The sequence below is a fragment of the Pseudomonas abietaniphila genome, assembly GCF_900100795.1.
In the GTDB taxonomy this organism is placed as follows: Bacteria; Pseudomonadota; Gammaproteobacteria; order Pseudomonadales; family Pseudomonadaceae; genus Aquipseudomonas; species Aquipseudomonas abietaniphila.
Genome location: NZ_FNCO01000002.1, coordinates 395,019 through 450,119 on the forward strand (window position 1 = coordinate 395,019; position 55,101 = coordinate 450,119).

Sequence of the window (55,101 nt, forward strand, 5' to 3'; positions counted from 1 at the left end):
GTTATCAGGAACTTGCCGAAGCCAGTGCGGTTCTGTTGAGTCAGGACGGCCATGAAAATCGTCGATATTTGCTGAACAGCGGGCAGGCCTGGTCGTTCAGCGACATCGCTGAAACACTGTCAGGCCTGACGGGGAAACCGATTACCTATGAATCGATTTCCTCTCCCGCCTTCATGCTTGCGCGTGAACGGGAAGGTTGGCCTGCGCACGTGGCTCAGTTTTTGAGTGGTTGGTACGCCGCGATCAAAGCAGGCGCATTTGACGAGAGCAGTGGTGCACTTGAAGAGCTGTTGGGGCGCAAACCAAAACAGCTCGAGTCGCTGCTCAAAGATGCCTTTGGCCTTCAGGGCTTGGCTCTGCTGCCGGACCCTATTTCTGATGGGAAGAGAGGGGAAGAGCGGCCCGTGTTCTGCGACGAACGCCTGCTACAGAAGGGCTGAGCAGGCGAATACACCGAGCGGGGACATTATCCTCGTTCTTTCATAGGCAGACGCTTGATCGAATACGCCCGCTTCTCATCCTCGGAGTTGTAATACACGTTCTGCGTCGTGCTGAGGCTGTTGTGTCGCAGGTCGACTTGCAGGTCCTTCATGTCCCGATGGGGGGCGTCGAACGTGGCCGAGGTGTGTCGTAGCCAATGAAGTGAGGCCGCGCGCAAGCGGGCGACGTCTTCATCGGACCAGCCTTCGGCCTGCATACGCCCGAGTGCGCGGTCAAAGACCTCCTGCAGCAATACCCGGATGTGCCGGTCTGACAAGCCTGCCCGACCTCGCTGGGTTGCAATCAGCGGCGTGGTTTCGCGAAAGCCGGGAAGCGGCGATAAACCTTGATGCACGCGCCAGCGCTTGAGGTAGTTCTCGACGTAGTCATCCCGCACACTGATTTTGCCGGCTTTGTTGCCTTTTCCGACCACGTGATACCACCAGTTTCCGGCACCGTCCTGTCGCAGATCGCCCATGCTCGGCGTCCAGTTGTCCCGCCCGACCAGGTCTGAAACGCGCAGATACATCGCAAAAATCGTCGCCACGATGAACAGCGTTCGCTCATATCTATCATCCTGAGCCGCCATCTGTTCTGCGGTTTCCAGCACGAAATCCCACTGCAATGAGGTCAGAATGCGGGTGTCTTGATCGCCGGTCGTGCGCTGCTTGTATTTGCTCTTCTGTTTAACGGCCCTGAAAGGATTGTGCTCGCAGAAACCTTCATCGATCGCATGCTGAAAAAAGCTTCCGCAGACTGCGAAAATCTGTGCGATCGAGCCCTGTGCAGGTTTGTAATGTTCCTGAAGGAGAGGGCGGCTTTCCTCCGCGGCGCGCTTGCGCTCCTCCTTGGACGCGCACTGGCCGAACGGCTTCCAGTTCTCGTTCAAAACAAAGGTATCGGTGGCGAGCTTCTTGCGCGCACCCAGCCTCGTAAATCGGGATTTGACGACTGGCCCGATCCAGGCAGGATCCGGCGCGAGGCAGAACTCCAGAAACGCTTCGGCATGGGTCCGGCGCATGTCCAGCAGGGGGACCTGCGCTTTGGTCAGTGTCCAGAGCAATAGTCGTTCGACGTGGGTTCGATAGGAGTTGAAGGTGGATTCGTTGCCGGCGTAAGACTTCAAGAAGCTGCGTACCGCACGGTAGCCTTCGAGGGCCTGTATTTCAGCGGGAAAGGCCATCAAATAGTCAGTGACGGCGGGCAACTCTTGTTTGAGCGAGCTGAAGTTGAGCTCACCAAAGCGGGCATAGGTTTCAAACAACGGTTGCGGTGTCGAAGGCGCTGGCATGGGGATCGCTTGGCGGGCATTGGCGGAATGCCGCGTATGATCCTTTCCAGGGCATTGAGATGCAACATCCGGGTCTGACGGCTGCCGGATATTGCATCAAGGTAAAAGATGCCTCATCAGCCCTTGATCCAGGATTTGGTCTCAGGCCAGCATCGACAGCAACCCGCCTTGACGATCCAGTTTTGCCAGGTCGTCCAAGCCGCCGATGTAGGTGTTCTCGATGAAAATCTGCGGGACGGTCCTTCGTCCACTGCGTTTGATCATTTCTTCACGTTTGGCCGGTTGGGTCTGAACGTTGATCTCTTTCATCGAGATGCCCTTGCTGGCCAGCAAGGACTTTGCGCTGCGGCAGTAGGGACAGGTTTCGGTGGTATACAGCGTGACAGTCTTCATACCGGGTCCTCTGTTTTGACTGTGCTCACGCCTCGATGGCTGGGAAGTCGATATCCGTCAGCGCGACGTTGTTCAGGTAGTTGGTCAGTGTCTGCGAGGCAACGTGGGCGATCACTTCGATGATCTTGGCGTCGTCAATACCGGCCGCGCGGGCCACTGCGATTTGTTCGCTGCTCAGGTGACCGCGGGTTTCGGTGATCTGGCGGGCGAGCAGGGCATAGTTGTCGAGCTTTCCTTCACGGGCACTGAGGATCTCTTGATGGCTGAACCCGGTTTTACCTGCGAAGAATGTGTGGGCGGCCAGGCAGTAGTCGCAACCGTTAACCTGGGAGGTGGCGAGGGAAATCGATTCCTTTTCCTCAGCGTTCAGGGACGTTTTGCCCAGCGCAGCAGAGCTTTGTACATAATGGGTCAGTACGGCTGGGGCGTGAGCCAGTACCTGGAACACATTGGGCAAGAATCCGATTTTCTTTTGCACGCCTTCCAGCAGTGGACGGGTGGCATCGGTGGCGTTTTCAAGGCTTACAGAAGTCATGCGGGTCATAATGATTCTCCAGACATTCAGCGCGGCATGCGCTGGGTATGGGGTTCATGCTATAGGCGGTCGCTGGTTAAATGGATGCACATCAGCGTTAATATGCGACCAATCGTCCAAAGTGTAAGCGAGGGTGTTGATGGATCGTCTGTCTACGTTGCTGGCTCGTTTCGGTGTCAATGCCGGAACCTTTTACAGCGGTGCGTTCTGCGGTATCTCGGCCTTCGACGGCGACCAGACCTGTGGCCATCTGCATTTGGTTCAGTCAGGCGAGGTCCTGTTGAAACTGGCCGATGAGCGCGAGTTGTCGATCACTGAGCCGACGCTGATTTTCTTCCCTCGGCCGTACCGCCATCGCTTGTTTGCCAAAGAGGGCTCGGGTGCTCAGTTGGTGTGTGCATCGCTGGACTTCGATGGCGGCTCGGGCAACGCGCTAGCAAGAGCGTTGCCTGACCATCTCATACTCAAGTTGAACGAAATCCCGACCATGGCGAGCACCCTGGACTGGCTGTTCGCCGAGGCTTTTGATGATGTTTGCGGTCGTGACGCGGTGATGGACCGTTTGTTCGAGCTGTTGGTCATCCAGTTGCTGCGCCACATTCTGAGCAGCGGTGACCAGCAACCGGGAATGATGGCCGGTTTAGCCGATGCGCGTCTCTCAAAGCCCATGAGTCTGATGCACGACGCGCCGGGAAAAGCCTGGACGGTGGCTGAATTGTCGGTGGCTGCCAACATGTCGCGCGCCAGCTTCGCCGAGCATTTCAAGCGAGTGGTGGGGCAGGCGCCAGCTGACTATCTCGTGAGCTGGCGCATCAGCCTGGCGCAGAAGCTGCTGCGTGAGGGCAAGCCCATCGCGCTCATTGCAGAGGAAGTGGGGTATGAAAGTCCCTCCGCACTGGCCCGCGCATTTCGCCGAAAAACCGGTGTCAGCCCTCGGGAGTGGCGAGGGTGAAGCCTGTTGCTCAGGCCTGACCGAACGCAGAAGGTGCCGTTCGTGGTGAGCTCAAAGGAACGTATAGCTGTAGTTGAAAATCACCCGCGTCTGGTCGGTGTCGGCTAACGCGGAGCCGTCACTGCGGTACGTGCCGTGGCGGACCGTGGTGCCGAAGCCTTTGAGCGGCCCGTTCTGGATCACATAGTCGACCCTCATGTCCCGCTCCCACTCCTTGTGGTCGCTCCCGTTTCCAATGTCCTTGATGTCGTCGCCTCTGAGGTAGGAGATCGACGCTTTCAGGCCCGGTATACCGATCTTTGTGAAATCGTACGCATACTGCCCGAAATGGGTCTGTTCTCCGGCGCGGGAGAAGTTTGCGACAATGGCGTCCGTAAAGAGGTAGAAGCCCGTCCCCCCATTGCCCTCCGGACGATTGCGCCCATCAACGACGTTGCCTTGGTTAAGCCAGACGAACCCACCGTCATCGCTGACACTCTCGTGGCCCAGCATCAGGGAATGCCCGCCCAGTGTGTAGGTGAACATGGCACTCCAGGTCTTGTTATCGACCTCGCCGGGATTTTTTGCGTAGCCGCCATTGTTGTTGAATCGATACCCGACGTCGCCGTTCTTGCCGTCTGAACGGCTGTCGAAATAACGCAGATCGGTTTTGAACGACTGGTCGGCACCCAAGGGCAGCACGTGCACCAGGCCCAGGAAACTCTGCTTGTAATAGTTCTCGAGCCGGGCGAAATAGTATTGAAGGGTGAGGTCCTTCGTGGCTTTCCAGTCGGCGCCTGCAAAGCGGAAATCGTTGGAGTCCTTGGTGCCGCCGGCCACCGCCAGGCCAGTAGGGTTACTGGTGGCTCGACCCGAGGATTGGTCAATTTTACCGGCGGTGAGTGTCAGCCCTTCGATGTCTTTGGAGGTGACGATGCCTCCGCCAAAATTCTGATAGACCAATCGCGAATCCGTGGCGAGCAATATCGGGAGACTGGGCGTAAAGATATTGCCGACCCCCAGCTCGGTTTTAGATACGCGCGCTTTTAACGTGCCACCTGCCCGACTCCAGGAGTGAACCGCCGAGCCGTCCGAATCACTGGGGAAAAAGGTGTTGGCGTCCGGGTGATGTCCTTTTCCTCCGTCCAGATGGACGGCGACCAGGGACGCAAGGTCCACACCGAAACCCACAGTGCCCTGGGTGAAGCCGGAAATAAATGCGAATTTAAGGGCCGTCGCCGTTTCACGCTGGTCAGCCCCTCCATCTCGGTTGTCGTTGGAGTAATACATGGTTCGGGAGCTGACAGACGTCTGGCTGTCTTCGATGAATCCATGACTTTTCGTATCAGCGGCCGTCGCACCGATCGAGAAACCGGCAAGAATGATCGCGGCGGGCAGGGTCGTTCTTTCCATAAAAGCTCCCGAGGTGTCGGCGCTCGTTGAAAAATGACCCACCCACCTATCTTTTCTAAAATTGACCCGATGCGGATCCCGGATTGGGGCTGGCCACCGGTATTGAGCGTAGCAGCGGCGTGCTGTCCAACCTGGCGGGACGTGCTACCGAATGGCGGAATACTGCATGACGTTTTCGACAAGAATTGCACGTGAGTGAGCACCCGTGCGGGGTCAATACGGCTCGGACGTCCTGACGTAGGGTGGAATGCTGAAGTACGCCATCAGAAAGAGCCGGGCTTGCCCGCACATGTCATCGAGACTGTTTTCCGCTTTTCCCATCCCAACGGTTGCTGCTCAACCTTCGGGTAACTTAGGACCCGCTATGGCGTCTCGTACCACGGCGACTTCAAACAACGGTTTACGCAGCTGCAGGCTCAGTTCGCTCACCTGAGGGCCGAACAACTTATGAGGGGAATAGATAAACGTCTTGTCGGCCATGGTGTCCACCGATCATTCCATTTAATGAAATGCTGGATTGCGATTATTGGTGATTCCGATGTTTCTGATGCGCAGCGATGATGGGCCCAAACTATTAAACGGTTCGCACTCAAATAACACCTGGCGTGCGTGATGTCCCTGAACGCGATCACGTTCTAGTGTCCTATTTGGTCTGGTGAACCGGTCTTTCCTGTTGTGTGCGGTTGCCGCCGGTAAGGCTTCAACGCATCGCTGCAAACCCAGTGCCTGTAGCAACCCTCTTTATTGCGTTTTTTTCAAAGATCCAAAGATGCTCCACGGACGGTCATGTCCACGGCAATGGATCCGTTCATCAAGGGCACACGTTGAGCAGGACGACCTGCGCAGCTGCACGGATGCCGTTCCCCCACACATCAATCGCTGTCCTCTTACCTGACAGGGTCGTTCATGGATCGCTTTCAAGAGATGCAGATATTCACGGCGGTTGCAGAGGAAGAGGGGTTTGCCGCGGCAGCCCGTCGCCTCAATATTTCGCCACCCAGCGTCACGCGGGTCATAGCGGCAATGGAGGAGCGAATCGGCACGCAATTGTTGGCCAGAACCACTCGCAGTCTGCATCTCACCGAGGCGGGGCAACGCTATCTGGAGGATTGTCGGCGCATTCTCGGCGAGGTTGACGAAGCTGAAGAAGCGGCTGCCGGCAGTTACTCGATACCTTGCGGTCACCTCACCGTAACGGCCTCAGTACTTTTTGGAGAGCTTTACATAGCCCCCTTGCTGGCGGGGTATCTTGATCAGTTTCCTTCGGTACATCTCAACGCGATGCTGGTGGATCGCGTGGTGAGTGTGCTCGATGAAGGCATCGACGTCGCCGTCAGAATCGGACACCTTCATGAAAACACCTTGCACGCCATCAAGGTCGGTGAGGTGAGGCAGGTGGTATGCGGGGCTCCGTCGTACTTTGATCGCTACGGCCGTCCTGGCCATCCCGGGGAGCTGGGTTCGTTAAATATTGTGATGTCTTCTGCCAGTCATCTTCTCAGCGACTGGCAGTTTGTGAACGAAGGCAACGACCTCAGTTTTCGTTTTGAACCCCGCTTGGTCGTAACTGCAAATCAAGCCGCGATCAACATCGCATCCATGGGCTGGGGGATCACCCGAGTACTGTCTTATCAGGTCGCAAGTCAGGTCGCTGCCGGAGCACTGGAGATTGTTCTTCAGGATTATGAACCGCCACCGCTGCCGATTCAGATCGTCTACCAAAAGAGTCATCGGGTGCCTGCAAAGGTCCGGACTTTCGTAGAGTTTCTGGTGGAGCGGCTGAGCAGCGATGCGGCGCTTCAACCTAACATCGAAGGTTCGTCCTGATGGATCGTTACCATGAAATGCTCATGTTTGAAGCGCTTTCAGAGCGACCCAGCCTCGCGGCAGCGGCTCGTCGACTCAACGTTTCCGGTCCCACCGTCGTCCGCGCGGTTACACGGCTGGAGGCGCGTCTGGGTGTGCCATTGCTGCAACGAAGCACCCAAGGGGTTGTGCTGACAAAGGCAGGCGCTGCATTCATGGCTGACAGTTCGAGGATCCTTAGGGAAGTCGAAATGGCGGAGGCGTCGGCTAAAGGGCTGCATGTTCAAGCACAGGGCAATCTTACGGTGTTGCTACCCTTGCTTTTCAGCCGTTATGTCATGACCTCGTTGTTGGCGGGATACATGGATGCGTATCCGCAGGTCAAAGTCTTCACGCACTACGATGACCGTTTTCCCAACATGAACGAGGAGGGCATCGACGTTGCAGTGCTCGTGGGGCATCTGCCGAACTCATCGTTGGTGGCGCGCCAGGTGGGCCACGTCCGATCCATCGTTTGCGGCAGTCCAGGCTATCTTGAGGCTCACGGCGAACCCGCCATTCCGGAGGACCTCAAGCGTCACAAGCTAATTGGCACCCAAGCTTCCCGGGGCAGCGTGCATTGGGATTTTCAAGACCAAGGCCAGCATAACAGCATCAAAGCGCGGTCCAGGCTCAGCTGCGCTACTGTTCAGGCGGCCATCGATGCCACGGCTCACGGCGCAGGTCTCACACGCTGCCTGAGCTATCCGCTTTACGAGTATTTTAATAGCGGACGCCTGCAACGTATCTTGCAACCCTTTGAGCTGCCGGCGTTGCCCATCCAGGTGGTTTATCGCGAAAGACGCAAAGCTTCAATGCGCGTGCGCAGCTTCGTGGACTTCATGGTGGAGGGTCTGCGCGAGCATCCGGCGATGCGGCCAGATGCTCTTTGAACGCTCTTGCGACTGATGGGAGAGGGCAGGTCAGTTGATCACTTCGCCATTGCCGCCGATTCGATCAGCTCTGCGACGACCTTGGGATTCGACACCATCACCACGTGCGATGCACCTTTCACAGCCACTGCCTTTTTAGCGTGTGCGCGTTGTGCCATGAAGACCTGGGCCTGGGGCGGAATGTTCTTGTCTTTATCACCCCAGACAAACCATGACGGGATGGTTTTCCAGGCAGGCTCGGTCGATTTTTCATTGAGGGCAGCCTCGGTGACCGGGCGCTGTGTCGCAGCCATTAATTTAGCGTCGGCGTCGGACACATCCGCGGCGAACTGGGCATGGAATTTATCCTGCTGAATGTACAGATCCTTACCTCCGTCAGCGAGAGGGACCGGGGCAGCCAGGGTCGGGCCCAGCGTACCGCCGGGGAAACGTCCGGACAGATCGGCGGTTGACTCACCGGCGTCTGGTGCTACGCCCGCGACGTACACCAGCGCTTTGACGTTGGCATTACCGTAGGCCGCCTCACTGATGACTGGACCACCATAAGAGTGCCCCACCAATACCACCGGAGTTTTGATGCTCGCCAACAGGTCGGCGACCGAGCTCGCATCACCCTTCAGGCTGCGCAGTGGATTGGAGGCGGCGATGACGGGGTAGCCGTCCTTTTCCAGGATTTTGATCACGCCATTCCAACTGCTGGAATCGGCAAATGCGCCGTGGACCAACACCACCGTCGGCTTGACTGAGTCAGCCATGGCTGCGGCACCGCTGGTCATTGCAGCGGCGAAGGTAAGACCTGCAAGTAGCTTTTTCATCGGGTTTTCCTGAAAGCGAGGAGGAGTGACGGGATCATTTAAGCGGGCTGCCGTATCCCGTTTGTGTTCAGCCGGACGGCTTAATGTGAGGAACTGTATCAGGGGCGGAAGCGGCTAAGAACCGACACAAAACACACCGCGGTATTTCAATTGATGAAAGAGTGGATTCCGTTTTCTGGTCGTTCTCCCCGGTGGTTTTAAAGCGGAAGATGGCCTCACTTGATCAGCGAAATCCACTCAAAACTGCGGAGGCTCATGCCGATGAAACGTGTACTCATGCTGCTCGCTAACGGCGTTGAACCGTTGGAGATGGCGGCCTTTACTGATGTACTCGGCTGGGCCGATCTACTCGGCGATCATCCCATCGAACTGGTCAACGCCGGCCTTCGCAGAAACATCGTCACGACGTTTGGCCTCTCACTGAACCCCAGCTTTCTGTTACAGGATCTGGACATCAGCCGCTTCGACGCGCTGGCTTTGCCCGGCGGTTTTGAACCCGCAGGGTTCTATGAAGAGGCGCTCAGCGAACCCTTCTTGTCCGCTATCCGACATTTCGTAGAGGCAGGAAAAACCGTTGCCAGCGTCTGCGTTTCATCCGTGTGCCTGGGGGCTGCCGGCGTACTGCGCGGCCGGCATGCGACGACCTATCACCAAGAGGGCGGGAAACGGAAACAGCAACTGGTCGAAACCGGCGCCCTTTTTGTTGACCGGCCGGTGGTCGTAGATGGCCGGATCATCACCTCCACGGGCCCTGGCACAGCCACGGAAGTGGCGTTTCAGTTACTGGAACAGCTCACCAGTGCCGACAACGCGGCTGTTGTCCGCAAGAAAATGCGCTTCGCTACGCCCGACCGCAACTGGTATGAGACCCCACAGGTCCCGTAACTCAACCCCGGGTTTTACCGCTCGCTTGAGGCTGAATGACAAAGTTTGCGTGCGGGTAGATCGCAATACGGATGAGTAACTGATGGGTTTTTGCTTATTTCATCCAGAGGGACAAATGATGCCCCATGAAAGCCACACCGTGGATTATTACGACTGGCCAACGGCAAATGGTCGTTCGCGCCTACGCCAAAGGTGAAGCGATTCGTCCCGCGTCTCTGGTGGATGCGGAAAGAAGAATACTCAACGGACTGCCCCCCATTTGAGGGCAGAATGTTTGATCGTCGATTCAAAAACCAGAACGGCGCGGTCATGCCCCCAGCGCCCGAGCAGGAGCGTTTGTGATGACTTGGAAAATGCTGATGTTTTCTGCGACTGCCATTGTGATCGGCGGGGTGGCGGGCCTCTCTGTGATCGCAGAGGCTGATACACCCGCCGCCACGGCTGAAGGCTCGCCCATCTTTGGCGTTACGCTGCCGCCTGGTTACCGCGATTGGCAGTTTGTCAGCATTGCCCACGAGGAGGGTGACAAGCCTGATATTCGGGTCATCCTCGGCAACGACATTGCCATGAAGGCGTTCAGGGAAGGGACACTTCCATTCCCGGATGGCGCCATCATCGCGCGATTGGCCTATAAGTATGAGTCCTCCGCACGAAATAACGCTATTTTTGGACGGGACCAATCATTCGTCGCGGGCGAGCCTACCAACGTTCAAATTGAGGTGAAGGACTCGAAACGATATGCCGGCACGGGTGGATGGGGGTACGGCCAGTTCGAGGATGGAAAGCCCAATCCGAGCGAAAAAGTGGTCAATAGCTGCTTTGCTTGCCACAGCAAGTTGCCCCCAGCGACGGACCTGATTTTCACCACCTATTCCAAGTGACCGGACGCTACACGGGTTAGGGAATCTTCCGATTACCGGGTCTCGATGCGAAGGGAGGACCTGATGAAGTCGGAGAGGCCCATGTGGTGTCGCCCAGCGATCAAATAGTGTTGTCCTGTTGGGCCATCTTCCCCAGCACCAGGTCCAAAAAGGCGGCTGATGCCGCGCTGTGATAATTATTCTTTCGTCTCAGCAGAGCAGCTCCGCGTTGAGGTGCCTTATCCTGCATCACCAGTTTGCTTAACGCTCTGTCCTGCGTCGCGATCGGCTCCGGAAGAATGGTGGCGACCCGGGTGTGTCGAATCACTTCTAACAGCGTGTTGACCGAGTTCACCTCCACCACGATTTTGGGGGTGATGCGGGCCTTGGTGAAGTACTCGTCAATGCAGGTTCGAGTGGCAAAATCAGGCGTCAGCAAAGCGAAATCCAATTGCGCGACCTCGTCAGTCGTCAAGGCTGTCGGGTGGTCGTACAGCGGGTGATCACGTCCGACCATCAACCCCAACGTTTCGACAAACGCGGGAATCGACTCGATGTCTGCGTTCCTGACTTCGTCAAACGCAATAGCGATGTCCAGCGAGTCGTCGGCCAGCCCCATCTCGATATCGTCCATCGACAATTCGAAAATTTCCAAGTGGATATTGGGAAAGCGTCCGGCGTAATCACGCACAATCGGCCCCACCAGATACGCCATGAAGGTCGGCGTCATCGCGAGTCTCAAAGTACCCCGTGAAAGGTCCTTCACGTCGTGCAATGCCCGTTTGCCCGCCGCCAGTTCGACGAGCACTCGTCGAGCACACTCGATGTACGCCTGCCCTGCATCGGTGGGGGTGACGGTGCGCGATGTACGATCAAACAGGACGACGCCGAGCATCTCTTCGAGCTGACGAATCTGTTGTGAAAGGGTGGGTTGAGAAACGTGGAGCACTTCGGCCGCGCGGGTGAAACCGCCATTATCGGCGACTGCCAACAGATAACGCAGGTGTCTCAGCAGCATCACATTCACCGTTCAGGGAGGGGGCATACGCCTATCAGTGTATATCGCAGCGTAAGCCTGTACTTCGTGATGTCGCAGCGTGATGGGGAATTGCATCGCAACTGACCACATGCGAATAGCCGGTAGGGATCAGCTTGAGAGCTGTTGGTTTGGAGGTCATGCGATTAACTGGAATCGAGACGCGGGGGCATCACCTGCGGCGCGTCCAGCCAGCCCGGACGAGTAGGTTCGCGTTTTCTTCGCTTCGGGTTCTAATCAGTTTTGTTGTTTCGCCAATGCTCATCTGGTGTCTCATGCAGAGAGTTTTGAAGAGAGATAGCCCTGAGCCTGCTTGACCACATCCCGAGCAGTGCGGGTTACGCCGATCAAGGTAGCAGACGCAAGTCCCGTCCAGTCGCCGTACCCCACCAGCCACAGATTGGGGCAGTCCACACTCCGGTTCTCAGTGACCGCGACTCTGTTGTCCTCTCCCACGATGCCGAGGCTTTTCAGGTGGCCGAGCGCTGGAGAAAATCCAGTACACCAGATGACGGCGTCTACCTTCGTCTCGCTCCCTGATGGCCACACCACGCCCGTTGGGGTGAATTGCACGAACGGACGTACCGAGTTCAATACCCTTCGGTCGCGAGCCTCTTTCACGGACGGCACCATTACAATGTCACCCAGACCACCTTGGGCTTGGGGCGGCTCAAGGCCCGCTTGCAGCGCCTTCAACCTAGCGGTGGCACGTTCGAACAACGCACGACCATCAACCTCATCGGGAAGAAACTGTGGCGGCTCTTGAGTCACCCAGACAGCCTGAGACACTTTCGAAACCTCAGCGTAGATCTGGGCACCGGAGTTGCCTCCCCCGACCACGAGAACCGTTTTTCCTTCAAACCCTGTTGGGCCAACGTATTGGGCGGAGTGCAGCTGCTGCCCCTTGAACAGCGCTTGCCCTGGATAAGCGGGTATTACCGGTCGGCTCCAGTTGCCTGTGGCACTGATGACCGCCTTGGCATCCCAGGAACAATCATCCGAGAAGACGCGCAGTCCATCATCGATTTTTTCAACATGAGTCACCCGCGTTGAGCGCCTGATGGGAAAGTCGTAGCGGCGCTCATACTGGGTGAGGTAATCGATAACATCGTCCCGGCTGGGAGTACCGTCGGCAACGGCCGGCATTGGCCAACCAGCAATGGAACTCCATGCAGAGGGTGAAAACAGCCGAAGCGAATCCCACGCGTGCCGCCAGGCTCCTCCCGGCGCGGGCTCAGCATCGAGCAACACATAGGACAGTCCCGTTCGCTTGAGAAAGTACGCGACGGTGAGTGCGGATTGGCCGCCGCCGATAACCACAACATCCAGCTTCCGACTCTGACTCACCGCCGTGCTCCTGTAGCCGCTGTAAATCGCCGCGAAGACTCAGACTTTACGTCCATGCTCATCGATAACGACCTGCCCATCCTCTTTGACGAAACTGCCGCGTTGCGGTTGTGGAAGCAAGTCGAGGACAGCTTCCGATGGACGACACAACCGTGTGCCCAGTGGTGTCACCACGATAGGGCGGTTTATCAGGATGGGATGCTCCATCATGGCATCAACGAGCTGTTCATCGCTCAGTGATGCGTTGCCCAGTCCCAACGCTTCGTAAGGGGTGCCCTTGATACGCAGCAGGGCTCGCACCTCAATACCCATGTCCTGGATCAGCCTCACCAGCGTGGCGCGATCAGGTGGAGTTTTCAGGTATTCGATGACGGTCGGTTCTTCTCCGCTGTTGCGGATCAGTTCCAAGGTGTTTCGAGAGGTGCCACATTGTGGGTTGTGATAGATCGTGATCTGGCTCATACAATTCCCTCGTCCAGGCATTAAATGGAACGCTGATTGACGCGCTTGGATAACTCTTCGGCGGACTCTTTACGCTCGGAATAGCGATCAACCAGGTAGTCCTGACGATCCCGCAACAGCAGCGTGAACTTCATCAGTTCTTCCATCACGTCTACCAGGCGGTCGTAGTACGAGGATGGCTTCATACGGCCTGCCTCATCAAACTCGGTGAATGCCTTGGCGACGGAAGATTGGTTTGGGATGGTGAACATCCTCATCCATCGTCCCAGTACCCGCAGCTGATTGACCACGTTGAAAGACTGCGAGCCTCCGCAGACCTGCATTACCGCAAGGGTTTTCCCTTGCGTAGGTCGTACAGCTCCCATTGCTAGCGGAACCCAGTCGATTTGCGCCTTGAACACCGCGCTCATCGAGCCGTGCCGCTCAGGGGAACACCACACTTGTGCCTCTGACCACTGCATCAGCTCACGCAGCTCGGCCACTTTAGGGTGGGTGTCGGGAGCATCATCCGGCAGCGGCAGACCTGACGGATCGAAGATCCTGGTTTCGGCGCCAAACTGCTCCAGAAGACGTGCGGCCTCCTGTGTGACCAATCGGCTGAAAGAGCGCTCTCGTGTCGAGCCGTACAGGAGGAGGATTCGAGGTTTGTGGATCGACAGGGACGCCGGGGTCAGTTGCTCCAACGACGGGATATCGATCAGATCGGCGTCTACGTTCGGCAATGTGTCTTGCATATAAACTCCTACGGCGGCGCCCAGCGGGGCGCTGCCTCGGTTGATCCTCAAAGCGAACCGATGCGGTTCAGTTCAGCTTTGAGCTGGTCAGTACTCATGGTCTTTAGCGGCAGGGCAAGAAATGCACTGACACGCTCGCGAATCTTAGCGAGCGTGGATTCAAACGCGCCTGTAATCTCGGCCTCCGATCCGTTGGCCTCGGACGGGTCGGCCAAGCCCCAGTGCGCCTTCAAGGCTGGCCCTAAGAAGATAGGGCACGCTTCACCCGCAGCCCGGTCACAGACGGTGATCACAATGTCTTGAGGCGAGTCTTCAAAAGCCTCCGAAGCCTTGCTGCTCAAGCCCGCCGTCGAAATACCTGCCGCCTCCAGCGTTTGTAATGCCCGTTGATTCACCCGACCACTGGGAAAACTTCCAGAGCTGACAGCCTCTACTCCTTCAGGCGCCAGGTGATTGAAGAGTGCCTCCGACAGAATGCTGCGGCAGCTGTTGTGGGTGCACATGAACAAGACTTTCATCAGACGATTCCCTGATTCAGAAACTGAGGCGCAATGCCAAGGCGGATAAGGTGGCAATGAGGATCGGTAGGGTCAGCACGATGCCGGTCTTGAAGTAGTAACCCCAACTGATCGTTATGTTCTTGCGTGCCAGCACGTGCAGCCACAACAGGGTGGCCAGGCTTCCGATTGGAGTGATCTTCGGGCCCAGGTCGCAGCCGATGACGTTGGCGTACACCATCGCTTGCTGGACGACGCCATCGACCTCGGCGGCATGAATGGACAAGGCGCCTACCAGAACGGTCGGCATGTTGTTCATGGTCGAAGACAGCAATGCTGTTAGCAGCCCAGTGCCCAAGGAAGCGCCCCAGACACCGTACCCCGCGAATACGTTCAGGATCTGCGCGATATGGTCAGTCAGGCCGGCGTTCTTCAGGCCATAAACAACCAGGTACATACCCAAAGAAAAAATCACCACCTGCCATGGCGCCTCTTTGAGTACTTTGCCTGTGTCGATGGCGTGTCCACGAGCTGCAAACACGTAGAGAATGAGCGCGCACACCGCCGCAATAGCGCTGATGGGCACACCCAAGGGTTCAATGACAAAGAAGCCGATCAATAGCAGAGCCAACACCCACCAACCGGCTGCAAAGGTAGCGCGGTCGCGAATGACCTCGCTCGGCATCTGGAGTTGGTTGAGATCGTAGGTCTTTGGCATGTCTCTGCGGAAAAACCACATGAGCATGGCCAATGTTGCCGCCACGCTGACGAGGTTCACAGGCACCATGACGGACGCGTATTCGCTGAACCCGATGCCGAAGTAGTCAGCAGAGACAATGTTGACGAGGTTGGACACCACCAATGGCAGGCTTGCCGTGTCAGCGATAAATCCGGCAGCCATAACGAAGGCCAAGGTAGCAGCGGGTGAAAACCGCAACGCGAACAACATCGCAATCACAATTGGGGTAAGGATCAGGGCCGCCCCATCATTGGCGAACAGGGCCGAGACGGCAGCGCCCAGCAGAATGATGAAGGCGAAGAGCTTACGCGTGCTTTCGGCGCCCCAACGAGCAACATGCAGCGCGGCCCATTCAAAAAAACCTGCCTCATCAAGCAGAAGGCTGATGATGATGACGGCAATGAAAGTCGCCGTGGCATTCCAGACGATATGCCAGACCTCAGGGATGTCTCCGAGACTGACTACCCCGGTCACCAGGGCGAGCACTGCGCCGAAGGTTGCGCTCCAGCCCACACCAAGACCCTTGGGTTGCCAGATGACCAGCACGATGGTTGCGATGAAAATCAGTACGGCAAGTAGCATTACAGAAACTCTATTCGGGCGCAGATCAGTTACAGACGGCCTGGTTGACAGGACGGCCATTCATGTCGCACAGACGTTTGGCTTCGGCTTCCAACCATTGCTGGTTCGCGTCCACAACCTCTTTCAGGATTGCTGTAACCCACTCGGGCAGCTCGGGATGCAAGCGGTAGTACACCCATTGGCCCTGGCGACGATCCATCAGCAAGCCTGCTGAGCGAAGCAGCGCCAGGTGGCGAGAAATCTTGGGTTGGCTCTGGTCGAGTGCAGCGGTGAGTTCGCAAACGCACAACTCGCCCTCACTGACGATGAGGAGCGTGATCTTGGTTCGAGTGTCGTCGGCCAGACACTTGAACAACGAGGTGGGGGTCATAGGCTCTGTCATAGATCCTCCAGATGTTTGGTCTTGACCAATACGAAAAGCTTGATGCGTTCATGGATGTCATGAAGCGTATGGCGAATTGATTGGGGCGGACATGGTGATCTCACTCACATTCGGAAAATCGAATATACGTAATGTCGAATATTTGATAAAGCATATGTGCTCGATATCGCCGCCATCTTGCCTGCCCGGGCGGTTTAGCGCTCAGACTGCCGGATGACTTTTCACCGGAAGGCGAAAGCTGATCGCGACGCAAACCGCGAGTAAGCAACGAGCAGGGAAGTTCGGGGCCGAGGACTCGGGAAGCAACTGCTTGAGGCTTTGCTCAAGGAGGCAGAGGCCCTTGGGTTCTGGAAAGTTCTCTCGCGGATTTTCGCGTCAAACCACGCCAGCCTTGCCTTGTGCGAAGCAAGTGTTTTTCGCCAGGTTGGCATCTACGAGAAACACGCCTGTCTGGAAGGTCTGTGGATTGACTGCGTCATTGTCGAAAAGCTCTTTCCTGCCAATCAAACAACCGACGCACTCGCGGCTGCACCGATAAGGGCTGAAGCAGGTGGTCTCAGCGGTTGCTGATGACTTAGGCTGTTGTCCTAGACATCCCATCTACCGCACCGCGACCACTTCATCTGAGCATTCTGACCACGGGGCCGTGGCTGTCCAAAACTGGGCGGGGTCTTGATCTCACGAGTGATTGACGGCCGTACGCAAGGTCACGAATTCCTCGGCAGAGGTGGGGTGTACACCGATGGTTTCGTCGAAGAGACGTTTGGTCGCGCCGGCTTTAAGGGCAATGGCCAACCCCTGGATGATTTCCCCGGCATCCGGGCCAACCATGTGTGCACCCAGCACTCGGTCCGTGTGGGCATCTACCACCAGCTTCATCAGCGTTCGTTCGTTGGACTCGGTCAAGGTCAACTTCATCGGACGAAACCGGCTCTCATAGGCTGTCACCTTGTGCCCTTGGGCGACAGCCTCTTCCTCGGTAAGGCCTACGGTGCCGATGCTGGGCTGACTGAAGACGGCGGTCGGAATATGTCGATAATCCACAGGACGATACAGTTCAGGTTTAAACAAACGGCGCGCGATTGCCGTGCCTTCTGCGGTCGCAACTGGGGTCAGTTGTACGCCGCCGATAACGTCTCCGATCGCCAGGACCGAAGGTTCACGCGTCTCAAAATGTTCGTTCACTGCGACATAACCCGCATCGTTTAGCTCGACGAAGGTATTTTCCAGGCCCAGATGCTCGAGCATCGGCCGACGACCAGTCGCGTAGAAAATGCTGTCGGTTTCCAACTGGCGCCCATCATTCAAGGTCGCGAGGAGACTTCCGTCCGACAGCTTGTCGATCTTGACGATGTCAGTATTGAAGTCCAGCTGCAGACCGTTCTTGATCAACTCCTCGGCCAGGTGAGTGCGCACCGAGTGATCAAATCCTCGCAGGAACATCTCGCCGCGATACAGCAGGCGCGTATCGGCACCCAGCCCGTTGAAGATGCCTGCGAACTCAACCGCGATGTAGCCACCACCCACTACCAGCACCCGTTCAGGGAGGCTTTGCAGAAAAAATGCCTCGTTGGACGTGATCGCGTGTTCACGGCCGGGAATGTCCGGGACCATTGGCCAGCCGCCGGTCGCGATCAGGATACGCTCGGCGCTGAATATCTGACCGTTGACTTCAACATGGTGCGCATCGGTGAGACGGGCATGACCTTCCAGCAGGGTGACACCGCTGGTGGCCAGCAACTTGCGATAAATATCATTGAGCCTGTGGATTTCACGATTTTTATTGCTGATCAACGTGGCCCAGTCGAAGTGTGGATGACCGGTTGACCAGCCGAAGCCTTGTGCCTGCTCGAAGTCATCCGAGAAATGCGACCCGTAAACGAGCAGCTTTTTCGGTACGCAGCCGACGTTCACGCATGTGCCCCCCAGATAACGGCTTTCCGCAACCGCGACTTTGGCGCCGTAATCGGCAGAAAAGCGTGCAGCACGAACACCGCCAGATCCTGCGCCGATTACAAACAAATCGAAATCGTAAGTCATTTTAATTCTCGTACTGGGTTAATGACCTGAAGCTGTTCAAAGGGTGTAAAACGGAACTCGACGCGCGCATTAATGCCGTGTCAGTTTCGCCTCCAAACGCGGTTCGGAGAATGGGCAAAGAACTCATAACTCTATTCAGCGCAATGAAACAATCTGAGTGTGGGACCCGCGCCTGAATCCCGTGACGACCTCTGGATATTTCAAATAGATGTGTCGGCACATCGTTGCGATGAGAAGACCTATGGACATCGCGGCAGAAACTCGTCAATTGAAGTGTTCAACCGCACTCACAATCAAAGAAAGACCGTTCAACTCGCGAAGCGCGGATTGAGCATCTCCATTATTGCGCCCTCGGCGTCGAGTTGAGCCAGATCGTCGTATCCACCCACGTGCCAGTTTCCGAAGAAGATTTGAGGCACAGTGCGCCGGCCACTGCGATTGACCATTTCGACCCTGCGCTCAACCGAATGCACATCAATTTCGGTGAAGGTAATCCCTTTGGTTTTCAGCAACTGCCTGGCGGCTTGGCAATAAGGGCAAGTGCCCGTGGTGTACATAATGACTTTCAGCATGTTGCTTGCTCCCGGAGTGAACTCGTCATCACGCGGCCGCCTGAACAGGACGGGCCTGCACGGCGCAAGTGGTCGGGTGCTCAACCAGAGATTTAAACGTGCGGTTGTCGGCATCCAGCGCGTCGATCGACCCGGTCTCGATGTCGTAGACCCAGCCATGCAGGTTCACCAACCCTTTTTCCTGTGCGAGCCGCACGCTCGGATGAGTCTGGATATTGGCCAACTGCGCAATCACGTTTTCTCGCACCATTGAGTTCACCTTGGCGGTTTCATTGACGTGAGTGCGTGATTCATTGATCACCTTCGCGGACTCCGCGTGTTGCAACCATCCCGCAACGCCGGGTAAGTGATCCATGCATTTGCACTGGGCAACGGCGGTCATGGCGCCGCAATCGGAGTGTCCGCAGATGACGATGTCGGTAACGCCCAAGACGGCGACAGCGTATTCGACGGTGGCCGACACGCCGCCTGGATGGGGGCTATACGACGGCACGATATTGCCGGCGTTGCGAATTACGAACAGCTCGCCGGGTTCCTGCTGGGTCAACAGTTCCGGTATCACTCGACTGTCAGAGCAGGTGATGAACAGCGTACCTGGGTGCTGAGTGGTTGCCAGATGTTTGAATAAGTTCTCACGTTGAGGAAATGCATCTTTCTGAAACTTCAAGAAACCTTCGATAAGCGCTTTCATGGTCGTTTCCTTTTTGTAGTGAACAGCGTAAATGAATAATCAGTTGGTGCAGCCGTTGCCAATGACGTCGTACACAAGCGTGTGAGTGCCGCCGTGGGAGTCGCTGTACGTCATCTGCACCCGCGTCGGTCCACACACACACATTGGCAACAGGTTAATACCGTGCTGGCCGTTGCAGAGCGAATGGTAAGTTGCAGCCCTTAGAAGGGACGCAGCGGAAGAAACTTCCCGTCCAGCGTGATGACTGCGCGGTGACCGCCTTCCGGGTCTTCGACTTTTTTCATATCAAGCTTAAAGTTGATCGCGCTGATGATGCCGTCGCCGAACTGTTCGTGAACCAGGGCTTTGAGTGTCGTCCCGTAGATTTGAATCATTTCGTAGAAGCGGTAGATGGTCGGGTCAGTAGGAACGCCCGACAGGCTGCCGCGAAGCGGGATAATCTGGAGAAGGGCGACCATTTCATCATCGAGGTCAAGTTTTGCCCCAATAACTTTGGCGGCACTTTCTGGAAGCGGTTGCTGGCCAAGAAGGGCGGCAGTCACGTAGGCAAGGCCCAGGCCGGTACCGTCCGTGAGATCCTGCCAGGACAGGTTCTTGCTTGCCTTGCGCTGCAGGATCTCAGTGGTCAATGCAATGCTGGTTTCGTTGTAAACATGAGAATGTTTCATGGCTTCTCCAGTGATGCTTTCGTCGTGGGTGCCGTTGTGGGAACGCTAAGTTGTACTGCCATGGTCTTATCAGTCGCTAATAACGTCAAAGATCGAGATACAACCCGCTGTATAAGCGCTGCCTATGGTTTCAATATCTACAAGATGACTGTTTATGTTGAACAGGTACTGTTAAATAACGCGACTGCCGGGTTGTTCATGCCGCGAGTTTCGTTGTCACCAATGAAGCTATCAAAGTGCTGCTTTCTGCCAGATGGTGTGCCACCCGGGCGCGAAGCCAGCGTTCGCCGGGATCGTTATCCAGGGTCGCGCTCCAGGACAGCGACAGTTCGAGTTCTGGCACGTCAATCGGCATCGGGTCCATGCGCAATCCGCCTTGTCCGATCATAGTGCTAGCCACATATTCAGGTACGACGGCGACCATGTCTGTGCCTTCAATCAGTGTTTTGAGTGCACTGTATTGCGGGACGGCGAGTACGACATGACGCCTGCGTCCGATCGCATTGAGCGACCGATCAATGGAATCCGTGACTTCGCCATTCAGCGAAACGGAAACATGCGGACGTTTGCAGTATTCGTCCAGGTCGAGCTCGCGAGTGATCGAATTGGCGCTCAATAACGTGGGGCGGATGCGACGCAGAAACTTTCTCTTGGCATTGGCGGGCAGGTCTCGGCTGTGGCAAACCCCGAGCGATACCTCTCCAGTCACCAGTTGGTTGGGCATGGTCAAATGATCGGTGCGACGCACGACAAAACTGACACTGGGCGCTTCCATTCTCAACTGACGCAACAGGCTTGGCAGTAAGGAATATTCCACATCATCAGAAAGCCCGATACGGAAAACAGCATTGCTGGTTAATGGATCGAACTCATTAACATGGCTCAGTGCTGCGGCCATGGTGTCCAGAGCGGGCGTCAAGTTCTGCTGGATTTCGAACGCACGGCTGGTGGGCTCCATGGTGCGGCCGATCCGGATAAAGAGTGGATCATCAAAGTACTGGCGCAGACGGTTCAATGAAGCACTGATCGACGGTTGGCAAAGAAACAGCTTTTCGCCGGCACGGGTCAGGTTGCGTTCGTGCATCAGCGTTTCGAAAACAATCAAAAGGCTGAAGTCGATTTTGCGGAGATCATTTCTGTTCATTGTCATCCACCTTCGGGCAGTCTTATTGTTGGATCACTTCGCCGGGGTCAGCATTGACTCTCAACTTCAGCAGGCGGGTGGAACCACGTTCTTTCGCCTGGGGGTTATTGCTTGTTGGCTTGGATCTAGAATAAGGGCCTTGGTATTCATAAACACTTCTACGTACGTTCATACGCTTTAGCGCATAAGTGGTAGCACCTCATACAGTTGTATATGTTTGTTTAGGTATGCGTTTACTTAGAAGGCGTGCCTGTCAGGAAATAGATGCGCACTCACGCGACGTTCTGGGGTGAACGTCGTCACCGTTGGGGAACAGCACGAAGGGGAAGGGGACGGGGGATTCATGCACTGCGTCTTGGAGCGTCGATCAATGGGTACAGCGCGGGGCCGGAGTTTCAGGCTCTTGCGAAAACGGCCTCTATGCAATCAATCATCGTTTGACCATCAAACGGCTTGCTGAGAAAGCCAGCAGCGCCAGCATCCTCTGCCCGCTTGCGTACAGTCTCTTCCGGATAAGCCGTGATCAATATCATGGGAATGTCCTGCCCGTGATGAATGAGTTCATCCTGCAGCTCCAGGCCAGTCATTCCAGGCATCTGCACATCTGAAATCAGGCAATCGGTGTCATTGCGATGAGCGGACGCCAAAAAGTCTTCAGCGGAGGCAAAAAGACAGGGTTGGTAGCCCAACGAACGTATAAGGCTGCTCAATGCGATGCGGCCAGACGCGTCGTCATCAACAATGGAAATCACGGGGACTTTGCTCATGGTGTGTATCCTTGTGAAAGAGGCAGATTAGAGATTCACCTCTTCGCTTAGGCCCACTTTATGCGGCCATTCCTTTGAAAAAAATAATACACACGTATGTGCTTCTCAGCGTTTCTCTCCAATACCGAGTGATTCGGCCATTCGAACCAGGTCGGCGAACGATTTCGCCTGCATTTTTTTCATGGCGTGGCCGCGATGTATCTTGACCGTGATTTCACTCAGGTTCATCTCGCTGGCAATTTGTTTGTTCATCAATCCGCGGGCAGCGTATGCCATGACTTCTCGCTCCCGAGCCGTCAGTGACTGGTAGCAGGCGTGCAGTCCGGAGTCCTGCTTGCGGACTTCTCTGCAAGCGGCGTCTGTTCGGTGCGCCGCGGATACCGCATCCAGCAAGTCCTGATCACGAAAAGGTTTGACGAGAAAATCCAGCGCCCCTGCCTTCATTGCTTTCACTGACATTGCAATGTCGCCATGCCCCGTCATGAAAATGATGGGCAGATTGATGTTCGCCTCTATCAACTGACGCTGAAAATCCAGTCCACTTGACCCCTGCAGACGAACATCCAGTACCAGGCAGCTAGGCGCATCCGGATCTGGCCGCTCCAGAAACTCCGCCGCAGAAGCGAATGTTTCGACGCGCACGCCGACTGAGCGGAACAGACTGGCCAAGGCTTCGCGCATGGATGCTTCATCGTCGACGACAAAGACGATGGGCGACGTATCGGCAGAACGATGGGGTGACGTATCTCGGTTCAAGGTTGCTCCCACGGACTTATCGGTAACGACAAATGAAATACGGCCCCTTCTCCTGGCTCTGAGGTTGCCCAGATCCGGCCACCATGAGCCTCGATGATCGATCTGCAAATGGACAGTCCCATGCCCATTCCTTCTTGCTTTGTCGTATAGAAGGCCATGAACAGCATCGGCATGCGGTCGCTTGAAATGCCCGGGCCGCTGTCTTTGATCTCAAAGGAGACAGAGCCGTCGTCGGAATGCAGAAGACGAAGATGCAGGGTGCGACGTTTTATCTTTGCGTTGGCCATTGCCTGCATGGCGTTCATGAGCAAATTGATGATGACCTGCTGCAGCTGGACTCGGTCGCCGGTGACCGAGACGGCTTCAACGTCAAAACCTCGCTCCAGCTCCACCTTGTTGCGCTTGAGTTCCCGGCCGACGAGGGCCAGTGACTCATCAATGATTTCCACCAGGTTCAACGCGGCTTTCTGCGGTTCCGTTTTGCGAGCCATCGCCCGGATTCGTCTGATAACTTCACTCGCCCTGTGCGTCTCGCTCACCATGCGTTCGATTGCGCTGCGCACTTCGCCAATATCAGGCGTGTCGCGGTTCAACCAACGCAGGCCGGCAGTGCCATTGGTGGCAACAGCTGCCAACGGCTGGTTGACTTCATGAGCGATGGACGCGGCGAGTTCGCCAAGCGTCGCCACGCGACTGAAGTGAGCGAGCTGGACTTCTGATCGGTGCAGAGCCTCCTCAGCCATTCGGGTGTCCGTGACGTCCATCAACGCCCCCACATACTCGCTGTCTTCATCCCCGTCTTTTACGAGCTGAGCCAGCATCTGCAGGTGTTTGACCCTTCCGTCAGCCATTGAAAGCCGATATTCGGTCTTGATGTGAGGCGCTTTCTGGAAGGCATTTTTGATGGCTGCTTTGACGATCTCAATATCGTCTGGATGGGTTTTCGCCAGAATGCTGGTCAGTGTGGGGGGCTCATCAGCATTGAATTCGAATATCCGCCGTGCTTCTTTCGACCAATACATTTCACCGCTGGGAATCTTGAGGCCAATGCTTCCCGTCTGGCTCAACCACTGCGCCCCTGCGAGGAATGCCTCGCTGCGCTGGAGGGCTTCGATCGCTCGCTTGCGGTCAGAAATGTCGTTGTGAGTCGCAAGAATCGCTTTAGGTTGATTGTTTGCCCCAAGCGACAACGAGCACCGACTCACCACCGTTACGCAGGCGCCGTCGCGACAATGCTCGATCACTTCACCCTCCCAATGACCCGTCTCAAGGAGGCAAGCCATCATTTGGTCCCAGCTCGTCATCAGTTGAGGACTCAAGAGTGCGCGAAAGTCCTGACCCACTGCCTGAGATTTGGTCCAGCCGTACAGCGCTTCGGCCCCAGGACTCCATTGGGTGATGACGTGATTCATGTCCCGGACGATGATTGCGTCATGGGTCTGTGCAAGCAGCCTTACCTGCTCCTGCAATTCATCGGTGGCGGATTTATTCTTGAGGGCCAATACCGTCGTCATGCCGATCGCAGAGAGGCTGACGAGAAGACGCGCGAAACTGCCATCGTATAATTCAAAGCCGTGGCCTATCACAAAAGCAGTCAGCGTCAGGCCGATGCAAACCAATGAGACGCCTATTACGCCTTTCCTGGAGAACAGATTCACAGACATGAGTATGACGGCGACGTAGAGCACCGCAATGGCAATGTGTATCGAACTCGCGGTGTCGATGACGAAGATTGAACTGGACAGGGCGATTGCCCCAAGCCGCTGTAGCTGGACAGAATTGACAAAGGGGCGTGAAAACCACCTGACGGCTGGCGTGGGTTCAGTGATGATTTTCATAAAGGCGTAGGCCTGCTGTGTCCGCAAAGCAATACCGATAACAGTGTGAATCGTAGTCGGTAAAATCAGGACTCGCCAAACCGTTCGACGGCGTCTGGAGCGGAATTTCTACGATGAGGGAGTTGTTACCTGGTAAAGCATTACGCGGAATAAAATACTGGGTTTGTAAACGCACCCATTATTGTAAGTTAAGCGATAAGGCCTGTTTTTTGGCGAAGAATGTGGCGCAGCACGCGTAAAGGGCAGTGAATGTATTCAATCACCTGAGCGCTGTAGCTGGTGCCGTTAATGCACCAGTTGCAGAAGTGTTCGCAATTGTTCGAGAGTATTTTGTACTGAGCTTCACCCATTCTTGAACACGCGCGAGCGACGATTTCATCGTTTGAAAAAGCCGGTTGGTCTTGGTAAATCCAGATGGATCTCCCGTTGGCAAATTGTTGGAGACCGGTGACTTCAATAGGGCCGGCTCGCAGGGATCCGCTTAACCCGGAGTAGTGCGCAACCTTGCCGTCACCGAGGTAGATACCGTGATGGACGTAGAATGCGCGAGGGCTTACCAGATGAGATCCAGCGGGGATCACGTCATCCCCCCCTTCGACCCGGGTCAGGTGGGTATGAGTGCTGTGATGCATCGATGAAAGACCGCTCCCGGACACACAGACATGCAGTTCATTTTCAGAGGGCTCGGTGCTCACACAGGCGGAGGGATCCACGTTGACCAAGGCCGATTTGAAGAACAGTGAAGATAATCTGGTGGTCATTTCCGCAAGCTGCTTGTTCATGACGAAACCCTCCATAACCTTAGAGAAATACTATCTTCCAGGGGCTGGAGACGCATTCGTGCGCAGGTTTAGTCAGTTAGTCAGTCCATATGCGGCGCTCATACCTCTGTATGTGTGGTCAGAACAATGGAGGACAGGCGGCGGGGATTTCAGCAAAGGTGCCTGGGGTTAAATGCTGAGCAGGTGTCTATCGGATAATCCAATGCTTTGCATCGCGGTGCTTTTAGTGAAGAAAACGCTGCAGAGGAGTCGGTCATCGTTCCAGGCGTTGCAGCTGTGCACGAAGTTGGACCAACGTCGGCGTGATGATGGGCACGAACGCTGACTCGCGCCAACGACGTGCAAAACCAATACCCTGTTCTTGCAGGTAGGCTTTACCACCGCTTGCCTGCAGTTCCAGCTGCACAGCGTCAGCCGCTGACTGCGCCAGGGCGATTCGAAGACTGAACAGCGCCGCAGGATCACCTCTGAAGCGCCCGTCGAGCAGGCCGCGTTTCAGCTCGGTAACCCGGTCTTCCAGCTGCCAACGCTGGTTCAACAAAGCCTCAAGAAGGACGGACCGATCGTGTTCCAGGTGCGCCTCAACCTCTTGAAATGATCGTCGAGCCAAGCCGATGGACATTCCACATTGCAGATTCGACAGCGTCAGCCAGATTCCTGCCGACGCCGCCCAGGTATGGGCTGATCCCGACCCTTAGCACATTGGCGGCTGCCAGTTCGGACAGGACCTGTTGTGGGTCGCTGAGGCCCGAGTCGAGATCCTGGGCGTTGGTGTCCAGCCAGTGGCTGAGTGCCGGGTCGAGCATTTTTTTTCTCCGTGAATATTCGGTGATTTAGATCCGGCGTCCCCCATGGGCGATAACAGCCGTCAGACACAACCGGCGATCAACGCTTTAATTTTTTACCGCAACAAGGCGGCCAAAACTCGCAAGACTCGCGACCGCAGCAAACAACGCGGCGGCCCACAACGCGAACGTTGCGCCATGCTCGCTTGATACCATGAAACAGTAGGCGACCAGAGCGGCACCGGTGGCCTGTCCTATCAGGCGAGAGGTTGCGACCATCCCGCTGGCGCTTCCGCCCCGATCGGGTGGAGCGCTCCCCATAAAGCCTTTGAGGTTGGGTGCCTGGAAGAAACCAAACCCGACACCGCAAACCCCCATGCGCCAACTGATGTCAAACGTCGACGGGGCATCGGACATGAGCACCAATGCAACCAGCCCGGCACCGAGGATCGCGAGACCGATGCCGCCCAGAGCGCCCGGCGAATAATGGTCACTCAGTCTGCCTGCAATCGGTGCCATGATTGCCACCATCACCGCCCAGGGGGTCATCAGGAAACCAGTCTCCACCGCAGACCGCCCAAGCGTTGTGAAGAAGTAAAAGGGGAGCGCTACAAAGGCCAATCCCTGTGCTGCGAACGTGCATACCGATGTGACCACCGACAGGGCGAACATGGGCCTGCGCAGCAAATCGACTGGAAGCATGGGCGCTTTGTGATCCGCTTGCCGACGCAGGAGGAGGGCAAAAAACAACACAGTGCCTGCCAACTCGATCGCCAGTGTCTTCAGGCTCGCCTGGTGGGCGGCGTCCCCAAACATCAGTATCAGAAGACTGAACGCCACCACGTTGTAAAGCGCCGTCAGCCCGTCGAATGTGTGATTGGCACGAGGCGTAGCAGGGAGCACTTTGCGACCCAGGAAGAAGGCCGCCATGCCAAGGGGAACGTTAATTGCGAACAGCCAGGGCCAGTTGGCGACCGACAAAATCACGGAAGCCAACGTCGGCCCGACCGCAAAAGCGACGGCAACCACCAAGGCGTTGGTGCCGTATCCGCGTCCGAGCATGTGTTTCGGGTAGATGGCCCTAAGCATGGCGGTATTCACGCCCATCACGGCGCTGGCACCTATTCCCTGCAGCAGGCGAGCGATAACCAGCGATGGGAGAGACCAGGCCAATGCACATCCGAGGGAGGCGAGGGTGAATAAAAGCAGTCCGAACAGGAGCACGCGTCGGTAGCCGATGATCTCTCCCAGTGCCGCTAAAGGAAGGAGTGTGGCCACCATTGCAAGTTGATAGACGTTGATGATCCAGACCGAAGCTGCCGGGGTCGTGTGCAGTTGATCTGCAATCGCTGGAAGGGCGACATTGGCAATCGCCGTATCGAGCGACGCCATACCGACACCGATGGCCAACGAGAATATGGCGAGGCGTCGAGCATTTTGAGGCAGCCCGTCTGCAGGGATATCGACAGCATCCGCTTTCAAAGTCGCGTGTGTGGACATGTTGGCTCCTTTGTAAGCAGTAATGGGGCCTGGATGAGCCTCACGTTCAAGCCCGGATCACGCCGCTGTATCCTGATTTGAAGGCAAACGTGCGCGTTCCTGCTCAACTGGGTCATCAGGTTCTAAACGAACAATGAGGGGTTATTGGTGGCCGCTCTTGTAGATGAACGGCCAGGTCATTGGCGGTCGTAGACGCGTTTTTCTTGAAACAGGCCCGCATGGGGTGCGGGCCGATTCAATGAGCACGTCGCAGATTAGAAAGGACGCAGTGGCAGGAATTTACCGTCAAGCGTGATGACCGCGCGGTGACCGCCTTCTGGATCTTCTACCTTCTTCATATCAAGTTTGAAGTTGATCGCACTGATGATGCCGTCGCCAAATTGCTCGTGAACCAGCGCTTTCAGGGTGGTGCCGTAGATCTGGATCATTTCGTAGAAACGATAGATCGTCGGGTCGGTAGGAACGCCGGTCAGGCTGCCACGCAGGGGAATAATTTGCAGCGCAGCGACGGCAGCCGCGTCCAGGCCCAGTTTTTCGCCAACCACTTTGGCTGCGTTTTCTGGAAGAGGGTGCTGACCGAGCAGGGCGGCGGTGACATAGGCAAGGCCAAGGCCGGTGCCATCAGCCATGTCCTGCCAGGACAAGTTTTTGCGGGCCTTGGCATCGAGAATTTCGGTGGTCAGGGCGAGGCTGGAATCTTTGTAGGCGTGAGACTGTACCATGGTGTTTTTCCGATCAAATTGGCTTGATTAATGAGGCAGCGCCTGGGCTGCCTGGGTGTGAAACGATCATCGTCCGTTACGCAGGCAACGTCCAAGACCCATATACAATCCATTGGATAAGTGCTCCGTATAGATGGCTTCCCAGCGCTCGCAGCGCCAAGAACTCGCAGCTGACTCGTAGAACCGGCCGTTAGCACTCATATAGCGACAGGCATCCCACTCATCGACAGTGTCGGTGAGTGGGTCTGGGGTGGATGACGGCGTGAGTATTGGTGGACGGCTAAAGCTTTTTAACTGCAATGATTATGGAAACAATACAGCCGGGAAAGTTACCCTTGATACTGACGATCCCTATGCCTTTGTCTCGGGATAATCCACCAATGACACAAACTGATTGGTCGTGCCGTCCAGCGCTTCGATAGAACCCGTTTCGATATCATAAACCCAGCCGTGCAGGTTTAACTTCTTTTGCTCGATCGCCAGTCTAACGCTTGGGTGTGTTCTTAAATTCGACAGTTGTGCAATGACATTCTCTCTGACCATGGAGCACACCCGCTCTTTATCATTGGCGTGTTTACGGGAGGCGTTGATGACCTTTGCCGACTCAGCGTAACTCATCCACGCGGCAACGGCGGGCAGGTGATTCAGGGATTTTCCACTGGAGACTGCCGTCATCGCGCCGCAATCGGAGTGTCCGCAGATCACGATATTCGAGACTCCGAGGACCGCGACCGCATATTCCACCGTAGCAGTCACTCCACCCGGTTGCGGGCCATAAGAAGGCACGATGTTTCCCGCATTGCGAATAACAAACAGTTCGCCCGGTTCTTGTTGCGTCAACATCTCAGGTATGACCCGGCTGTCGGAGCAGGTGATAAACAGCGTTTCGGGGGTTTGAGTGGTCGCCAGGTATTTGAATAGATCGGTTCTCTGTGGAAACACCTCTTTCTGGAATTTAATGAAACCGTCGATAAGTGCTTTCATTGTTTTGCCCCGTGGGTGGATGTCGGACGACGACGTTTTAACGAAGGTTAATTAAACAAAGGCTAATGCGGCCGGAATGTTTCGTCCAAGACCCTAGGAGCTTAATGGCCTGGTTATTATATGAATTTAATATAATCGTCGGCAGGGGCTGTGCTACTCATCGCGGGTGACGTAGAGAGGGCAGTTCACAGTGTTGCGAAGTGGAACAATCTTTTAAACTTCCGCGACATTGTTGTTCTATTTATAGAATGTAAGGTAATTCTTGGCAGTAAAGTATCGAGGACGTTAATTCTTTCGCGTGGTCCTCGGGCGCTTAAAAACTTGTGGCGACACAGGCATCAAGGGATCAGCGCTGTTTTTCTCACGGTGCAATCAACTGCCAGGACGGGTCGGACAGTTTCCGGATAAGGAAATCAAAAAGAACGTCTATCTTTGCCGGGCGCGTGCGTGCCGACGGCGTCACCAGGTACACGCCGCCCAACTGCATAGACCAATCGGGTAGCACTCTTTGCAATCGACCGTCTCTGAGGTACTCGCTCGCGACAAATTCCGGCAGTTCAGCAATGGCAATACCTGCGAGTAAAGCCGGGACGAGCGCGTCCACATTGGTCACGCGTAGCGAGCCGGTCGGCGTGACACTCACTTCGTTTCCCGCGTTGTCGTGCAACCGCCATACATCATTCTGGGCTCGATACGCGTAGCCGAGGCAGTTTCGGGTCTCCAGATCCTGAGGTCGCAGTGGATGGCCGAAACGTTGCAGATAGGCTGGAGACGCAACAAGGTATCGAGAAACCGGGGCGAGTCGTCGAGCGACCAATGAGGAGTCAGGCAGCACAGCAATCCGGATGGCGGCATCAAAACCGTCGCCAATCAGGTCGACAGAGGCGTCAGCGAGATGCAGGTCGATCGACACTTCAGGATAGGCTTCGAGAAATTCCGGGAGGATAGGGGCGACCCATTTGAGCCCGAATGTCATCGGGATGGCCAGGCGCACCAGCCCTTTGGGTTGTGACGATAGGTCCCGTGCTACGCCTTCGGTCTCTTCCGCGTCACGATACAGTTGGCTCGCACTCTCGGCGATGCTGCGACCGAACTCAGTCAACGCCAGTTGGCGAGACGTACGGTTCAGCAGTCGGGCACCCAATCGGTCTTCAAGGCGGCTGACACCACGGGAAACCGTGGCGACGGACACGCCCATCACCCGCGCAGCGGCTGCGAAAGATCGCTCTTCCGCGACCTTCGCAAACATCGCCAGGCCTTCAAAATCGGGCATCTTCGACATCGACAATTCTGCAATCATGGTTTGCAATCAATTCTATTTCGAAGGGTGTGCCATGTCGATAATCTTCAGATACGCGCCCCCTGCGCCCAACTGAGGAAATAAAGATGTCACGTAAACTTGAAGGCAAAGTCGCCATTGTCACGGGTGGATCCACCGGGATTGGTTTGGCGACTGCCATCCAGTTTGCCAAGGAAGGCGCCTATGTCTACATCACCGGCCGGCGTCAGGCTGAGCTGGACGCGGCGGTGCTGGAAATTGGCAACGCTAAAGGCGTTCGTGTCGACTCATCCAGGCTCTCGGAACTGGATGCACTCTATGCTCAGGTCAAGGCTGAAAAAGGTCAGATCGACGTGCTGTTCGTCAATGCTGGCGGCGGATCGTTGCTGTCTCTGGAGGCGGTGACTGAAGAGCACTTCGACGACACCTTCGGACGTAATGTCAAAGGTGTGCTGTTCACGGTACAGAAAGCGCTGCCGCTCCTCGCAAAAGGCGCTTCCGTCATCCTCACCGGCTCTACGGCTGCCAGCGGAGGTACTCCTGACTTTAGCGTGTACGCAGCGTCGAAAGCCGCGGTTCGGTCTTTTGCCCGTAACTGGATTCTAGATCTGAAAGGGCGCGATATTCGAATCAACACCCTCAGCCCAGGACCGATCGAAACCCCAGGCCTCGTAGAGTTGGCGGGTCCAGACAAAGCGCATCAGCAGGGCTTGCTTGATCACTTTGCTTCGCTGATTCCGCTGGGCCGGGTAGGGCGTCCAGAAGAAGTGGCAAAAGCCGCTGTGTTCCTGGCGTCCGATGATTCAAGCTTTATTAACGGCAGCGAAATGTTTGTTGACGGCGGTATTGCACAGATCTGATGCGCTGAAGTTGGCCATCCTGGCGCTGGTAATCTGGTCGCCTGATAGACACATAGGCTACAAAGCCTTGAGACGATGAGTACGCATTATCCGACCAGGTGCTTGAGATTCCCGCGCGCAAGGCTGGCGAGGGTTTTCACCGTCATGACGAACAACAGCAATGTAACGCCGATCAGGAGCACGATAGCGACTGAGTCGGTGAACACGTTGGAAGTGTGTTGAGCGTATCTCAGCGCACACACAGCGGCTCCCGCTGAAGGAAAGCTGACCGCCCACCATGAAAGGCGGAAGGGGCAGCAGATCGCCAGATATCGTATGCGGCCGATCACCACGGACAGCATGAAAATGGTAAGCACATACAGGGCGCTCGCGAAGCGATCGACAGTGCCAGTGATGTTGACGTAAGCCGATTACTGAGCCGAAAAGCGCAACGGGTAGATAGCTCAGGGTTCCCTCACGGGTGGCCGAGAGCGGGGTGCCATAAGCAACGATAGACTCGTCAGAACGAAGCGGGCGGGGCGTGTTGCTGCTCAATTTGGCGCAACCTCCATGGGGTAATCAGCATGGGTTTGATCCCGGTGCGGGGGCGCCGGGGCGAAAGCGTAATTGGCAGGGTGATTAGGGGAGAGAATAGCACCGGGGCACGCGGCCCCGGCACAATCACCCCAATGCTTGATTACTGTGGTGGCGTTGTCTTAAAGCTTGGCAAATCTTGAATCGTTTCCCACCAGCCGCTGAAGCCCTCGACTGAAAATACCGTTTCGGCGTCTGGCGTCATTGCAAGGTAGGCGCACGCTGGGGCGAGGTATAAATCACCGATCGACAGCGATTTACCCGCAATAAAAGGGTCGCTGCCTTTGAGCTTCATCAGTTCTGTCAGGACGAGTTTCGAGGCCTCGATGCCCTTTTTCAACGATTCGTCATTCTGGCCACCGATGAAATCAGGGAACAGGTAGTAACCAAACACCGAGGCCATGGAGCCATAGCCGTACGAGTCGTATATGGCTTGAGCCATTTGGCTCCGTGCGCGATCGCGGGGCGTGTCCGGTGTGAACGTTGGACCGGGCAAGACCGCATCGAGATAGCTCATGATCGCGCTGGTTTCAATCACCCTGAAGCCGTCATGCTCGACAACGGGGACTTTCCCGAAGGCGTGTCGTTTGAGGTGCTCAGGATGATGCGGCTCGCCTTTCATGACGTTGACCTGCAACTGGTCGAACGTTGCGCCTTTCTCCCTGAGCAGTATTTTCACGGTACGTACATAGGGACTGGCGTCAAAACCGTAGAGAGTGAGGCCCATGACGATTGCTCCAATTGAGTAAATTGATTACCGGGGGCTGGCAGCGAAATGCTGTCCTGCTGAGCGTGCCAGCTTATAGGGTGATGATGTAACACTTACGGCGGCCACAAAGGATGCCGCCACGACAGGCCGACCCGCCAAGGTAGTTCTCGGTTGCGTGATCTTGGGAAAGGTAAGCCCATTGACTGTAGCGCAAGCCGTTTTATAAACATCCCGACTGAGAAAAATAAAGTGTCAACTGAACTGAGTCAGGGGAGTCAGTTGCGTGTCATAACTGGCCGGTTTTAATCGCGCCTTTATTAGGCCTGTAACGATTATTCCGTCGCACAAAATAAACAAGACTCACATCGCGTTATTCCATCGCTTGCGCTAAATAAAAAGTGGTTAGCTGTTAAATCACCCAAGACGCCATGCGAGCGCTTTAAACCCCATGATGAATGAGCTCCGTTGGTCTGAACGATGCGTTATCTCCTATGCTTATCAATACCTTTGTTTCTAATGATCTAGAATTTTGGACGAACGCTTCAGTCAGTCTCAAGTTTGAAGTGCTAATTTTTTTCGGTTTTGCCTGCGGATGCAGAGCAGGTGAACCCGACTCGGTACCCACCGTTTCACCCAGAGGGTTACGCCGTGACCACGCCTTCCAGTGCTGTCGATTTTTTCTATTGGCCCACGCCTAATGGTCAGAAGGTCGCGATCTTCCTTGAAGAGTCCGGAATGCCGTATACCGCACATCCAATCAACATCAGCCTGGGCGAACAGTTCGCTGCCGAATTCACCCGCATTTCGCCCAACCAACGCATCCCGGCATTAGTGGACGCTGAGGTCGGTGTGTCGATCTTTGAATCGGGCGCTATCCTTTTGTACCTGGCTCAGCGAAGCGGCCAATTCTTACCGGCTGACATTCGCGGTTCGACAGAGGTCCTTCAGTGGCTGTTCTGGCAAGCCGCAAGCCTGGGGCCGATCCTCGGGCAAGCAGTCTATTTTCTGAACTATGCGCCGGAGCACTTGCCTGCCCCTGTGGCTCGGTTCCATAAGGAGACGGTGCGGCTTTATACCGTGCTGGAACATCAGTTGGCTGAGCGCGATTTTGTAGCTGGGGCGTATTCAATTGCCGATATGGCGATTTATCCCTGGGTCCTGCAGTACGAGAAGCAGGGGATGACGTTGGACGACTTTCCAAACGTGGCGGCATGGTTGACGACGATTGGGGAGCGTGCCGCTGTCGTTCGTGCCTACGAGAAAGGCGAGCGCATACGCCCATCCGGGCAGACAGACGCTGACAGAAACAAACTTTACAAACTGGAATGATCGACACATCGATCGATGTGGACGAAATGCCCATACTTGGCAGCCATGCAGCATGGGCAGTTTTCGTGATGTCCAGGGTTATTGCGGGCCTGATGCTTCATCCCCATGTCGGTCGTAATCGTCAGGCTGCAGCCTTGCCGGGGCGCGCCTGTACCGCACAAGTGGTAGGGTGCTGAACCAACGACTTGAAGCCACGGCCGTCTGCATCCAGTGCATCGATCGACCCCGTCTCGATGTCATATACCCAGCCATGCAAATTCACGGCGCCTTTTTCCTGGGCCAGGCGGACGCTCGGATGCGTTTGAATATTCGCCAACTGGGCAATGACGTTCTCTCGCACCATCGAGCTCACCTTCGCGGCTTCACTGATGTGAGACCGGGATTCGTTAATGACTTTGGCAGACTCAGCATGCTCCAACCAGCCAGCAACCGCCGGTAAATGGTCCATGCACTTGCACTTTGCAACCGCCGTCATCGCACCACAATCAGAGTGTCCGCAGATGACGATGTCGGTCACGCCCAGCACGGCGACTGCATATTCGACCGTGGCAGATACACCACCCGGGTGAGGGCTGTAGGAGGGCACGATGTTACCCGCATTGCGGATCACAAACAGTTCGCCGGGTTCCTGCTGCGTCAGAAGTTCAGGTACGACCCTGCTGTCAGAACACGTAATGAACAGAGTTCCGGGGTGCTGGGTTGTGGCCAGATGTTTGAACAAGTCTGTGCGTTGTGGAAAGGCTTCTTTCTGAAACTTCAAAAAACCGTCAATGAGTGCTTTCATTTTGTAATGCCTGCGAACTGGAGGATTTGATTGGAATGTTAGTTAGTGCAGCCTTCGCCCATCACGTCGTATTCCAAAACGTGAACACCGCCTTGCGAGTCTTTGTAAGTCATCTGTACAGGAGTTGGCGCGCACACAGTGCCGGCAGGAGTTACCTTGACGACGTGAGCGATGTCCAGGTGCATGCCGTATGTATAGTGAACGACGTCCGAAGTGGCGGGTGCTTCTTGAGCGAACACGGCCGTTGAGGCAGCAAGCGACAGTACTAAAAACAGAAACTTTTTCATGGGGAGTCCTCCATTAAAGTTTGGTGTTGGATCAGTAATAAATTAAGTGTTGACGCAGGCCTGCGTTGGCGCAGGCCGAATTAACTTTCCTGGTGCATCCTTAAAAAGGACGCAGTGGCAGGAACTTACCGTCTAATGTAATGACAGCGCGGTGACCACCTTCAGGGTCTTCAACTTTTTTCATGTCCAGCTTGAAGTTGATCGCACTGATGATTCCGTCGCCGAATTGTTCGTGCACAAGCGCTTTCAGGGTGGTGCCATAGATCTGAATCATCTCGTAGAAACGGTAGATGGTCGGATCGGTGGGCACACCGGCCAAGCTGCCGCGCAACGGGATGATCTGGAGGCGGGCCACTGCATCGGCATCCAGTTCAAGTTTGTCGCCAATGACCTTTGCGGCGCTGGCTGGCAGAGGATGCTGGCCGAGCAGGGCTGCTGTGACGTAGGCGAGGCCCAGACCGGTGCCGTCAGTCAGATCCTGCCACGACAGATTTTTACGAGCCTTGGCATCCAGAACCTTGGTGGTCAATTCAAGGCTAGTATCGGTATAGGCGTGGGACTGTTGCATGGTGTTACCTCTATCAGTTGGTTGAGTTCGGTGGGTGTTGCTTCGTGTGAGGCAATCATCTTCCGTTCCTTTGATAGCGTCCAAGACCGATATGCAATGCACTGCATAAGCACAACCAATAGATGACGAAGGAGGGTTGATGGACGTGCGCGATCCGGACTGTCTGATGTTGATACCCGATGGTTACCCGGTGTGGATCGACGTTCCGCAGGCGAGCGTTGGCGGCACGGCCACAGCGATGCGTTTCGTCTTGCCTGTACGCGCTCACAACCTCCCACTTCTGCATCGCAAAGAAACGAAGCTGGTCGTCGCCCTCAGTGGCGCGCTGGAAATACGTACCGGGGACGGGCAAATAGCGTTCCTGAGACAGGGTGATGCGTTAAGGCTGGAGGCGGGGACAGCCCATCGGATCCACCAATATGGTGCGGCAGCCAGCACGGTAGGGGTGGTGCTGTGGCCTGGAGGTGTCGAGCAAGCATTTCGAGAAATCGCTGATGCAGCGCGGCACGTGCCTTTCCTGCGCAGCGACATGGTTGAAATTCTCGATCGCTATGACGTGGTTTGGACCGTTTCCTTCAAACCACCACACGCCGAGAGCGAGCCGCTTATTGGAACGGCTTTTCCAGGATGGCTTCGCGAGTTACCGAGGGAAGCGGCAACGCTGCTGCAATCGAGATGGGGAGAGGCATACGCCCTTGGAAATGCCTGAAAGCTGGACGTCTCGTTGCACGCATAGGCCAGGATTCAGTCACATGATTGACGCGTCAACGGCTTCGGCGCCGGCAGCCAGAGCGTTGATCACACAGACGTGAAATATCCGGGTCTGGTGATTATCGGATATTGCATTTGTGACGGCGGGCATCTCATTTGCCAGGCGTACGCATTTCTAATGATGACCAGGCAAACTCGAGGCCAACCGTGGTAATGGCCTTCCAAGGGAAAGATTGGCGCTTCTAAGGGTATCCAGTCGCCAAAAAAAGCGCTTGAAAGCCCCATTAATCTGGCCTTTAACCCTTGTAAACCGTGGCTTTCAGCGCTTTTTCCGCGTTTATGCAAGGGCTGACACGCCGTCAGTCGTTATTCCAATGGAGAAATTCGGCCACATCGGCGTTTGAACCGATGGCGCGGCTAGCAAAACCTTAGCGGCATGTCCCGCGCGCTGAATTCCTCGCCGTGAACATGCACGCATGTCAACCAAACCTGACCCAGACGCCGTGCCCGAGCCGCAGCGCCTGGGTGATTGAGCTGATTTGGTTTGCAGCAGTCGATGGGTTTGAGCGGTGATACTCGGCGTTTCGGATGCTGCGTATGAGGTGCCGCTGATTGATGGTGCGCGCGCGCGCGTGAATAGTCGAAGGTGAGCGCAGGAAGCAGACACAGTGACGGGGTCAAAGCATGGATAGATCGAGGATCGACGAAAAACCTGATGTTGGTGGCCAAAGGCGAATCGAGGACCGAGGCTGCGTTCAAATCCGGCACGGCAACCGCCCCAGTCTGTAATACGTTGTTACGTATAATGTATATTATGTTAAATGGTATGTCTGATGCTCATGGCGGCCAGAGCTACAGGAGCTCGCCGAACTAAATCTCAGCAATCCTTTCCCCTGAAAATCCAAAATCGCTACGCATTTTCCATTTCGCAAATTTAGTTCATCTGCCGTACGCGGCTTCAGGGTCTGCGATTCTGTCATACCCACCATTTTTTATCTTCGCTCACGAAAGAAAAGCGTTGAAGCCGTTTCTGTGAGGCGTATCGGGCAGCTTCTGCGCCATGGATTTGGATTGTCTCGCCTGTTGCTCGGGCGACTGCTTCTAGCACTGCGAGAGGGTTGAGCCGCACCCTTTTACCGGTGTACTCGCTCTGCTTGGGGCGCATATAGATGCTGCGAGCAACGCGTTCTAGCGAGCCGCTGAGTACCAAGCGAGACAGAGCTTTGTTAACCGAGGCGCGCGAGCCCGCATCCGCGAAAACTGCGCTAGCAAAAGGTTTACCCTTGGGCATGCGTTTGATGCGGCTTGAAATAGGCGCGGTGACAGACATGGCTGTTTTTGATTCCGTCAATGCTTGCTTTATCGAGGCTGGCGTGGCGCTTAGTTCGACCAATACACCATGCGCTGTTCAGGTTAGGAGATTTACTTGGCGTCGAACAGCATATTCGATGATCTGCTAATTATTACATATTCGCCGCCACATCCGCTCATTCTAAAGGCTGACGACCACCCTCCTCCTCCTTCATCTCAATTTCCGCCTATGTGAATTGGCGGAAATTCGACTGAGCCGCGGCGTATCTGCTGTGCCTTGGTAAGTCATCCGTGTCTTTGTCAGATTGAAAAGGTCGACCTGCTCTGCGCTCAGGTTGAAGAATATCTCGTAGGTCTATTCAGAGTCGTGGCTTTTCTCGCTGTTAAAGACTTGTTCGATGTTCCACTCATTTCTACACTGTCTGTCCCCCGGATCCTGGCTAAGCGACCTAGTTCTGACAAGAGAAGCTTTCGCCTTCGCCCCTTGCGATGAGGTCACCATGAAGATTGTCGGCAAAGCCGAGATAGACACCGTCGCTGATGTGGTTTGCGACGCCTGCACCATTTCTACTCGTGTGAGAACTGGTGCGAACGAATACGAATTTGTTACTGCGCGCTTATGATGGTGGACAAATGGCTTTAACTCCATTCACCACGCAAGACCGCGCGCCCGGCGACCTCAAGGACGCCGTTCTCGAGCTCATGCACCTTGACGCCTCACTGAATGCAAATATCCCTAAACCGATGCGCTTACCGTTGATCCGCCTGCAACGCTTGGCCAACTCGTATTACAGCAACAAGATCGAGGGAAACCGGGCGTCGCCCGGCGACTTGCTGTGTACTCAGAATGATTCAAAAGATGCGGAGGTGGCGCCGGACCTACTGGAAATCAAACACCACGCTGACGCTCGACTCCGTCTGGCTAAGGATCCGATCGATGCGGCCGCAATCTGCACTCGCGAATCCATCTCGCGCCTTCATAGCGAGCTCTATACGGGGCTGCCCGCGAAGCACTTGCTTATCAAGGTCGGGGCTGATGGCGAACCTGCCTCACTGGCACCAGGTGAGTACCGAACTCGAGGTGTAAAGGTGGGCCTTCACATTCCGCCCCACGCGGATGAAATCGGGACCTACCTGACGTGGTTCGAAAATGCTTATCGGCTGAACCGGCTACATGGGCTGGCGCCGCTCCTGGCTGCTGCGGGAGCTCACCATCGTTTACTCTGGTTGCACCCATTTATCGATGGAAACGGAAGGACGGGCCGCCTTTTCACCGACGAGTATTTAACTGCCGGCGGTTTGAAGGGTTACGGACTGTGGTCAATGAGCCGCGGATTCGCTGGAGACGCGGATGCATATTATGCGGCCTTGAGAGCTGCTGACCATGTTCGTAAAGGCGATCTAGACGGCCGAGGAGCTCTCTCCGACCGCGGGCTGCTCAAATTTACCGAGTACTTCATCAGTATCGCGCTCGAGCAGGCGCGTTTCGTCAGCGCGCTCTTGGAACCTCGCACGCTTAACCGACGTATCGATCACTACTTTCACATGCGTCAATGCTCCGGACTTCCGAGGGCCGACGGTAAATCGCTGCCGACTCTACGCATCGAAGCCCTTCACCTTTACCGCAGCCTTCTTGAGTCCGGACCCATGCAATATTCAGACATCCAAGCCAAGTTGGGTCTTAGTGAATCAACAACACGTGATTTACTCGGCCAGATGGCAAGAGAGGGGTTGATAGCGATGGGTGATGACAGTCAGGTCTCGATGAGGCTTTCTGGGCACTCCATCATGACCCTGTTTCCTGGCCTGCTTTGACGTACCCAAGGCGAAAGCGGGACGTAAGTGATCGATAAAGCTGCAGGTATTTCAAAATCACGATCAAAGCCAGCGTTCTGTTTCATCGCTATCTTTGAGCCGGAGAAATAGGTGTACAGGTGCTCGAGCTTGGCATGTTTTTTGGGGATAATCGCTTCCAGGCCACACATTTTTCATTCGGCACCAACAACCTGTAAGTTAGGGCCTTTGCTTCGCTCATCCACTGCCTCAGATAAGACTGAGGCACATGTATTGTCTTTTTTGAAGCTTTCCATCTGGACCTAAGCCCTCCCCTCGGTACCGATCCATCCTGAACAACCTGACCAAAATTCAGAGTAAAACGGTCGTCACAGGAATTTTCCTATTCGTACGCGGCCAGCGAACACACCTTAGAATTCTCAAATTAAGGCCGATGATTACCCACGGTCGTTGTCGAGAATCTGATGGAGCTCTACCCACGGATAACGAGTCAGTTCATCCTTTACCCTACATGTCAGGTCGTGAGGAAAGCCTTCATGCGCCTCTGAAAGCGTCTGCCATTTCATACACGAAACACAGATTACGTTCCCGCCGACCAGCGCCCAAGATGAGCACCAGTCCACCATAGAGTAATTGTTGTACATAACCGGTTCTCTAGATCCGCATCGTAACGATGGTTGCGGCCTCTTCGTCATCGCCAGAGAAAAACGTCTCACTGATCGGCCAAGTGCTAAGGACAGGAGGTAACTCCACGCCGTTACCCAACAGCTCATCGATGGCTCGCTGTCGGATGTTTTCTAGGCGACCGGCCCGCGAAATGTCCTGCCCGCTGGGAAAATGACGGAGCAGGCGCTTGGCTTCTAGCCTCACGGGGCGAGGCAGAGAGCTGTCTTTCGAAAGCCTTTCAAGAAACTCTCCCGCATCCACGACGCCGCGTGTTCGCTCATGAGTCGTCGTCATCAAGCATGGTCCTCGGTAACCAAGGGTGAGCACAGCCGTGGGAGGATTTCAGTCGCCTTGCCAATGAGCATGAGCTCATTGGGCGCGCCTGAGCCTACGTCATCTGTATTAACGTGAATAACCGTTGCTCCGGCAGACAGTGCAATCTCTGGAAGGTTGGCAGCGGGCGTGACCACCCCGGATGTACCAACGGAAAGCAAAATGTCACAATTTTCTACCAGTGATACGGCTGATTTCCAAGTGCCCGCTGGGAGATCCTCGCCATACCACACGTGCCCTGGACGCAATTTCCCATTACAGCGAACGCACCGCGGTGGCTCGACCAGTAGGCCCTCCTCCGGAATGGGAGCCGGCGTCACCAAAGCTGGTCGATGACAGGCGAAGCATTTCGAAGACGATAAACTACCATGCAGATGCACTACCTCCAGTGATCCCGCTCTCTCATGCAGATCGTCTATGTTTTGCGTGATGATGGGGATTGGACGCTCTCGGCGAACTAGTTCACTCAGGGCCAGATGAGCAGCGTTGGGCTGCGCACGTACCGCCTGCTGCCTTCGCCATAGATACCATCCCCAGATAAGTCGAGGGTTCTGTCGAAACGCCCTGGCTGTCTCCATCTGTTGATGAGAGTGACCTGCCCATAGCCCGGTCGTCCCGTCACGGTAGGTAGGGATACCACTCTCTGCCGAGATGCCTGCGCCGGAAAAGCACACAATGGTTTTGGCGTCGTTCAGGGCATTTGCAGCTTGCTCTAGGATTGCCACTAAATCCCCTTCTAGCAATTGGTTGATCAACAAGGTTTGAAAGGGTTTACCACGCAATATCTCAGGAGCGATCCGTCAACATTGAGCCGTAGAACTGCGGTTCGCTTACGTCAACAGTATGGTTTGATGCTCGTGGACTATGAGCGCGCAGGTGCCGCTCTGAGTACCACACGTGGCGCGTCTTCTTCCTACGAAGGTCCAGCTCTCCAAGCTTGTACGTCCCCATCGAGGTCTCGTAAACCACGGCTGAATCTTCGGTATCAACACCTCTGAAACACACAATCTGGACCAGCGTCTCCAAACTCCAGGACGGTCGTCCGGTCAAATCGGGGGGGCACAACATCTGCACGCCTTCAATGACCACGCCCTTCGCAAAATTCAGATAGCTCTGGAGCTCGTAGGCGCAACGTAAGATCGCAGCCCGGTCCCGTTTGCCTGTATGGATTGAAGTGATTGTCGCTAGGAAGCAGAGTCCCTCCAGTTCGCAATGCGACCGGGTTTCAACTGAGCGGCGCGCGGGGTCGAGCACGTATATCACTGATACACCATGGTGAGGTTGGCTGGCTCCCTGCTGCAGCACGAATTGAGATCTGTTAACGCCCTCACTTCTGACCCAGCAAGTTGCTCTGTCTGACTTGCCAATGATTTGGCTCACAAACTGAGCGTGACGAGACGCTTTGCATCTAGAAATACGGATTATAGTCCGTGGCAAAGCTGTCCGCAAACGCAAGATAGTGCCGCCTCAGGTAGAAGAGGCAGCTATGTGGGATCTGGCTAAGGAGCTGGGCAAGCAAATCAAAGGCGTTCGAAAGCTCAGAGGTATTTCTCAAGAAAGCCTTGCACTTATGTGCAGGTTGGATCGCAGCTACATGGGCCGCATTGAAAGAGGTGAAGTGAACCTGACGCTCGAGAAGCTTTACCAGATTGCCCAAAGTCTAGATTGCGAACCATCTGCTCTACTCCCCTCGCCCCCTAAATCTAAATAGCCATCCACCGCAGGATGGCATTTGGATTCACTGGTCTGGAACCAAGGGACATCACATCCTGCTTACAGCTATGGCTCAGTCAACCACCCATGATATTCCTGCATATCTCTGGGCCTTACCAGCACAGTGCCAGTGCCGCCCGACGCGGTCTAGCTTCACACTGGGGGGAAAGAGAAATCGCAGATTTAGTATCTGATAATCACCAGACCCGGATATTGCAGATGCGCGTTCCTCAAGCCATGATATACACCAAACCTCATTGCTCTCAGATCAACTATTGACCCAGACGTCGTTGAACATCGGCGAGATTGCGTACATGGTGGGTTACCGATCCGAGTACCCGTTCAATCGAGCATTCAAGACGGCCAGAGGCATAAGCGCGGCCAAGGAGCGGGAAACGCGACACGCTCACAATAGCGCCCCTAGTCCTGCCGTGTAGACCGCCGTGCTGGCTCACCGAACAGATCAGGGCGTCTGAATACCGCGACAGACACAGGTAGAAACGATACCGCAGCTGTTGCCGCTATGACGGCGACTGCCGCAGTGATACTGGCATGGTCACCGACGTATCCGTACAGCACCGGCGCTACGGCACCCGCGCCTATCGTGCCGGTGTAGAAAACCGAAAAAGCTCGCTCCAGCCCAGGCGCTTCGACCACATCGGTGACCCCGCCATACAACACCGATGAGGTGCCGTTGAGAACCACGCCTAGCAAAGGTAGCGCCAGCATGCCGGTCATCAGCGGTGCCATCAACACCACGACGATGAGAAGCGCTGTAGCGACTTCAGTCAGCACTATCGCCCTGCTACTCCCCACTGAATCAGCCAGCCAACCGCAACAGAACTTGCCAATTGCGCCGCCGATAAACACCAGCGTCAGGCCAATGCCTGTCTGCGCCAGCGAGCCGCCGTGAGCCTTGATGATGAACGGTAGAAAAGTGAGAAATCCCATCCGTACGGCACTGTCCAGCACTGCCGTGAACAGCAAGACGCGAAATGCAGCTGGGTGTTCAGCACCCTTTCTGATGCTGGACGCGTTTCGACGCGTCGCCGGATGTTGGCTGGCAGTGTCAACGTTTTTTAGCTGCGACCAGATCAACAGTGCAGCAAGCAACCCAACCCCGGCGTACACCATGACCACGTGCTGATACGAGCCATAAGTAAGTAGCACAGCAGCAGACGCCGGCAGTAAGGACTTGCCCACATCTCCGGCGAAGTTGTAGATGCCCAATGGACGCTTTGCGGCGGTGCCGTAAGCGCGAGAAACCATTGCAGACGCGATGGGATGCTGCACGCTCCCCCCGACCCCGGCGACCACCAGCGCCGCACCCAAGGCAGTGGCACCGCCAGCCAAGCCTGCCAATAACCAGCCCAGAGCGGTCACCATGGTCGAACCAACGAGCAGATGAACCGGACGGAACTTCAATGACAAAGAAGTTGCAGGTATCTGCAGTGCGGCGAGCGTTAATGCATAGGCACTTCTGAGCACGCTCAACCACACATACCCAAGCATGAACATCTCCTGCCACACAGGCAGAAATACGTACACCAGATCGCTTAATCCATCATGGGTTGCATGAGCAGCGCACGCGGCGGTGAGCGTACTTTTATGCGATGTTCGTTTAGTATCCGACAAGTCAGGCGTGGAAACTGAGGAGGTCATGGTGAGTTTCGCCGCAGAGAAAGACCCATTCTGTCCCGATGCGAGGAGCCGTCGTTAATGAAAGGATTTAATGCCCTATGAACGCCCCCCAGAGTCCGAATAATGGCCGCTATAAAATTTCCTTCGATGGCTGCGCTCAGAGGCTTCGAAGCGTGCGTGCGGCATCTGAACTTCTCGCAGGCAGCTCTTGAGTTGCATGTCACGCAAAGCGCAATCAGCCACCAGGTCAGACAGTTGGAAGAGTTACTGGGTACCGAGCTATTTGACCGGAGCGCTGGCGCCATTGTAGTGACCCAGGCTGGCATCGAGCTGCTCCCGATCGTCCGTCAGTTTTTAAAAGACTTTGCGGCACTCGCCACGCGTTTTGAACGAGAGGCTCCAGGCTCATCACAGATTGAATTGTTCGTCCATGACTCGTTTGCCAACACCTGGTTGATCCCTCGCCTGCCGTCTTTCTACGCCTCGCATCCCGACATCCAAATCCAGCTCAACACCGAGGATTTTTCCAGATTCGACAATGCCAACGGACAAGCTGCCATACGCTTGGAATCCCAGGAGGCTGCCTGGCCAGGTTTCTACTCGGAGTACATTCTTGCGGAACGGACCTTTCCAGTGTGCAGCCCCGCGCTGGTCGAACGGCTCGGTCGACCCGAAACGCCAGCAGACGTTCTCGACTTCCCCCTCATTCTACGTTCGCGAAGCATGGCCAACGGCGAGCAGATTTCGACGCCCTCCTGGGATTACTGGCTCCAGAGAAACGCCCTGACGCCCTCCTCGCTCAACTGTGCCCTGGTCGTGCCGCACTCCAATATGGCCGTGTCGGCTGCCATACGAGGATTGGGTGTCGCGATGGCCAGAACATCACACATCTCCGATGAATTACGCACTGGAACCCTCCAGAAACTGCTGGACGAAGAGATGGAAAGTGACACGGGCTATCACTTCCTGTGCTCTTCGGGAAAACAGAATTCGCCAGAGATTCGTGCGGTTCTCGAATGGCTCAAAACAGAAATCCGAGGTGCTACACCCTGATAAAGCAGCACCAGGACATGCGGGTTCCCACATCCAGTCGGCGCTCGGAAAAAGAGCCGCACGCCCCGAAGGTAGCTCGGACATCAAGGCTATCCGTGCCCAGGGACGCCGGCTCTTGGAGCTAGCTTGAAGCTCTTGGGATGGGACGATCGGGTGCGCAACAACTCATGCGGGCAATGGCCCGCAGACACGATAGGCGTTGATCAGCGTGTCGAATAACGCAATGTCCGACCTGCTTCTTGCAATCAGTTGAGCACCTGCCACGGCCGAAAAAATCGCACGTGCACGCACTTCGCTGTCCTCTTGTGTGAACACTTTCGCCTCCAGCAGCAGCTGCCTCGGGTGACCCGAAATTGCAGGGCGATATAGAGATGCTCCCGAAGATTGCGCCCGGTGTCTGGCGAATCGGCGACGACCTCGATCCCAATGGCTTGAGCAAGCTCGCAGGACCGACGCCAGATAACTGGAGAAGTTTGGGACTCTCTATCGCGTCGGCGCAAAGCACCGCCTCGCGCCGGATTGCAAAAGCGTGCAAGCCCGAAGCATTGCGCACCACCACGGCAGTGGCGCGGCCGCCTTCGAACAGGATGCGTTCCGCGGTACTGCCCGTCAGCACCGTGAGGTTGTTTCGAGCGCGCACAGGGTCGAGAAATGCCTTGGCCGCGCTGAAACGCTGGCCGCCCCATGTCGTTTGCGGTTGGTAGCCAAACCCACCGTCGCGCACTGCCTGAACGTGATTGGTATCCGCCACGGCGGGTGTGCCGATCTGGCCTGCCGCAGCGATGACCGCGTCACACAAGGGATCATTGGCAGGATGGACACTGACCTTCAGCGGGCCACCCTTGCCCCGCCATTCATCATTGCCAAGCACGTGGTCTTCGAGCGCAACGAATCGCCGCCCGATGTCCTGCCAGCCCCACCCTTCACAGCCTTGTGCTTCCCAGGCGTCGTAATCGGCAGGTGCGCCACGGACATAGACCATCCCATTGACCGAACTGGAGCCGCCGATTGCTCGCCCCTTGAGCAATAACTCATCAGGCATGTGCTCGCCGCGTGACGCCTGATAATCCCAGACGTGTGGATTACCCGCGGTGAGAAGCTTGCCGATGCCGCGAGGCCTCGAGATCAACGGGCTCGTATGCTCAGGGCCGCTCTCGATCAGCAATACCGAAACGCTCGGGTCGTGGGACAGCCGGTTCGCCATCACGCAACCCGCGGAGCCTGCGCCCACAATGACGTAGTCGTAAGTTTTGGACATTTTTTATTATTCTGCCTAACAAGCGGTGCCCAGAATTTAGAACCAGGGCGGCCACCCCACAACGGACAGATCCTCGGATCTGTTCGATGAATGACATGGGTCGTTGATTTAAAAGGGATGGTGGTTTTCTTGCCTGGTCGAGAATGCTGTGCCAGTCTGGAAATCGTGGAAAAAACACGCCTGATGCATGTGTCCAATAACTCTAAAAATCAACCGCACTTGAAGACGTAGAGATTCCTCATAAATCAATACACCCCTTTGCAGGATCAATGGCCGCAAGCGCTCTGCCCCGGCCAGGATCGGCACGCTCAGCGGACCCAACGGACGCGCGAGCTGATGCTGGCAACGATGTACCAGTTGGCACTGGAAAAAGACTATCGGGATATCACCGTGCAGGACTTGCTGGACCGTTCCGGCATTGCGCGGTCGACGTTTTATGCGCACTTCAGGGACAAGGAAGATCTGCTGGTTGCCGGCTACGGTGTCATGGGCATGCCGGCTGTGCAGACTCGCCTAAGCAATGGCCGCGCGCGCACAGTGCTGGTTGTGTGCAGCTGGTTGTTCGTTGCGACGAAAAAGCATGCCGCGCTGACCACGTCATTGATGAGCGGCGCTTCCCGAGAGATCGTTCTGTCCCATCTGGAAAACCTGCTGATCATTCAGGTTCGTGATCATTTGAAGCGCCATGGCGGCTATCAGAGTGATGGAATTGGCGGCGAGATCGCAGTGCGCAGCCTGGTCGGCGGCCTGCTGGGGATATGGCGGTGGTCGGTAAGGCAGGGTTACGTGGATGCGCCGTTGGAAATCACCGGTGCATTCAACCAATTGATAAGCGAAGGGCTATGGCCCCAGACTCTGGATATTGCCGCACAATCGACGTGACATTGGAAATGTTGACGCACATTGAGCGCGGCAGCGGGCGTGGCCTGCAACTTCTGACTGAAGCGAAAACGGCCCCGGATTCAATCCAGAGCCGTTTGTATCTCCAAGCGTTGCGCCCATTGATGGGTCAGGCATGCAACGCCTGGTCGATCGCAGCCATCAAACGCGGGTCATCGGCTGCCACGTCCGGTGCGAAACGGCCGATCACCTCGCCGCCTCGGCCGATCAGAAACTTCTCGAAGTTCCACAGCACTTCCTGAGGGTCGCCGCTCTCGATGCCATAGCCTTTCAAGCGCTCGCGAAATGGCCCGTCACCGGTGGCCGATGGCTGGGCCGAAGTCAATTCGCTATAGAGCGGGTGCTTGCCCGCACCGACCACGGAGATCTTCGAGAACAGGGGGAACTGCACGTTGTAAGTCGTCGAACAGAACGACTGAATCTCGCTGTCGCTGCCTGGCTCTTGCTCCTTGAAGTTGTTGGCTGGAAAACCCAGCACCTCCAACCCCTCGCCACGCTTGTTCTCATAAAGGCTCTCGAGCCCCTCGTACTGTGGGGTCAGCCCGCACTTGGACGCCACATTGACCACCAACAGAACCTTGCCTTTGTATTGCCCAAGGTTGCCGGGAGTGCCATCGATCTGCTTCAACGGGATGTCATACAGTGAATCACTCATGCCTTTCTCCTTGAGTGGTTTTTATCGGGTGTCGTACGCGTTCCAGCTTAAAGCGTACGACCGATAATTTCCTTCATGATTTCCGACGTGCCGCCGTAGATCCGCGCGACCCGTGCATCGACCCACGCCCGGCTTATCTTGTATTCGCTCATGAAGCCGTAGCCGCCATGCAATTGCAGGAACTCGTCCAGCAACTTGCCCTGCATCTCCGATCCCAACAGTTTGGCCATGGCGGCAATCTCGGGGGTCAGCTCGCCTCGCATGACTTTATCCAGGCAGTCATCGACAAAGACCCTGAGCATGGTCGCCTGAGCCTTGGCTTCCGCCAGCTTGAACCGGGTGTTCTGAAAATCCAGCACGGGTTTGCCGAACACCTTGCGCTCACGGGTGTACTCGATAGTTTCTTCTAGCAAGGTATCGATCGACTGGGCGGCCCGAATCGCGATGATCAGGCGTTCCCAAGCCAGTTGGTGAGTCAGGTATTTGAAGCCCATGCCCTCCTCGCCCAGCCTGTTACCGACCGGCACGCGAACCTGATCGAAGAACAGCTCCGAAGTGTCCTGCCCCTTGAGCCCGATCTTCTCCAGCAGACGCCCCTTGGAAAAGCCCGGACGGTCTTCTTCCACACAGATCAATGTCAGCTCTTTGGCCGCAGGGTCGAGCTTGGTCGCCGTGACCATCAGCCCCGCGTTACCACCGTTTGTAATGAAGGTTTTCTGGCCGTTGACGATGTACTCGTTGCCTTCCTGGCGCAGGGACGTTCGCATCGAGCGCAGATCGCTGCCGATACCAGGCTCGCTCATGGCAATCACACCGATCAGCTCGCCGCTGACCATGCGCGGCAGCCATTTGCGCTTCTGCTCTTCGCTGCCGTAGGCGACGATGTAAGGCGTAACGATTTCCGAATGCGTGGTGAAGCCCACCGCAGTCGCGTTCGCTCGTGCCAGTTCCTCAATCATGACCGCCGAATGGCCAAAGTCGCCGCCCGAGCCACCATATTCCTCTGGCACGGTCGAACACAGCAGGCCGGTTTCCCCAGCCTTGAGCCAAAGCTCCTTGGGGACGATGCCGTTTTTTTCCCACTCGTGCAGGTGAGGCACGATCTCCCGCTCGACGAAGCGTCGGGCCTGGTCCCTGAACATGTTGTGATCTTCACGAAAGACACGGCGCATGACTGTTCTCCCCATCCACTCTTATTGTTGTCTGATTACTTGTCCTGATAGGAGGCCGGGCGCTTTTCAACGAACGCGGCGACCGCCTCTTCATGATCGGCCGTGTGATGAGCGATGGACTGGTACGCCGCCGACAGTTCCAGGAGCGAGTCCAGACGCATATGCTGACCTTCACGCAGCAGCCGTTTGCACAAGCGCAAGGCGTGCCCGGGGTTGCTGGCGATTCGTTTTGCTAACGCCTGCGCTTCGGACTGCAATGTTTCATGGGTGCAGACCTGCTCAACCAACCCCCAATCCAGCGCTTTAGCCGCGTCGATGGTGTCGCCGGTGAAGGCCATCAGGCTGGCTTTAGGAATGCCGATGATTCGCGGCAACAGCCAAGCGCCTCCATCACCGGGCACGATGCCCAGGCGTACGAAGCTCTCGGCGAAGATGGCGGTCGGCGACGCAAGGCGGATGTCGCACATGCAGGCAAGGTCCAGCCCGGCACCAATGGCCGGGCCGTTCACTGCGGCGATCACCGGAATGTCCAGCTCGTAGAGCGCCAGCGGGATGCGCTGAATCCCGTCTCGATAGGTGTCGCGCAGCTCGTAGGGAGAGCCCGCGAAGATGCCGCTGCGCTCCCGCATGTCCTTGACGTTACCCCCTGCGCAAAACGCACTGCCGTTGCCGGTCAGCACCATCACCCTTGCAGAACGGTCGCGGCGCAGTTGGGCGCACAGCTGCACGAATTCCTCTATTTGCTCGGGGGTGGTCAGCGCATTTCGCGTGTCGGGATGGTTCATGCGCACAGTCACGATGGGACCGTCGCGCTCGATTTGCAGGAACGGGCTCATGCTGATGCTCCACTGACGGAATCCTGGGTCAGCAACGGCCAGAACCCGTCGCCTCCGACCGCACAGACCTGGGCGCCGATCTGCTGGCTCCAGCGCGTCGCGGTGCCGAATTCGCCGCGCCAGGCCCACAACCTGCGGGTGTAGAGTTGCAGGGCGTATTCCTGAGTGAAACCGATGGCGCCATGGACGGCGTGAGCAATGTTTGCGCACTGGGTGGCCGCTTCGGCGGCGGACACCTTGGCAACGGCGATGGCAAACCAGTTCAACGCGCGGTCCGACTGTACGAATGCCGCTTGTGCCGCGATGTTGGCGGCGGCGGTCTGTTCGGCAAACACGGCAAGCTGTTGCTGAATCGCTTGAAACGCCCCGATCGGCTTGCCGAACTGATTGCGCTGCCCGGCGTATTCGCTGGTCATCTCGAGCAGTCGAGTCAGCGCACCTGCAATCTGTGCGCTGCGGATCAACGCGCCGCCGAGATGGAGCACCTCGCTGCTGAGCCCGTTAGGCAAAGGTGCGCTGTCCACCACTACGGCATTGTTGAAGAACAACGTGTCCCTGGGTTCGCCGGCAACGTTCAGGCTCTGCTCGATGCCTTGAGCCTGTGAACGGGCGAGAACCACCAGGCTTGGTCCGACGCCATCGTTGTCGGCGATGGCAATGACCGTCTGCACATGACGCCCCCATGGAACGTCGCGCAATACACCGCTGACCCGTCCCGCGCTCAACGTCAGTTGCGCATTGGCGGCAAAGCTCAGGCTGCCGCTCTGTGGTTCCAGACCGCAGCTACCCAACAGCCAGTTGGCCAGCAGCGCCTCGCTCAGCGGCAGCGGCACCGCGTAGCGCCCGGCAGCCCGAGCGATCACGTACAAGTCAGCCCAACCCGCATCGGCGCCGCCCAAAGATTCGGGGGCAGCAGCCAGGGTAAAACCTGAATCTTCAATGGCGTCCCACAATGTGGCGGACCATACCCCGCCCTCGCTCGCCAGTACGGTTTCACTGCCCGAGCCATCGGCCAGCAGGCGTTCGATGGTCGACTCAAATAGTTCGCGCATGATTATCGCAACCCCAGGCCACGGGCGATGATCCCGCGAAGAATCTCGCGGGTGCCGCCACGCAATGAGAAAGAAGGCGCCATCTGCGTCAGATAGGCCAGAACCTGTGCGTGATCGCTGCCGCCGTGTTGCCGGGGCTCGATGTCCAGCAGACGTTGGGCGAGTTCGGGAATGTCCTGCTCGAACGCGTTGCCCAGATCTTTCACACACGACGCTGCCCAGGCCGGCTGACCACCCGAAGCCAGTTGCGCAGTGACCGCCAGCGACATGTTGCGCAACGTCGCAAGCCTTGCAGCCAAGCGACCGACTTCGGCTGCTTGCAGTGCATCCGGCTGGGTCCCGATAGCGTCGATCATGGTCTTGATCAAGGCCATGGAACTCAAGAAACGCTCAGGACCGCTGCGCTCGAACGCAAGCTCGGCGGTAACCTGCTCCCAGCCCTTGCCTTCACTGCCAATCAGCGCGTCATCGGCAAGATAAACGTCGTCGAAAAACACTTCGTTGAAGTGCTCACCGCCCGCAAGATCACGTATTGGTCTTACGGTAATGCCGGGCAACCGAAGGTCGACGATGAACTGCGACATGCCTTCATGCCGTGCGGTCTGTTTATCACCCGTACGCAACAGCGCAATCATGTAATGCGAGTGATGGGCATTGGTGGTCCAGACTTTCTGTCCGTTGACTCGCCAGCCTTCACCGTCGCGCACCGCAGTGGAACGAATCGACGCCAGGTCCGAGCCGGAACCCGGTTCGCTCATGCCAATACAGAAATAACTTTCGCCACGGCAAATGGCGGGCAAATAGCGGTCACGCTGCGCGTGCGTGCCGAACTTGTTGATCAGCGGCCCGCTCTGCCGGTCGGCGATCCAGTGCGCCGACACCGGCGCACCCGCGGCGAGCAATTCTTCACTGACGACGTAACGGGCAAAAAAGCCGGCCTGGGTTCCGCCGTATTCCCTGGGGAGCGCCATGCCGAGCCAGCCTTTGGCGCCAAGCGCCTTGCTGAAACTCGCATCGAAGCCCATCCACGATTGCGCGCGCAGCGCAGGAGGATAGTCGGCCAGCGTATGAGCGAGAAACTCGCGCACCTCGGCGCGCAACGCTTCAGCCTCAGCTGGAATTCCGCTGTAGGTAAATTCATTGATGGCCATGAATGCTCTCGAAGACTGGACATGCAAAAGCGGAAGAATCATCCGCATGACGAGCACAACCGCTTTGCTGCTCCCCGACAAGTGCGTGGCTTGCCGGGGAAACAGCGCGACGGCTTTTACAGCGCGGTTTGCGCGTCCGCTTTTTCGAACATCGCGTTGATGTCGCCGGAGGTCACCGGCTTGCCGTCTTCACGTCCGTGATCGGCACCGCCCAGACCCAGCGCCGGCTCGATCTTGACGTGGGTGGCCTGGGCGCGCAGCGCGCCGACGGTGCAGTTCTCACGCCCAAGGATGGCGAATGGATCGTAGGAGAACTCGCGCATGGCATTGAGGTGAGTGAGCTTGTTGATCGTGTGTTCAGGCAGATGCTTGAGGCCATCCCACGCAGTCTCCGGCGACTCCGGCCAGGTGCAGTCGGAATGCGGATAGTCGCTTTCCCACGTCACCATGTCTTCGTTCATGAAGCTCAGGTTCTGCAGACCGAACTTGTCTTCGATGAAGCAGGTGATGATGTGCTTGTGAAAGATGTCGCTCGGCATCTTCCCGCCGAAGTTGGAGTTGGTCCAGGCGTTGTGGTGACGATGGGTGAAGTCGGCACGCTCGAGCAGGTACGGAACCCAGCCGATGCTGCCTTCGGACAGCGCCATGCGCAGATCGGGGAATTTCTTCCACATCGGCGCCCAGATCCAGTCTGCGGCAGAGTTGGCAATGGAGATCGGCATGGAGGTGATCCACGCGTCGATCGGCGAAAGGTCCGAGGCATGGTTGGCCTTGACCCCTGTCCCGATGTGGCAGCAAATCACCACCTTATTGTCGGAACAGGCTTTCCACAGCGGATCCCAGTAATCACTGTGGATCGACGGGTAACCGTGGATGGCCGGGTTATCGGACAGGGACAGAGCATGAACGCCCTGTTTCGCCATACGATTGACCTCTGCGGCGGCGGCCTGCATGTCCCACCACGGCACCAGCATCAATGGGATAAAGCGACCTGGGGCAGCATTGCACCAGTCATGCAGGTGCCAGTCGTTGTAGGCCTGAATCGCTGCCAACGATACATCGCGATCGGCATGAACCTGAAAGCGTTGCCCGGCGAAGCCTGGGAATGTCGGGAAGCACAATGAGCCCAGCACACCGTTGGCGCTCATGTCATCGACGCGGTCCTTGATATTCCAGGTACCACGGCGCATCTGGTCGTAACCCAATGGCTCCATGCCATATTCTTCTTTCGGACGTCCCACCACGGAGTTCAGGCCCATGTACCCAGTAGCCTGCTCTTCGAATACCCAGACATCGCGATCACCGGTCTTCACCACGTGAGGCTCGCGCCCCTTGAAGCGTAGAGGCATGTGACGGGCAAATGCGTTCGGCGGCTCGATGGCGTGGTCGTCGACGCTGACGAGAATCAGATCATCAATTTTCATTGTTCTTCCCTTCGCAACGGGTTGTTTGTTGTTGTGCCTGAATCATAGATCACACTCAATACAAATTAAACACTTTATTTGATTGTGTTCATATAAATTCAGATGAAACGTAGCCCCCGGGTAAGCGCGAAAAGAAAAAACCCGCGCCTTCTCAGGCACGGGTCCGGGGTTGCGAGACGGTTGCGCAGGTTTTCAGTCCCAGATCACGTGGACCTCATGGGGGCCGCGCAGCTGGGCGCCAACGATCTGCGGCGCAGGCTTGGAAGGGTCGAGGCGGATGTTCGGCAACAGGTCGAGAATCGCGTTGATCGCGCAATTGATTTCAGTCTTGGCGACGAACTGACCGATGCACATGTGCGGCCCGAAGCCGAAACCAAAGGAAGGTCGCGGCTTACGGTCGATGTCGAACCTGTGAGCGTTCTCGAAGGCGTCTTCGTCACGATTGGCCGACGAGACGATGCACTGGACCATTGCGCCCTTGGGAATCTGTACGCCTCGAATCACCGTTTCCTGAGCTGTCTGGCGGACCTTGAACGTAGCGACTGGCTCGAAACGCACCGCTTCGTCGATGGACTTGTTGACCAGGCTCCGGTCGTTGCGTACCCGCTCCAGCGTTTCCGGATTCTCCAGCAGGAGCGTCAACAGCGTACCGAATGTGCGCGTCGTGGTTTCGCTGGCCGCCGGCAGCAGGGACCGAACGAAGGTGGCGATTTCATGATCGTCCAGGGAACGTCCTTCGTACTGCGCCCGGATCAGGCGGCTGATCAGGTCATCGCCCTCCGCGCCCGCCTCGCGGCGCTCGGCAACCACCACCTTGACCACGTCGTAAAGGGCCTGTGCTGCATGCATGGCAGCGCCGCGGGCTGCAGCGGCCTTCTCCGGGTCCACCTGTGGGCCGGCGAGAATGGCCAACGCCCAAGCCGCGTACTGCTCGATTTCCTCGGGCTTGTCTTCGGGAAAACCAATCAGCGCGTAAATCACCCGAATGGGGAAATACAGGCCGAAATCCATTAGATCCGCCGATTTGGCTGCCACCAGGGGTTTGATGTATTCCTCCCGGATCACACGGTCGATCTTGGTCTCCTTCCAGCGATTGACGGTCTCGGGCATGAAGACCGGCTGCAACAGATTACGGATGTTCTTGTGAGCGTCGCCGTCCATCGCAGTGAGGATCAGTCCGTCGAAAAATGCTCCCAGCCCCTCGGCGATGAACCCGCTGGTGAAGTTCTTCGCATCACGCATGACCGCCATCACGTCGTCGTATTTGAATAAGGTGAAGGTTGGGCGGTTGGGATCCAGACCCGCAATCGACGGCACGCCAAGGCCTGCCATGAAGTTGCCTTCAAGAATCGGCGTGTTTTTGCGGGCCTCGGCATAGACAGCCTGCAAATCAACATCGCTGCCACGGTAATTGCTGGCGACGTTGGCAAATTCCTTGTTCAGATTGCTTTGCGCCTGAACGGACATGATCATCTCCTTTCTTATTGTTCATTGTTGGCTGATGCACCTGGCTAACCGGCGCCGTAACGGACTGAGTCTAGGTTACAAAATATTATCTGAACATAATTTGCGTATCTGACTCGTTACTTTTCATTTCGATATCAGTAGGCCTGCTGTACATAGGTCATACGACCGCCCGCCAGCATCAGGGCGCAGTAGAGATTCAACTCGAC

Annotated in this window: 58 protein-coding genes and 6 pseudogenes (2 of these 64 running past the window's edge); 15 read left to right on the forward strand and 49 right to left on the reverse strand. The window is 56.2% G+C overall.

Annotation, left to right across the window (positions count from 1 at the left end; all coding sequences use genetic code 11):
* Window positions 1-440, forward strand: the final stretch of a protein-coding gene (locus BLS87_RS05200) for an SDR family oxidoreductase (RefSeq protein ID WP_074750745.1). The gene continues 523 nt to the left of window position 1, outside the view; 440 of the gene's 963 nt are visible here — the last part of the coding sequence; the start codon falls outside the window, past its left edge; the stop codon is at window positions 438-440.
* Between the two features lie 26 nt (window positions 441-466).
* Here BLS87_RS05200 and BLS87_RS05205 read toward each other — a convergent pair whose 3' ends face one another.
* From BLS87_RS05205 to BLS87_RS05215, 3 genes are all read right to left on the reverse strand, one after another.
* Window positions 467-1,771, reverse strand: a complete 1,305-nt coding sequence (locus tag BLS87_RS05205; protein WP_143024300.1) for a tyrosine-type recombinase/integrase — start codon at window positions 1,769-1,771, stop codon at window positions 467-469.
* Window positions 1,772-1,912: 141 nt separating this feature from the next.
* A complete protein-coding gene (gene grxC / locus BLS87_RS05210; protein ID WP_074750747.1) occupies window positions 1,913-2,164 on the reverse strand; it encodes a glutaredoxin 3 in 252 nt (83 codons plus the stop codon).
* A gap of 25 nt (window positions 2,165-2,189) precedes the next feature.
* The gene (locus tag BLS87_RS05215; protein ID WP_074750749.1) at window positions 2,190-2,708 is read right to left on the reverse strand and encodes a carboxymuconolactone decarboxylase family protein; all 519 of its coding nucleotides are present in this window, start codon (window positions 2,706-2,708) and stop codon (window positions 2,190-2,192) included.
* 130 nt (window positions 2,709-2,838) lie between these two features.
* Between BLS87_RS05215 and BLS87_RS05220 the strand changes: the two genes are divergently transcribed.
* On the forward strand, window positions 2,839-3,651 hold the full coding sequence (locus tag BLS87_RS05220) for an AraC family transcriptional regulator (protein ID WP_074750751.1): 813 nt from the start codon (window positions 2,839-2,841) through the stop codon (window positions 3,649-3,651).
* Window positions 3,652-3,702: 51 nt separating this feature from the next.
* Here the strand turns inward: BLS87_RS05220 and BLS87_RS05225 are convergent, their stop codons facing one another.
* Together BLS87_RS05225 and BLS87_RS33610 are read right to left on the reverse strand one after the other, a co-directional pair.
* Window positions 3,703-5,043 (reverse strand): OprD family outer membrane porin, encoded by a 1,341-nt coding sequence (locus BLS87_RS05225; protein ID WP_074750753.1) that lies wholly within the window; start codon window positions 5,041-5,043, stop codon window positions 3,703-3,705.
* Window positions 5,044-5,379: 336 nt separating this feature from the next.
* On the reverse strand, window positions 5,380-5,523 hold the full coding sequence (locus BLS87_RS33610; protein ID WP_208605138.1) for a hypothetical protein: 144 nt from the start codon (window positions 5,521-5,523) through the stop codon (window positions 5,380-5,382).
* A gap of 426 nt (window positions 5,524-5,949) precedes the next feature.
* On the opposite strand from BLS87_RS33610, the gene BLS87_RS05230 reads away from it, so the two are divergent.
* On the forward strand, window positions 5,950-6,870 hold the full coding sequence (locus tag BLS87_RS05230; protein ID WP_074750755.1) for a LysR family transcriptional regulator: 921 nt from the start codon (window positions 5,950-5,952) through the stop codon (window positions 6,868-6,870).
* Entirely contained in the window at window positions 6,870-7,781 is a 912-nt protein-coding gene (locus BLS87_RS05235) for a LysR family transcriptional regulator (RefSeq protein ID WP_074750757.1), read from the forward strand. Before BLS87_RS05230 ends, BLS87_RS05235 begins: the two co-directional genes overlap by 1 nt.
* Window positions 7,782-7,819: 38 nt before the next feature.
* Here the strand turns inward: BLS87_RS05235 and BLS87_RS05240 are convergent, their stop codons facing one another.
* The gene (locus BLS87_RS05240; RefSeq protein WP_074750759.1) at window positions 7,820-8,596 is read right to left on the reverse strand and encodes an alpha/beta fold hydrolase; all 777 of its coding nucleotides are present in this window, start codon (window positions 8,594-8,596) and stop codon (window positions 7,820-7,822) included.
* A 261-nt stretch (window positions 8,597-8,857) separates the two neighbouring features.
* On the opposite strand from BLS87_RS05240, the gene BLS87_RS05245 reads away from it, so the two are divergent.
* Window positions 8,858-9,481 carry a DJ-1/PfpI family protein gene (locus tag BLS87_RS05245; RefSeq protein ID WP_083370624.1) on the forward strand — a complete coding sequence of 208 codons (624 nt, stop codon included), beginning with the start codon at window positions 8,858-8,860 and terminating at the stop codon, window positions 9,479-9,481.
* A gap of 341 nt (window positions 9,482-9,822) precedes the next feature.
* Window positions 9,823-10,362 carry a cytochrome P460 family protein gene (locus BLS87_RS05250; RefSeq protein WP_074750763.1) on the forward strand — a complete coding sequence of 180 codons (540 nt, stop codon included), beginning with the start codon at window positions 9,823-9,825 and terminating at the stop codon, window positions 10,360-10,362.
* Between the two features lie 100 nt (window positions 10,363-10,462).
* On the opposite strand, the gene cynR is transcribed toward BLS87_RS05250, so the two are convergent.
* The 8 genes and pseudogenes from cynR to BLS87_RS34975 all read right to left on the reverse strand — a co-directional run.
* A complete protein-coding gene (cynR, locus tag BLS87_RS05255) occupies window positions 10,463-11,359 on the reverse strand; it encodes a transcriptional regulator CynR (RefSeq protein ID WP_074750765.1) in 897 nt (298 codons plus the stop codon).
* A 291-nt stretch (window positions 11,360-11,650) separates the two neighbouring features.
* Window positions 11,651-12,724 (reverse strand): ArsO family NAD(P)H-dependent flavin-containing monooxygenase, encoded by a 1,074-nt coding sequence (locus BLS87_RS05260; protein WP_074750766.1) that lies wholly within the window; start codon window positions 12,722-12,724, stop codon window positions 11,651-11,653.
* Window positions 12,725-12,763: 39 nt separating this feature from the next.
* On the reverse strand, window positions 12,764-13,186 hold the full coding sequence (arsC, locus tag BLS87_RS05265) for an arsenate reductase (glutaredoxin) (protein ID WP_074750769.1): 423 nt from the start codon (window positions 13,184-13,186) through the stop codon (window positions 12,764-12,766).
* A gap of 20 nt (window positions 13,187-13,206) precedes the next feature.
* On the reverse strand, window positions 13,207-13,920 hold the full coding sequence (arsH, locus tag BLS87_RS05270; RefSeq protein ID WP_074750771.1) for an arsenical resistance protein ArsH: 714 nt from the start codon (window positions 13,918-13,920) through the stop codon (window positions 13,207-13,209).
* A 47-nt stretch (window positions 13,921-13,967) separates the two neighbouring features.
* Entirely contained in the window at window positions 13,968-14,438 is a 471-nt protein-coding gene (locus BLS87_RS05275) for an arsenate reductase ArsC (RefSeq protein WP_074750773.1), read from the reverse strand.
* A gap of 16 nt (window positions 14,439-14,454) precedes the next feature.
* Window positions 14,455-15,738 carry an arsenic transporter gene (locus BLS87_RS05280; RefSeq protein ID WP_074750775.1) on the reverse strand — a complete coding sequence of 428 codons (1,284 nt, stop codon included), beginning with the start codon at window positions 15,736-15,738 and terminating at the stop codon, window positions 14,455-14,457.
* A 25-nt stretch (window positions 15,739-15,763) separates the two neighbouring features.
* Entirely contained in the window at window positions 15,764-16,120 is a 357-nt protein-coding gene (locus tag BLS87_RS05285) for a metalloregulator ArsR/SmtB family transcription factor (RefSeq protein WP_074750777.1), read from the reverse strand.
* A pseudogene (locus tag BLS87_RS34975) lies at window positions 16,117-16,206 on the reverse strand (arsenate reductase ArsC); the annotation flags it as partial. The gene BLS87_RS05285 and the pseudogene BLS87_RS34975, both read right to left, overlap by 4 nt.
* A gap of 187 nt (window positions 16,207-16,393) precedes the next feature.
* Between BLS87_RS34975 and BLS87_RS05295 the strand changes: the two are divergent.
* Window positions 16,394-16,690 (forward strand): annotated as a pseudogene (locus tag BLS87_RS05295) (N-acetyltransferase family protein); the annotation flags it as partial.
* A 108-nt stretch (window positions 16,691-16,798) separates the two neighbouring features.
* Here the strand turns inward: BLS87_RS05295 and gorA are convergent.
* From gorA to BLS87_RS05375, 16 genes and pseudogenes are all read right to left on the reverse strand, one after another.
* Window positions 16,799-18,160: a glutathione-disulfide reductase gene (gene gorA, locus BLS87_RS05300; protein WP_074750778.1), complete on the reverse strand. Its 1,362-nt coding sequence runs from the start codon at window positions 18,158-18,160 to the stop codon at window positions 16,799-16,801.
* Window positions 18,161-18,468: 308 nt separating this feature from the next.
* Complete coding sequence (grxC, locus tag BLS87_RS05305) at window positions 18,469-18,732, reverse strand: glutaredoxin 3 (RefSeq protein WP_074750780.1); 264 nt, start codon at window positions 18,730-18,732, stop codon at window positions 18,469-18,471.
* 28 nt (window positions 18,733-18,760) lie between these two features.
* Complete coding sequence (locus tag BLS87_RS05310) at window positions 18,761-19,423, reverse strand: carbonic anhydrase (RefSeq protein WP_074750782.1); 663 nt, start codon at window positions 19,421-19,423, stop codon at window positions 18,761-18,763.
* A gap of 39 nt (window positions 19,424-19,462) precedes the next feature.
* Window positions 19,463-19,567, reverse strand: a complete 105-nt coding sequence (locus tag BLS87_RS34885) for a DUF2790 domain-containing protein (RefSeq protein WP_074750783.1) — start codon at window positions 19,565-19,567, stop codon at window positions 19,463-19,465.
* A gap of 56 nt (window positions 19,568-19,623) precedes the next feature.
* Window positions 19,624-20,091 carry a cyanase gene (gene cynS / locus BLS87_RS05320; protein WP_074750786.1) on the reverse strand — a complete coding sequence of 156 codons (468 nt, stop codon included), beginning with the start codon at window positions 20,089-20,091 and terminating at the stop codon, window positions 19,624-19,626.
* A 196-nt stretch (window positions 20,092-20,287) separates the two neighbouring features.
* Window positions 20,288-21,235: a LysR family transcriptional regulator gene (locus BLS87_RS05325; protein ID WP_074750788.1), complete on the reverse strand. Its 948-nt coding sequence runs from the start codon at window positions 21,233-21,235 to the stop codon at window positions 20,288-20,290.
* 395 nt (window positions 21,236-21,630) lie between these two features.
* Complete coding sequence (locus BLS87_RS05330) at window positions 21,631-22,002, reverse strand: response regulator transcription factor (RefSeq protein WP_074750790.1); 372 nt, start codon at window positions 22,000-22,002, stop codon at window positions 21,631-21,633.
* A gap of 105 nt (window positions 22,003-22,107) precedes the next feature.
* Window positions 22,108-22,758, reverse strand: a complete 651-nt coding sequence (locus BLS87_RS05335) for a response regulator transcription factor (RefSeq protein WP_074750792.1) — start codon at window positions 22,756-22,758, stop codon at window positions 22,108-22,110.
* A complete protein-coding gene (locus tag BLS87_RS05340; protein ID WP_083370608.1) occupies window positions 22,755-24,596 on the reverse strand; it encodes a PAS domain-containing sensor histidine kinase in 1,842 nt (613 codons plus the stop codon). Before BLS87_RS05340 ends, BLS87_RS05335 begins: the two co-directional genes overlap by 4 nt.
* A 188-nt stretch (window positions 24,597-24,784) precedes the next feature.
* Window positions 24,785-25,378, reverse strand: coding sequence for a lecithin retinol acyltransferase family protein (locus BLS87_RS05345; protein ID WP_143024301.1), 594 nt, complete (start codon window positions 25,376-25,378; stop codon window positions 24,785-24,787).
* A 253-nt stretch (window positions 25,379-25,631) separates the two neighbouring features.
* Window positions 25,632-26,012: pseudogene (locus tag BLS87_RS33345) on the reverse strand (acyl-CoA dehydrogenase family protein); the annotation flags it as partial.
* Window positions 25,960-26,184: a hypothetical protein gene (locus BLS87_RS35135; protein WP_074750796.1), complete on the reverse strand. Its 225-nt coding sequence runs from the start codon at window positions 26,182-26,184 to the stop codon at window positions 25,960-25,962. The pseudogene BLS87_RS33345 and the gene BLS87_RS35135, both read right to left, overlap by 53 nt.
* An 87-nt stretch (window positions 26,185-26,271) precedes the next feature.
* Window positions 26,272-27,663 carry an MFS transporter gene (locus tag BLS87_RS05360; RefSeq protein ID WP_074750798.1) on the reverse strand — a complete coding sequence of 464 codons (1,392 nt, stop codon included), beginning with the start codon at window positions 27,661-27,663 and terminating at the stop codon, window positions 26,272-26,274.
* Between the two features lie 254 nt (window positions 27,664-27,917).
* Window positions 27,918-28,385, reverse strand: coding sequence for a cyanase (gene cynS, locus BLS87_RS05365; protein ID WP_074750800.1), 468 nt, complete (start codon window positions 28,383-28,385; stop codon window positions 27,918-27,920).
* Between the two features lie 351 nt (window positions 28,386-28,736).
* Window positions 28,737-29,369, reverse strand: coding sequence for a carbonic anhydrase (locus BLS87_RS05370; protein WP_074750802.1), 633 nt, complete (start codon window positions 29,367-29,369; stop codon window positions 28,737-28,739).
* Between the two features lie 361 nt (window positions 29,370-29,730).
* Window positions 29,731-30,651, reverse strand: coding sequence for a LysR family transcriptional regulator (locus tag BLS87_RS05375; protein WP_074751387.1), 921 nt, complete (start codon window positions 30,649-30,651; stop codon window positions 29,731-29,733).
* A 104-nt stretch (window positions 30,652-30,755) separates the two neighbouring features.
* Between BLS87_RS05375 and BLS87_RS05380 the strand changes: the two genes are divergently transcribed.
* Entirely contained in the window at window positions 30,756-31,508 is a 753-nt protein-coding gene (locus BLS87_RS05380; RefSeq protein WP_074750804.1) for an SDR family oxidoreductase, read from the forward strand.
* A gap of 86 nt (window positions 31,509-31,594) precedes the next feature.
* Here the strand turns inward: BLS87_RS05380 and BLS87_RS05385 are convergent, their stop codons facing one another.
* Together BLS87_RS05385 and BLS87_RS05390 are read right to left on the reverse strand one after the other, a co-directional pair.
* Window positions 31,595-31,903 (reverse strand): SLAC1 family transporter, encoded by a 309-nt coding sequence (locus tag BLS87_RS05385; protein ID WP_341845431.1) that lies wholly within the window; start codon window positions 31,901-31,903, stop codon window positions 31,595-31,597.
* 281 nt (window positions 31,904-32,184) lie between these two features.
* Window positions 32,185-32,808 (reverse strand): glutathione S-transferase family protein, encoded by a 624-nt coding sequence (locus BLS87_RS05390; protein ID WP_074750808.1) that lies wholly within the window; start codon window positions 32,806-32,808, stop codon window positions 32,185-32,187.
* Between the two features lie 630 nt (window positions 32,809-33,438).
* Here BLS87_RS05390 and BLS87_RS05395 point away from each other — a divergent pair.
* Window positions 33,439-34,119, forward strand: coding sequence for a glutathione S-transferase N-terminal domain-containing protein (locus BLS87_RS05395; protein ID WP_074750810.1), 681 nt, complete (start codon window positions 33,439-33,441; stop codon window positions 34,117-34,119).
* Between the two features lie 121 nt (window positions 34,120-34,240).
* Here BLS87_RS05395 and BLS87_RS05400 read toward each other — a convergent pair whose 3' ends face one another.
* The 3 genes from BLS87_RS05400 to cynS (BLS87_RS05410) form a co-directional block, all read right to left on the reverse strand.
* A complete protein-coding gene (locus BLS87_RS05400) occupies window positions 34,241-34,903 on the reverse strand; it encodes a carbonic anhydrase (RefSeq protein ID WP_074750812.1) in 663 nt (220 codons plus the stop codon).
* 38 nt (window positions 34,904-34,941) lie between these two features.
* On the reverse strand, window positions 34,942-35,190 hold the full coding sequence (locus BLS87_RS05405; protein WP_074750814.1) for a DUF2790 domain-containing protein: 249 nt from the start codon (window positions 35,188-35,190) through the stop codon (window positions 34,942-34,944).
* A gap of 100 nt (window positions 35,191-35,290) precedes the next feature.
* Window positions 35,291-35,758, reverse strand: coding sequence for a cyanase (cynS, locus tag BLS87_RS05410; RefSeq protein WP_074750816.1), 468 nt, complete (start codon window positions 35,756-35,758; stop codon window positions 35,291-35,293).
* A 139-nt stretch (window positions 35,759-35,897) separates the two neighbouring features.
* Between cynS (BLS87_RS05410) and BLS87_RS05415 the strand changes: the two genes are divergently transcribed.
* Window positions 35,898-36,467 carry a cupin domain-containing protein gene (locus tag BLS87_RS05415; protein WP_074750818.1) on the forward strand — a complete coding sequence of 190 codons (570 nt, stop codon included), beginning with the start codon at window positions 35,898-35,900 and terminating at the stop codon, window positions 36,465-36,467.
* Window positions 36,468-37,511: 1,044 nt separating this feature from the next.
* On the opposite strand, the pseudogene BLS87_RS05420 reads toward BLS87_RS05415, so the two are convergent.
* Window positions 37,512-37,799, reverse strand: a pseudogene (locus BLS87_RS05420) (DUF6088 family protein); the annotation flags it as partial.
* 481 nt (window positions 37,800-38,280) lie between these two features.
* Here BLS87_RS05420 and BLS87_RS34890 point away from each other — a divergent pair.
* Window positions 38,281-38,403, forward strand: a complete 123-nt coding sequence (locus BLS87_RS34890; RefSeq protein WP_279616201.1) for a hypothetical protein — start codon at window positions 38,281-38,283, stop codon at window positions 38,401-38,403.
* Between the two features lie 10 nt (window positions 38,404-38,413).
* A complete protein-coding gene (locus BLS87_RS05430; protein WP_074750822.1) occupies window positions 38,414-39,595 on the forward strand; it encodes a Fic family protein in 1,182 nt (393 codons plus the stop codon).
* 633 nt (window positions 39,596-40,228) lie between these two features.
* Here the strand turns inward: BLS87_RS05430 and BLS87_RS34980 are convergent.
* Both BLS87_RS34980 and BLS87_RS05440 read right to left on the reverse strand, forming a co-directional pair.
* A complete protein-coding gene (locus BLS87_RS34980) occupies window positions 40,229-40,534 on the reverse strand; it encodes a BPSL0761 family protein (RefSeq protein WP_074750824.1) in 306 nt (101 codons plus the stop codon).
* Entirely contained in the window at window positions 40,534-41,298 is a 765-nt protein-coding gene (locus BLS87_RS05440) for an SIR2 family NAD-dependent protein deacylase (RefSeq protein ID WP_074751389.1), read from the reverse strand. The genes BLS87_RS34980 and BLS87_RS05440 overlap by 1 nt, the downstream gene beginning before the upstream one ends.
* A 761-nt stretch (window positions 41,299-42,059) precedes the next feature.
* On the opposite strand from BLS87_RS05440, the gene BLS87_RS05450 reads away from it, so the two are divergent.
* On the forward strand, window positions 42,060-42,284 hold the full coding sequence (locus tag BLS87_RS05450; RefSeq protein ID WP_074750829.1) for a helix-turn-helix domain-containing protein: 225 nt from the start codon (window positions 42,060-42,062) through the stop codon (window positions 42,282-42,284).
* A 422-nt stretch (window positions 42,285-42,706) separates the two neighbouring features.
* Here the strand turns inward: BLS87_RS05450 and BLS87_RS05455 are convergent, their stop codons facing one another.
* Window positions 42,707-43,948, reverse strand: a complete 1,242-nt coding sequence (locus tag BLS87_RS05455) for an MFS transporter (RefSeq protein ID WP_074750831.1) — start codon at window positions 43,946-43,948, stop codon at window positions 42,707-42,709.
* Window positions 43,949-44,050: 102 nt separating this feature from the next.
* Here BLS87_RS05455 and BLS87_RS05460 point away from each other — a divergent pair, with 102 nt between their 5' ends.
* Window positions 44,051-44,980: a LysR substrate-binding domain-containing protein gene (locus BLS87_RS05460; protein ID WP_083370610.1), complete on the forward strand. Its 930-nt coding sequence runs from the start codon at window positions 44,051-44,053 to the stop codon at window positions 44,978-44,980.
* A gap of 165 nt (window positions 44,981-45,145) precedes the next feature.
* Here BLS87_RS05460 and BLS87_RS34565 read toward each other — a convergent pair.
* A pseudogene (locus BLS87_RS34565) lies at window positions 45,146-45,283 on the reverse strand (TetR/AcrR family transcriptional regulator); the annotation flags it as partial.
* A gap of 193 nt (window positions 45,284-45,476) precedes the next feature.
* Window positions 45,477-46,238 (reverse strand): annotated as a pseudogene (locus BLS87_RS05470) (GMC family oxidoreductase); the annotation flags it as partial.
* 336 nt (window positions 46,239-46,574) lie between these two features.
* Between BLS87_RS05470 and BLS87_RS05475 the strand changes: the two are divergent.
* Window positions 46,575-47,120, forward strand: a complete 546-nt coding sequence (locus tag BLS87_RS05475) for a TetR/AcrR family transcriptional regulator (RefSeq protein WP_083370611.1) — start codon at window positions 46,575-46,577, stop codon at window positions 47,118-47,120.
* 127 nt (window positions 47,121-47,247) lie between these two features.
* On the opposite strand, the gene BLS87_RS05480 is transcribed toward BLS87_RS05475, so the two are convergent.
* The 8 genes from BLS87_RS05480 to BLS87_RS05515 all read right to left on the reverse strand — a co-directional run.
* Window positions 47,248-47,793 (reverse strand): glutathione peroxidase, encoded by a 546-nt coding sequence (locus BLS87_RS05480; protein WP_074750836.1) that lies wholly within the window; start codon window positions 47,791-47,793, stop codon window positions 47,248-47,250.
* Window positions 47,794-47,840: 47 nt separating this feature from the next.
* Window positions 47,841-48,965: an acyl-CoA dehydrogenase family protein gene (locus BLS87_RS05485; RefSeq protein ID WP_074750838.1), complete on the reverse strand. Its 1,125-nt coding sequence runs from the start codon at window positions 48,963-48,965 to the stop codon at window positions 47,841-47,843.
* Window positions 48,966-49,000: 35 nt separating this feature from the next.
* The gene (locus BLS87_RS05490; RefSeq protein ID WP_074750840.1) at window positions 49,001-49,801 is read right to left on the reverse strand and encodes a crotonase/enoyl-CoA hydratase family protein; all 801 of its coding nucleotides are present in this window, start codon (window positions 49,799-49,801) and stop codon (window positions 49,001-49,003) included.
* Window positions 49,798-50,853, reverse strand: coding sequence for an acyl-CoA dehydrogenase family protein (locus BLS87_RS05495; RefSeq protein WP_074750842.1), 1,056 nt, complete (start codon window positions 50,851-50,853; stop codon window positions 49,798-49,800). Before BLS87_RS05495 ends, BLS87_RS05490 begins: the two co-directional genes overlap by 4 nt.
* A gap of 2 nt (window positions 50,854-50,855) precedes the next feature.
* Complete coding sequence (locus BLS87_RS05500; RefSeq protein ID WP_074750844.1) at window positions 50,856-52,004, reverse strand: acyl-CoA dehydrogenase family protein; 1,149 nt, start codon at window positions 52,002-52,004, stop codon at window positions 50,856-50,858.
* Between the two features lie 116 nt (window positions 52,005-52,120).
* Window positions 52,121-53,428, reverse strand: coding sequence for an amidohydrolase family protein (locus tag BLS87_RS05505; RefSeq protein ID WP_074750847.1), 1,308 nt, complete (start codon window positions 53,426-53,428; stop codon window positions 52,121-52,123).
* Window positions 53,429-53,620: 192 nt separating this feature from the next.
* Window positions 53,621-54,895 carry a cytochrome P450 gene (locus tag BLS87_RS05510; RefSeq protein WP_074750849.1) on the reverse strand — a complete coding sequence of 425 codons (1,275 nt, stop codon included), beginning with the start codon at window positions 54,893-54,895 and terminating at the stop codon, window positions 53,621-53,623.
* Between the two features lie 134 nt (window positions 54,896-55,029).
* Window positions 55,030-55,101 carry the end of a carboxymuconolactone decarboxylase family protein gene (locus BLS87_RS05515; RefSeq protein ID WP_244165803.1) on the reverse strand. Its footprint extends 450 nt past the window's final position, so only the last 72 of its 522 coding nucleotides appear in the window; its start codon lies off the right edge, out of view; it ends in the stop codon at window positions 55,030-55,032.

What these genes read in the sequence shown, in the direction of transcription:
- BLS87_RS05245 (WP_083370624.1), top strand. Translation starts at nt 8,858, where the DNA reads ATGAAACGTGTACTCATGCTGCTCGCTAACGGCGTTGAACCGTTGGAG.
- BLS87_RS05400 (WP_074750812.1), bottom strand. Translation starts at nt 34,903, where the DNA reads ATGAAAGCACTCATTGACGGTTTTTTGAAGTTTCAGAAAGAAGCCTTT.
- BLS87_RS05360 (WP_074750798.1), bottom strand. Translation starts at nt 27,663, where the DNA reads ATGTCCACACACGCGACTTTGAAAGCGGATGCTGTCGATATCCCTGCA.
- BLS87_RS05510 (WP_074750849.1), bottom strand. Translation starts at nt 54,895, where the DNA reads ATGTCCGTTCAGGCGCAAAGCAATCTGAACAAGGAATTTGCCAACGTC.
- BLS87_RS34885 (WP_074750783.1), bottom strand. Translation starts at nt 19,567, where the DNA reads ATGTGTGTGTGTGGACCGACGCGGGTGCAGATGACGTACAGCGACTCC.
- BLS87_RS05205 (WP_143024300.1), bottom strand. Translation starts at nt 1,771, where the DNA reads ATGCCAGCGCCTTCGACACCGCAACCGTTGTTTGAAACCTATGCCCGC.
- BLS87_RS35135 (WP_074750796.1), bottom strand. Translation starts at nt 26,184, where the DNA reads ATGCTCGACCCGGCACTCAGCCACTGGCTGGACACCAACGCCCAGGAT.
- BLS87_RS05460 (WP_083370610.1), top strand. Translation starts at nt 44,051, where the DNA reads ATGGCCGCTATAAAATTTCCTTCGATGGCTGCGCTCAGAGGCTTCGAA.
- BLS87_RS05215 (WP_074750749.1), bottom strand. Translation starts at nt 2,708, where the DNA reads ATGACCCGCATGACTTCTGTAAGCCTTGAAAACGCCACCGATGCCACC.
- BLS87_RS05325 (WP_074750788.1), bottom strand. Translation starts at nt 21,235, where the DNA reads ATGAACAGAAATGATCTCCGCAAAATCGACTTCAGCCTTTTGATTGTT.
- BLS87_RS05450 (WP_074750829.1), top strand. Translation starts at nt 42,060, where the DNA reads ATGTGGGATCTGGCTAAGGAGCTGGGCAAGCAAATCAAAGGCGTTCGA.
- BLS87_RS05285 (WP_074750777.1), bottom strand. Translation starts at nt 16,120, where the DNA reads ATGACAGAGCCTATGACCCCCACCTCGTTGTTCAAGTGTCTGGCCGAC.
- BLS87_RS05225 (WP_074750753.1), bottom strand. Translation starts at nt 5,043, where the DNA reads ATGGAAAGAACGACCCTGCCCGCCGCGATCATTCTTGCCGGTTTCTCG.
- BLS87_RS05220 (WP_074750751.1), top strand. Translation starts at nt 2,839, where the DNA reads ATGGATCGTCTGTCTACGTTGCTGGCTCGTTTCGGTGTCAATGCCGGA.
- BLS87_RS05375 (WP_074751387.1), bottom strand. Translation starts at nt 30,651, where the DNA reads ATGTCGAAGATGCCCGATTTTGAAGGCCTGGCGATGTTTGCGAAGGTC.
- BLS87_RS05505 (WP_074750847.1), bottom strand. Translation starts at nt 53,428, where the DNA reads ATGAAAATTGATGATCTGATTCTCGTCAGCGTCGACGACCACGCCATC.
- BLS87_RS05430 (WP_074750822.1), top strand. Translation starts at nt 38,414, where the DNA reads ATGGCTTTAACTCCATTCACCACGCAAGACCGCGCGCCCGGCGACCTC.
- arsC (WP_074750769.1), bottom strand. Translation starts at nt 13,186, where the DNA reads ATGAGCCAGATCACGATCTATCACAACCCACAATGTGGCACCTCTCGA.
- BLS87_RS05500 (WP_074750844.1), bottom strand. Translation starts at nt 52,004, where the DNA reads ATGGCCATCAATGAATTTACCTACAGCGGAATTCCAGCTGAGGCTGAA.
- BLS87_RS05455 (WP_074750831.1), bottom strand. Translation starts at nt 43,948, where the DNA reads ATGACCTCCTCAGTTTCCACGCCTGACTTGTCGGATACTAAACGAACA.
- arsH (WP_074750771.1), bottom strand. Translation starts at nt 13,920, where the DNA reads ATGCAAGACACATTGCCGAACGTAGACGCCGATCTGATCGATATCCCG.
- BLS87_RS05490 (WP_074750840.1), bottom strand. Translation starts at nt 49,801, where the DNA reads ATGAGCCCGTTCCTGCAAATCGAGCGCGACGGTCCCATCGTGACTGTG.
- BLS87_RS05390 (WP_074750808.1), bottom strand. Translation starts at nt 32,808, where the DNA reads ATGGGCCTCACTCTCTACGGTTTTGACGCCAGTCCCTATGTACGTACC.
- BLS87_RS05380 (WP_074750804.1), top strand. Translation starts at nt 30,756, where the DNA reads ATGTCACGTAAACTTGAAGGCAAAGTCGCCATTGTCACGGGTGGATCC.
- BLS87_RS05235 (WP_074750757.1), top strand. Translation starts at nt 6,870, where the DNA reads ATGGATCGTTACCATGAAATGCTCATGTTTGAAGCGCTTTCAGAGCGA.
- BLS87_RS05495 (WP_074750842.1), bottom strand. Translation starts at nt 50,853, where the DNA reads ATGCGCGAACTATTTGAGTCGACCATCGAACGCCTGCTGGCCGATGGC.
- grxC (WP_074750747.1), bottom strand. Translation starts at nt 2,164, where the DNA reads ATGAAGACTGTCACGCTGTATACCACCGAAACCTGTCCCTACTGCCGC.
- BLS87_RS05275 (WP_074750773.1), bottom strand. Translation starts at nt 14,438, where the DNA reads ATGAAAGTCTTGTTCATGTGCACCCACAACAGCTGCCGCAGCATTCTG.
- cynS (WP_074750786.1), bottom strand. Translation starts at nt 20,091, where the DNA reads ATGAAACATTCTCATGTTTACAACGAAACCAGCATTGCATTGACCACT.
- BLS87_RS34890 (WP_279616201.1), top strand. Translation starts at nt 38,281, where the DNA reads ATGAAGATTGTCGGCAAAGCCGAGATAGACACCGTCGCTGATGTGGTT.
- cynR (WP_074750765.1), bottom strand. Translation starts at nt 11,359, where the DNA reads ATGCTGCTGAGACACCTGCGTTATCTGTTGGCAGTCGCCGATAATGGC.
- BLS87_RS05230 (WP_074750755.1), top strand. Translation starts at nt 5,950, where the DNA reads ATGGATCGCTTTCAAGAGATGCAGATATTCACGGCGGTTGCAGAGGAA.
- gorA (WP_074750778.1), bottom strand. Translation starts at nt 18,160, where the DNA reads ATGACTTACGATTTCGATTTGTTTGTAATCGGCGCAGGATCTGGCGGT.
- BLS87_RS05330 (WP_074750790.1), bottom strand. Translation starts at nt 22,002, where the DNA reads ATGAGCAAAGTCCCCGTGATTTCCATTGTTGATGACGACGCGTCTGGC.
- BLS87_RS33610 (WP_208605138.1), bottom strand. Translation starts at nt 5,523, where the DNA reads ATGGCCGACAAGACGTTTATCTATTCCCCTCATAAGTTGTTCGGCCCT.
- BLS87_RS05480 (WP_074750836.1), bottom strand. Translation starts at nt 47,793, where the DNA reads ATGAGTGATTCACTGTATGACATCCCGTTGAAGCAGATCGATGGCACT.
- BLS87_RS05415 (WP_074750818.1), top strand. Translation starts at nt 35,898, where the DNA reads ATGGACGTGCGCGATCCGGACTGTCTGATGTTGATACCCGATGGTTAC.
- BLS87_RS05345 (WP_143024301.1), bottom strand. Translation starts at nt 25,378, where the DNA reads ATGAACAAGCAGCTTGCGGAAATGACCACCAGATTATCTTCACTGTTC.
- BLS87_RS05310 (WP_074750782.1), bottom strand. Translation starts at nt 19,423, where the DNA reads ATGAAAGCGCTTATCGAAGGTTTCTTGAAGTTTCAGAAAGATGCATTT.
- grxC (WP_074750780.1), bottom strand. Translation starts at nt 18,732, where the DNA reads ATGCTGAAAGTCATTATGTACACCACGGGCACTTGCCCTTATTGCCAA.
- BLS87_RS05340 (WP_083370608.1), bottom strand. Translation starts at nt 24,596, where the DNA reads ATGAAAATCATCACTGAACCCACGCCAGCCGTCAGGTGGTTTTCACGC.
- cynS (WP_074750816.1), bottom strand. Translation starts at nt 35,758, where the DNA reads ATGCAACAGTCCCACGCCTATACCGATACTAGCCTTGAATTGACCACC.
- BLS87_RS05250 (WP_074750763.1), top strand. Translation starts at nt 9,823, where the DNA reads ATGACTTGGAAAATGCTGATGTTTTCTGCGACTGCCATTGTGATCGGC.
- BLS87_RS05240 (WP_074750759.1), bottom strand. Translation starts at nt 8,596, where the DNA reads ATGAAAAAGCTACTTGCAGGTCTTACCTTCGCCGCTGCAATGACCAGC.
- BLS87_RS05370 (WP_074750802.1), bottom strand. Translation starts at nt 29,369, where the DNA reads ATGAAAGCACTTATCGACGGTTTCATTAAATTCCAGAAAGAGGTGTTT.
- BLS87_RS05475 (WP_083370611.1), top strand. Translation starts at nt 46,575, where the DNA reads ATGCTGGCAACGATGTACCAGTTGGCACTGGAAAAAGACTATCGGGAT.
- cynS (WP_074750800.1), bottom strand. Translation starts at nt 28,385, where the DNA reads ATGGTACAGTCTCACGCCTACAAAGATTCCAGCCTCGCCCTGACCACC.
- BLS87_RS34980 (WP_074750824.1), bottom strand. Translation starts at nt 40,534, where the DNA reads ATGACGACGACTCATGAGCGAACACGCGGCGTCGTGGATGCGGGAGAG.
- BLS87_RS05485 (WP_074750838.1), bottom strand. Translation starts at nt 48,965, where the DNA reads ATGCGCCGTGTCTTTCGTGAAGATCACAACATGTTCAGGGACCAGGCC.
- BLS87_RS05280 (WP_074750775.1), bottom strand. Translation starts at nt 15,738, where the DNA reads ATGCTACTTGCCGTACTGATTTTCATCGCAACCATCGTGCTGGTCATC.
- BLS87_RS05405 (WP_074750814.1), bottom strand. Translation starts at nt 35,190, where the DNA reads ATGAAAAAGTTTCTGTTTTTAGTACTGTCGCTTGCTGCCTCAACGGCC.